We start from the raw sequence: 45066 nt of genomic DNA, 5'->3' as shown, positions 1-45066 counted from the left end.
GGGGGGGGGGGGGGGGGGGGGGGGGGGGGGGGGGGGGGGGGGGGGGGGGGGGGGGGGGGGCGGGGGGGGGGGGGGGCGGCGGCGCGGTGGAGGAGCCCGCCGCGGCGGCGGGCGCGCCGGCGGCGGGGCGGGCGTGCTTGCGGACCGGGGGCTTGCCGGCGGCGTCCTCGACCATCTTCTCCAGCGGGCCCGCCTCGTTCTCGGCGCGGAGCAGGGCGCTGAGGGTGTGGCTGATCTCGGTGAGGCGCTGCAGCGCGTTGGAGTGGTTCTTGGTGACGTGGTCGAGGCGTTCGGTGGCGTCCTCGTTGATGACGCCGGCGCGGCGCTCGGCCTGGGTGAGGGTGCGCTCGGCCTCCAGGCGCGCCCCGGTCACGGTCTGCTCGGCCTCGTGCTTGGCGGCGGTGAGCACCTTCTCGGCCTCGTTCTTGGCCGCGTTGAGCACCTGGGCCGCCTTCTCCTGCGCCGCGGCGACGTCCCGCTCGGCCTGCCCCCGGGCCTCGTCGATGATGCGCTTGGACTCGCGGTCGGCGTCGCCGCGGATCTGCTGGCCGGTGCGCTCGGCCTCGGCGACCTTCTCCTTGGCCTCGTCCTCGGCCAGGTTGATGATCTGGCGGAGCCGCTCGCTGAGGTCGTCCCCGGTGGGGCGGCGCGCCTCGCGCACCTCCGCCATCTCCCTGCGCGTGCGCTCCACGTCGTCCAGGGACCGCTGCAGCCGCGCCTCGAGGTCCCGGATCTGGTTCTGGTAGCGGATGATCATTTCGTCGACCTGGCGGCGGTTGTAACCGCGCATCACGATCTCGAACTGCTCTTCCTTGAGGAGATTGGGGAGGATCTCTGTCTCGTTGCTCATGGTGCCTCAGGGGATCGGCCCCGTGACCGGGGGCTGCTGATGGTTCCGAAGGGGCAGGGATTGACCCCTGATTGCGGGACGTCAGAACCGACTCTGGTCCGGTTCGGCCTGACCGCGCAACCGGAACGACGGTTCTCGCGGGAATTGGGCGGATGTCCGTTCGCGTCGAGCCCGGCCGAGACGCCGTCGCGTCAAAGAGACAGAATACGGTTCATGACGTTCTTGGGCGCACTTGGCGCATACCAGCCTGAAGTTCACCCCACCGCGTGGATCGCCCCGGGCGCCGTGGTGGTCGGCAAGGTCACCCTCGGCCGCGATTCCAGCGTCTGGTACGGCTCGGTCCTGCGGGCCGACGAGGAGGAAGTGATCGTCGGGGACGAGTGCAACATTCAGGACCTGTCTTGCATCCACGCCGATCCCGGCCTGCCCACCATCCTGGAGGACGGGGTGACGCTCGGGCACAAGGCGATGGTCCACGGCGCGCACGTGGAGACCGGCTCCCTCATCGGCATCGGCGCGATCGTCCTCAACGGCGCGCGGATCGGCGCGCGCACCCTGGTGGCCGCGGGAGCCCTGGTCACCCCGGGCAAGCGCTTCCCCTCCGGGGTGCTGGTCGCCGGCGCGCCCGCGACGGTCAAGCGGGAATTGAACGAGAACGACCTGGCGAGCCTGGAGCTCACCGCCGCCGCGTACGTGCAGAAGGCCAAGCAGCACAGCCAGGCCGAATGGAAGTGACCGGCAGGACTCGCAGAAAACCGCTGGCTCGCTGAAGAACCGTGTCAATTACCATGTCCGGGTGGCATGGGGACCGGGTGATTCGCGGCAGGAAGACCTCTTCGACGCCGCCGAGCGCGAGATCAAGGCGGTGGTCTCCGCGAGCTGGTGGCCCACCGCACAGGCCGAGCAGCGCGAACACGCCGTAGCCGGCCGCGTCATCGAGCTGCCCGACGCCACCCAGTGGCTCTTCGGCGCCTGGGCGCGCTGGTACCGCAAGCACCCGGGCGACAACCAGTGGTACCTGTGCCCGCCGCCGTACGCCTCCTCCGTCCGGCGGTCGGGCCGTACCGCCGACGGGGTGTCCGGGCTGCCCCCGCACGTCATCCCGCTCGGACCCGACTTCGAGGCGGCCGCGCCCGCCGCGCTGCCGTTCATCGGCGCCGACCTGTCGCCCCTGACCGCGCGGATCCGCGCCACCGTGGAGTCCGCGGCGGCGCTGCCGCCGGGCGACTTCCCCAGGCCGGAGAACCCGCCGCGCTGGCTCGCCGAGTTCGCCCCGGCCGCGCCCAACACGGTGGCGGCCTGCTGGGGCGTGATGCTGTGGTGCGCCTCGGCGCCCGTCTTCGACGCCCAGCGGGACCCCGACCTGCTCGCCCTGTGGGAGCCCTACCGCGCCGCGCCGCTGCCCCGCATCGAGGGGCCGCGCTGGCTGACCCCGCCGACGCTGGAGGAGCTCGTCTCCCTGTACGCCGAGCGGCTGCGCGCCCACCAGGTCCAGGCCGCGGTGGTGATCCTGCGCACCATGTGGGCGACGGCCTCCGCGCTGCGCGACGAGCCGCGGTTCACCGCCCGCGCCGACGCGCTGCTGGCCATCCTCAACGCCACGCTCGCCGACCCCCAGCAGGACTACGGCGCGCTGCCGCACGGCGACGCGGCGGTCGCCCAGCTGTGGGTCACCCGCTGCCCGCCGAACCTCAGCCCGGGCCTGCGCGCCGAGAGCTCGCCGGGCGACGGGTTCCGCCACCTCTTCTACGACCTGGCGCACTGCCTGGTGCCGGCGGCCGGCGAGCCGGGCGACCCCACGTTCGTGGAGCCCCGGCTGATCGCGGCCGCGCTGCTCGCCGCCGACCTGGCGATCGTCCGCCAGGACCTGGTCACCGAGGTCACCCGCTGGCTGGACCCGGAGCTGCGCTTCACCGCCCAGGCGATGATCACCCAGCCGGGCCACCCGCTGCGCCGCAGGTTCTGGCCGATCGACCAGCGGCTGCCGCCGCAGCTGCGCGACGGCACCGCGGCGGGCCGCGAGGAGCTGCTGGCCGTCCTCTACGCGGTGGCGCTGGGCTGGTGCCGGCTCGGCGGCGGCATCCCCGCCCGCCCGCGCGGCTTCCCCGCGCCGGTCGCGGTGCTGGCCGAGCTGATCGGCCTGGAGCGGGCCACCGCCACCACCCCGGCCACGCCGCCGCCCCCTCCGCCCCAGCAGTGGGGCGCGCTCCAGCAGGGCGCACCGCAGCAGGGCATGCCGCAGCAGGGTGCGCTCCAGCAGGGTGCGCCGCAACAGGGCATGCCCCATCCCGGCGCGTCCCAGCAGGGCGCGCCGCAGCAGGCGCCGCAGCAGTGGGGCGCGCAGCAGCCGCCCGTCCCGCCGGGGCCCCAGCAGCAGGCCCCGCAGCAGCAGCCCGTCCAGGGACAGCCGTGGGGCACCCAGCCGCCCGGACAGCACACCGCCCGCGCCGAGTTCGGCCCGGACGGGCAGCTCGTCCTGCCCGGCCAGGACGCCCGGCCCGCCGACGCCGGGGCTCCGGGGGAGCAGGCGCAGTTCGCCCAGCAGGACGCGCCGTACCAGACGGGCCCCCGGCGTCCGGCGGCCCAGCGCGGCCCCACCGCCGTCGAGCTGGCCCAGCAGGCGGGCAAGGCGTTCGGCAAGGCCTGGGACCGCGCGCGCAAGCTCGGCGGACGGCTCCTGGGCGGCGGCCCGCAGGCCGACGTGCGCTCCACCGGCCCGCTGGGCTTCGACCGGCCGGACGGCCCCCGCCAGCCGCCGATGCCCGCTCTGGGCGGGGAGGCGCCCGCCCAGAGCGGGCCCCCGGTGCCCGAGCACGGCACCCGCATCATGTCCGAGACCATGGTCGGCGACTTCCTGGACTACGCGCCGCTGCCGTCCCGGCCCGTCGACGACATCGCCCCGCCGGCGCGGACGCCCGGCGAGGTGCCGACGGTGACCCGCCGCGGCGTCACGTTCGTCCACGGCTCCGAGGACGACGCCGCCGCCTTCCTCGACGCCCTGCCGGTCCCCGGCATCGCCTTCGAGGCCACCCAGATCGCCCGGCGCCCCGGCCCCTCCGCGTCCGGCCCCCCGGCCACCATGCTCGACCAGAGCGCCGCCGCGCTCCTGGAGGCCGCGGGCGCCCCCGCCTCCTTCGACCCGCAGGCCACGATGCTCGACCCGGGCACGGGCGCCGCCGCGGAGGACTCCACACTCCCCGACCAGGGCTTCGACCCCCAGGCCACGATGCTCGACCAGGGCGCCGGGCGCCCGGCGTCCCCGCACGGTCCGGGCCGGGCCGGGACGCCTCCGGTGGACCCGCACGCCACGATGCTCGACCAGGGCGCCGGAGGTCCGGCGTCCCCGCACGGCCCGGCACAGGGCCGGGGCGCCGGGGGTCCGGGGCAGGGCGGGGCGCCTCCGGTGGACCCGTACGCGACGATGCTCGACCAGGGAGCGGTCCGGCCGAGGGAGCCGCAGGGCCAAGGCGGCGGACGGCCGGTGGACCCGCACGCCACGATGCTCGACCAGGGCGCCGGGCGCCCCGTGGATCCACACGGGACGGTGCCGGGCGGGCCTGCGGGGCCCGCCGCGGTCTCGGTGCTGCTGGTGGGCGCGCCGCACACCGGGCAGCGCCGGTTCGCGCGGATGATCGCGGGTGTCGTCGGCGACGGGCGGCTGCGCGTCGTCGATGCCGAGGAGCTGCGCGGCCTGGCGCTGGAGCGGCTGGCCACGGTGTTCGACGAGGGCGGGCCGGGAGCCCCCGTCCTGCTGCTGGAGCGGCTGGACGCGGCGCTGCTGGACTCGCCCGATCCGCAGGTCTTCCTGCGGACGCTGCGCACGGTGCGGACCAGGGCGCGGGTGCCGATGGTCACCACCTGCGACCCGCGGTCGTTCCGGCGCTTCGCCCAGGAGCACCCGGAGCTGGAGCGCGTCTTCCGCGTCTTCCACCTTCCGGAGCTGCGGGACGTCGAGGAGCGCACCACCCTGCTGCGGGTGCTGGCCGACGAGCGGCGCGCCTCGCTGGACACCGTCGCCTGGGACACCGCGCGGGAGGACCTCGCCCGGCTGCGCGGCCCCGGCGACCTGACCGGCGCCCGGCTCGTCGAGGCCTACCTGGACCGGGCCCACCAGCGCGCGCTGGGCAGGGGCGGCGGCGCCCGGGACCGGGTCGTGCTCCAGGCCGCGGACTTCGCGGGGGTGCCCGAGACGATCGAGCCCGCGCTGCGCCCCGCCGGAGACGTCGACGGCTACCTGGAGACCCTGCACCAGATGATCGGCCTGGCGGAGGTCAAGGCCGAGGTGGACCGGCTGGCGGCCGAGGCCGACACCCCGGTCAACCTGGTCTTCGAGGGCCCGCCGGGGACGGGCAAGGCCACCGTCGCCGGGATCATCGGCGGCATCTTCGGCGCGCTGGGCGTGCTGCCGTCCGGGCACCTCATCCAGTGCCGGCCCGAGCACCTGCTGGGCCGCGACGGGCTGGAGACGGAGCTGCGGACCGCCGCGATGGTGCAGCAGGCCGAGGGCGGCCTGCTCCTGGTGCAGCGGGCCGAGGAGCTCACCCCCGAGGCGGTCGCGGAGCTGTTCCGCGGCTTCCGCGAGCATCCGTACCAGCTGGTGCTGACGGGCCGCGACCTCGGCGGCTTCCTGCGCGCCAACCCCGACATCGAGGCGACCTTCGTGAAGCTGGACTTCGTCCCGCCGACCGACCGGGAGCTGGTGCAGCTGTTCACCAAGCTCGCCGAGGCCAAGCTGTACGTGGTGGAGGAGGAACTGCGGGTCGAGCTGATGACCCGGATCGCCCGGTCGCGGGAGGACGAGGAGTTCGCCTACGGGCGGACGGTCCAGCGGTGGTTCGACGAGACCGTGGCGCGCCAGGCGCGGCGGCTGGCCGGGCTGGTCGGCGCGGACGCCATGACGGCGGCCCGGCTGACCACCCGCGACCTGCCCGAATCCAACCTGGAACGCGTGCTGGGCGAGCTGAACCAGACCCTGAGGGGCGGTCCGGAGCACTGATTCCGGGGGGTTCCGCGGGGGTCACCGAATAGTCCTCGGGTAGCCCGCATGGGTCATGGGCACCTTGACGACCGGCCAGTAGCCTGTACGCGGGTGTTGTGGGGCCGGATGAATGCCGGATGAACGGAGGTGGACGCGGTGCGCCTTTCGGAACTCGATCGACGTCTGCACGACGACGTGGCACTCGGTGAGATCGAACTGTACGCGGAGCTGCTGAGCGCGGTCGCGACCGCGGAGCGCTCGCTCACCGAGGCCGAGATCGACATCGTGCTCGGTGTGAGCCCTGAGCCTGTCTACGACTGACCGGCGACAGAACATGCCGCCAGGCCCGTCCGGAGGACCGGACGGGCCTGGCGCGGCTTCCGGGGAGCGCCCCGGGTGCCTCAGACCCCGAAGAGGCGGAGCACGGTGAAGACCAGCGCCGCCATCAGGCCGGCGGCCGGCAGCGTCAGCACCCACGCCATGAGGATGTTGCCCGCGACCCCCCAGCGCACCGCCGACAGCCGCTTGGTCGCGCCCACTCCCATGATCGCCGAGGAGATCACGTGGGTGGTGGAGATCGGCGCGTGGAACCCGATGGCCGCGATGTAGAGGATGGACGAGGCGGTGGCCTCGGCCGCGAAGCCCTTCGGCGGGTCGAGCTCGATCACCTTGCGGCCCAGCGTGCGCATGATGCGCCAGCCGCCCGCGTACGTGCCCAGCGACAGCGCCGACGCGCTGACGAAGATGACCCAGACCGGCACGTGGTCGGCGTGCGCCTGGTGCCCGGTGGCCACCAGCGCCAGCACGATCACGCCCATGGTCTTCTGCGCGTCCTGCAGGCCGTGCCCGAACGCCATGGCGGCGGCCGAGGCGGACTGCGCGATGCGGAAGCCGCGGCTGACCCGCGCGGGCTTGGCCCGCCGGAACAGCCACAGGATGATCACCATGAAGAGGTAGCCCAGCAGGAAGCCGGCGAAGGGGGAGACGATCATCGGGATGACGACCTTCTCCAGCACCTTGTCCCAGCCGACCGTGGTGGCGGCGGCCACGCCCGCGCCGACCAGCCCGCCGATCAGCGCGTGGGACGAGGAGGAGGGCAGCCCGAACCACCAGGTGATGAGGTTCCAGATGATCGCGCCGGCCAGCGCGGCGAACACCACGGCCAGACCGCTGAGCCCCGTCAGGTCGGGCAGGATGTCGGCGATGGTCTTGGCGACGCCGACGCCGACGAACGCGCCGAGCAGGTTCATGATCGCGGCCATCAGCAGCGCCGCCCGCGGTGTCAGCGCCCGGGTGGACACCGAGGTGGCGATGGCGTTGGCCGCGTCGTGGAAGCCGTTGGTGTAGTCGAAGCCGAGGGCGATCCCGACCACGGCCACCAGGGCGAAGGTCTCCACCGAGGGACCCAGCGCCCAGATGGTGACGATGCCGGCGATCAGCGCGACCGCCCCGCCGCCCGCCGAGACGTAGGTGCTCAGCCGGTTCTGCTTCTGCTGGGGCCGGTCCAGGTCGCGCTCGACCTGCACGGAGTCGATCAGCTTCTGCGGTCCCTCAGCGGTCATGATTCCTTGACCGCGATGGTCTCGATGGTGTTGGCGACTTGCTCGAACGCGTCGGCCGCGTCCTCCAGGCGGTCGATGACCTCCTTGAGCTTCATCACCTCCAGCGGTTCGTAGTCGCCGCCGAAGAGGTGGGCCAGCAGCTTGCGGTAGATCCGGTCGCCCTGGTTCTCCAGCCGGTTGATCTCGATCCAGTACTCGTTGAGCTCGCGCATCGCCTTGAGCCGGGGCATCGCCTCGGCGGTCAGCTCGGCGGCACGTTCCAGGATCTCCACCTGCCGCACGACATCCGGTGGCAGCGTCTGGATCTTGTAGAGGACGACCAGTTCGGCGGCCTCCTCCATGTAGTCCATGACGTCGTCGAGGCGGGATGCCAGGTCGTAGATGTCCTCCCGGTCGAACGGAGTGATGAAGCTCTCGTTGAGCCGGTGCATGATCGCGTGGGTGCATTCGTCGCCGGCGTGTTCGCAGGCGCGCATCTTCTCCGCGATGGCTTCCCGGTCTGTGCCGTCGCTGATGAGCTCCACGAGCAGCTGGGCTCCAGTGACGATGTTGTTCGCGGAATCAGCGAACAAGTCGTAGAAGCCGTCTTCACGCGGTGTGAGACGCAATCGCACGTTTCTCTCCTAGTGCGGGAACTATCCGCAGCGATCGTAGGTGCAGTTCACCCGTATGACGAACTTTCACCTGAGTTTTTCCGGCGAGTCATCACCCACACTTCTGATGGTTACCGTCGAGCTCCCCCCGTACACCCTGGAGCCTCCCGGCCACGCGCGCAGAGCCCCCCACCCGGGGGTGGGGGGCCCTGTGAGCGCTTCGCCGGGTCCGGCCCGCCGAACGGTCGCGGCGGGGGGCGGCCGGGCCGTCCTGGACGATTCGGCGGCCGTCCAGGACGGTGGTGTCAGCCGAAACGACCAGTGATGTAGTCCTCTGTCGCTTTCTCCGAGGGATTGGTGAAGATCTTCGAGGTCTCGTCCAGCTCGATGAGCCTGCCCGGCTTGCCGGTGCCCGCGATGTTGAAGAAGGCCGTGCGGTCGGAGACGCGGGCGGCCTGCTGCATGTTGTGGGTCACGATGACGATCGTGTACTGCGACTTGAGCTGGGCGATGAGGTCCTCGATCGCCAGGGTGGAGATGGGGTCGAGCGCCGAGCAGGGCTCGTCCATCAGGAGCACCTGCGGCTGGACCGCGATGGCGCGGGCGATGCACAGCCGCTGCTGCTGGCCGCCCGACAGGCCCGCCCCCGGCTTGTCCAGCCGGTCCTTGACCTCGTTCCACAGGTTGGCGCCCTTGAGGGAGCCCTCCACGATGCCGTCGAGCTCGCTCCTGCGCTTGACGCCGTTGAGCTTCAGGCCCGCCGCCACGTTGTCGTAGATGGACATCGTGGGGAACGGGTTGGGCCGCTGGAAGACCATGCCGACCACGCGGCGGACGGCGACCGGGTCGAGCTTCTCCCCGTAGAGGTCCTGCTGGTCGAGCATCACCTTGCCCTCGACGCGGGCGCCGGGGATGACCTCGTGCATGCGGTTGAGGGTGCGCAGGAACGTCGACTTGCCGCAGCCGGACGGGCCGATGAAGGCGGTGACCGAGCGGGGCTCGATCGTCATGGAGACGTTCTCGACGGCCAGGAAGCCGCCGTAGTAGGCGTTGAGGCCCGAGACCTCGATCCGCTTCGCCATGCTCTTGCTCCGTTCCTTCGCTTACCGGATCGAGGTCCTGCGGGCCAGGAGCCTGGCGCCGAGGTTGAGGACCATGATGATGAAGATGAGGGCCAGCGCCGCGCCCCACGCGCGGTCGACGGCCACCTGGTTGGGGTCGCCCGCCTGCTCCCAGATGTAGGTGGGCAGCGAGGACTGGGCGCCGTCGAACGGGTTGAAGTTGATGACCTTGGTGACCCAGATGGTCAGCAGCAGCGGCGCGGTCTCGCCCATGACGCGGGCGACGGCCAGCATGATGCCGGTGATGATGCCGGTGAACGCGGTGGGCAGCACCACCTTGGTGATCGTGCGCCAGCGCGGCACGCCCAGCGCGTAGGAGGCCTCGCGCAGGTCGTTCGGCACCAGCTTCAGCATCTCCTCCGCCGAGCGCACCACCGTGGGGATCATCAGGACGGCCAGGGCCAGCGCGCCGGCGAAGCCGGAGACCTCGAAGCCCAGCACCAGGATCCAGAAGGCCAGGATGAACAGGCCGGCCACGATGGACGGGATGCCCGTCATGACGTCGACGAAGAAGCTGATGACCTTCGACAGCCGGTTGCCCTGGCCGTACTCCACCAGGTAGACGGCGGTCAGCACGGCGACCGGGATGGAGATGGCGCTGGCCAGCGCCACCTGCTCCAGGGTGCCGACCATGGAGTGGTAGATGCCGCCGCCGGCGTCGCGGCCGCCGATGCCGTTCATCGACTTCAGGAAGAAGTCGGCGCCGAGGACCGAGACCCCCTCGGAGACGATCTTGTACAGCACGCTGGCCAGCGGGACGACCGCCAGCGCGAAGGCGGCGTAGACCGCGACGAGGACGATGTTGTCCTTGAGCCTGCGCAGGCCCGAGGTGGCCGGGACGGCCCCGCCGTCCGGGAGGCCGCCCGGCTTCGCCTTCAGGGTCGGGGCGCTCACACGAACTCCTTACGGCGCGCCACGATGGCCCGTGCCGCCATGTTGACCACCATCGTGATGACGAACAGCACCAGGCCCGAGGCGATGAGGGCGCTGCGGCCGATCTCCCCGGACTCGCCGAAGGTGCGGACGATGTTGGCGGCGAACGTGTTGCCGCCCGGCTCCAGGACCTGCCAGTTGATGCCCGCCACCGTGGACAGGACCAGGGCGATCGCGACGGTCTCGCCCAGCGCCCGGCCGAGGCCGAGCATCATCGCGCTGATCATGCCGGACCGGCCGTAGGGCAGGACCGACAGGCGGATGGTCTCCCAGCGGGTGGCGCCCAGCGCCTGCGCCGCCTCGATGTGCGCCGTCGGCACCTGGAGGAAGACCTCCCGGGTGATGGACGAGATGATCGGGAGGATCATGATCGCCAGGACCACCGAGCCGATGAACAGGGACTGGCCGCCGACGGCGTCGCCCGCGAACAGCGGGATCCAGCCCAGCGTGCCGTTGAGGAACTCCACCACGCCCTGGGAGTTGGTCACCAGGAAGTGCAGGCCCCACAGGCCGTAGATGATGCTCGGCACCGCGGCCAGCAGGTCCACCACGAAGCCCAGGCCCTCGGCCAGCCTGCGCGGCGCGTAGAAGCCGATGAACAGCGCGATGCCGATCGCGACCGGCGTCGCCATGACCAGCGCCATGGCCGCCGACATGACGGTGCCGAAGGCCAGTTGCGCCACGCCGAAGCGCGGCGGGTCGCCGTTGGCGTTCCACTCGGTGGTGGTGAAGAAGTTCGCCTCGTTGGCACGGAGGGCGGGGACCGCCTTCCAGACCAGGAACAGGGCGATCGCCGCCATGATCACCAGGACGAACACCCCGGAGCCCAGTGCCGCGCCGCTGAAGATCCGGTCGCCCCGCCGACCGGTGCTCATCGCACGCCTCTGCCGCTGCGCCCCGACGGCCCGTGTCCGGACATCGTCGATGCTGGTCACCCCAGCCCCTTTCTCGGGTTCTCGTGTATCGGGCCCGCAACCGGGCTCGGCCCCGCCGTCCGCTCGGACGACGGGGCTGTGGTGGTGCTCGCCGTTCAGGTTCTCGCCCGGTTCTTACTTGACCTGGACGGCGTCCACGGAGGCGCGGACCTTGGCGGCGACGTCCTCCGGCAGCGGCGCGTAGCCCAGGCCCGCGATGGCCTGCTGGCCCTCGGCGGAGGCGGTGTAGGACAGGAAGGCCTTGACGAACTTGCCCTCGTCGCCGCTCATGCCCGACTCGCAGGCGATCTCGTAGGTGAGCATGACGATCGGGTAGGCGCCCGGCGTCTTGGTGTTGTAGTCCAGCTCCATCGCCAGGTCGTTGCCGGTGCCGACGACCTTGGCGCCCGACAGGGCCTTGGAGGCGGTGTCGGTGGTCAGCCCGGCGTACTCGCCCGCGCCGTTCTTGATCTTGGCGGTGGGGATGCCGGCGTTCTCGGCGTAGGACAGCTCGACGTAGCCGATGGCGCCCTTGGACTGCTTGACCAGGGTGGTCACGCCGTCGGACTTGGTGCCGCCCTGGCCGCCGGGGGCGGTCCACAGCTTGCCGCCCTCGAACTTCCACACGTCGGGGGCCGCGGCGGCGAGGTACTTGGTGAAGTTGTCGGTGGTGCCGGACTCGTCGGCGCGGTGCACCGTGGTGATCTTGTCACCGGGCAGGTCGACGCCGGGGTTGTCCGCCTTGATCGCCGCGTCGTCCCAGGTGGTGATCTGGTTGGCGAAGATCTTGGCGAGGGTCTCGGGGGAGAGCTGCAGGGCGTCCACACCGTCCAGGTTGTAGGCGACCGCGACCGGGCCCACGACCATCGGCAGGTTCAGCGCGGGGCCGTCGACGCAGCGCTTCCGGGCCGCGGCGGCCTCCTCGGCGTCCAGCGCGGAGTCCGAGCCGGCGAAGACCGCCTGGCCGGAGTTGAAGGCCTCGATGCCGGCGCCCGAGCCGCTGGGGTTGTAGTTCAAGGTCGCACCGGAGCAGTTCGCGGTGTAGTTCTTGATCCACTCGTCCATCGCGTTCTTCTGCGCGCTGGAGCCGGCGGCGTTGACGGTCGCCGCGACGCAGTCTCCGGTGTTCGCCGGGGCGGCGGTGCCGTCGGTGTTGTCGTCCGAGCCGCAGGCCGACAGGCTGAGGGCGCCTGCGAGGATGACGCCGCCGAGGGCGGACAACCGGATGCCGTTCTTCACGGGGTGTTCCTCCTGATCAGTGCGGTGCACCCCGTGTCAGGTCAGGGAGGTGGGGCCACCGTCTGGATCCGAAGGTAGGAAGCCCAGGTGAACGGCTCGGAGCGGTCCAGGTGAACGGGCGGTGAACACCGCCGGGCGCGGTATGGAAGATCACGCCGACGACGCGTGGCCGTCAGGTGAACGAGAACGCCCCGCGCCGCTCAGGGGCGGGCGTACATCACGTCCGCGCGGGAGCGGGTGAAGCCGAGGGACTCGTACAGCCGCACGGCCGAGGTGTTGCCGGCGTCGACGTAGAGCAGGACGGCGGACAGGCCGAGGGACTTCAGGTGGTGCAGGCCGGCCAGGGTGAGGGTGCGGCCGAGGCCGACGCCCTGGGCGGACGGGTCGACGCCCACGACGTAGACCTCGCCGACGCCGTCGGGGTGGACCTTGGTCCAGTGGAAGCCGACGACGCGGTCGCCCTTGCAGGCCAGGAAGAAGCCCTTGGGGTCGAACCAGGGCTCGGCCATGCGCTGGCGCAGGTCCTCCATCGTCCACTGGCCCTGCTCGGGGTGGTCGGCGAAGGACAGGCCGTTGATCCGCAGCCACGCCTCGGCGTCCCGGGGCTCGAAGGTGCGCAGCGTGAAGCCGGCGTGGATGCGCTGGACGGGCAGCTCGCCGTCCAGGGGGCGGCGCATCTGCAGCAGGGTGCGCACCGGGGCGAGGCCCGCGCTCGCGGCGAGCTCCGGGGCGCCCGGAAGGTCGCCGTGCGCCCAGATCCGCACCTGCCCGTTCGCGGCGAGCAGCTCGGCGACCAGGCCGCCGCCCACGCCTCGGCGGCGGAAGCCGGGGTCGACGACGATCTCGGCGGACTCCCCGTCGGTGTAGGCGTAGCCCACCAGCCGTCCGGCGTCGTGGCGGAGGCGGTGTTCGCCCTCGCTGTGCCGGACGTCGAGCAGTGTCTGCTCGGAGAGCGGGGCGATCCCGTCGGCCTCGGCGGCCCGGGAGGCCAGGTCGAGAACGGCGGATGACTCTTCGGGGGACAACTCGTGCACTGCGGCCATAGACCCCCAGCTTATGCCGCCGGTCAACGGCGGAGGATCACAAGACGGAGGAGATCGCGCCGCGCGGCCGCCGTTCGGCGCGGGAAGGCGGAAACAGCCCCGGTGCCTCGTCGCGCGGGGGCTGCTTCGGACGCGGATTCCCCGCAGGTCGAAGGAACGTTCCAGGTCCGCGCGAGGCGGACGTCAGGAACGCGCGACCAGCGTCTCCTCCTGGTCGCCGGGACGCTGGTCCGGAACGAACCGGTACCCGACGTTGCGGACGGTGCCGATGAGCGACTCGTACTCGGCGCCGAGCTTGGCGCGCAGGCGCCGCACGTGGACGTCCACGGTGCGGGTGCCGCCGAAGTAGTCGTAGCCCCAGACCTCCTGCAGCAGCTGGGCGCGGGTGAAGACCCGTCCCGGGTGCTGCGCGAGGTACTTCAGCAGCTCGAACTCCTTGAAGGTGAGGTCGAGCACCCGGCCGCGCAGCCGGGCGGTGTAGGTCGCCTCGTCGATGGTCAGGTCGCCGCTGCGGATCTCGCCGGGCTGGTCCTCGGCCTCGCCGGCCGAGGAGCGGCCGATGGCGAGCCGGAGCCGCGCCTCGACCTCCGCCGGTCCGGAAGCCTGCAGCAGGACGTCGTCCAGCCCCCACTCGGGGGTGAGCGCGGCCAGGCCGCCCTCGGTGACGACGGCCAGCAGCGGACAGTCCAGGCCGGTGGTGCGCAGCAGCCGGCACAGGCTCTTGGCCTGCACCAGGTCGCGGCGCGCGTCCACGAGGACCACATCGGCCGGGGGTGCGTCGATCAGCGCGGATGCCTCCGCGGGAGCGACGCGAATCGAGTGCAAGAGCAAACCCAACGCGGGCAGAACCTCATCCGATGGTTCCAGCGCGTTGGTGAGCAACAACAAGCTGCTCAACGGCCGCCTCCCTCTCCTGCCCTTCGGGATGAAACGTCTCCTTAAAGACGTCAAGGACCCGGGGGCCTCGTTGCCCGGATCCTTCGCTAGAAGCTTATACGAGGGGGGGAAAGGGGCAACGGGCGCCCGACTGATTCATTACGGGAGATACATGAATGAGATCCTGGGCCAATGGCCGAGGGACTGATCAGATACTGGGCCGCGGCGAAGGCCGCGGCGGGCGTCGCCGAGGAGCCGTACCGGGCGGGCACGCTCGCCGAGCTGCTGCGGAACGCCGCCGGGGGGCGGGACGAGGAATTCCGGCGCGTCCTGGCGCGCAGTTCGTTCCTGGTGGACGGGCTGCCCGTGGGGAGCCGTCCGCATGACGGAGTGGAACTCACCGAGGGCGCCGTGGTGGAAGTATTGCCTCCGTTCGCGGGTGGCTGATCTCACAACGTGAACTTTGCCGGGTGGGTCGTTCGTCTCACACTCTGAACAGTTAGGGGTGACATGCGTAAATTCCTGATCGTCCTGCTCGTCCTGGTCGTGGCGGGTCTGATCGGCGCCGACCGGTTCGGCGAGGCCCGGGCGGAGAACGAGGTGGCACGTCAGGTGGCGGCCCAGTACCGGCTGCCGGAGCAGCCGAAGGTGGAGATCGGCGGATTCCCGTTCCTCACCCAGGCGATCAGCGGGAACTACGGGCAGATCGACGTGGCCATCGGCGACTACACCCAGCAAGGCGTCACCGTCCAGGACGTGAACATCCGCCTGAACGACCTCAAGGCGCCGCTCGGTGACCTGCTGAACGGCGACCAGACGAACGTCCGCGCCGAGCGGGCCACCGCCTCCGCCGTCATCCCCTACTCCGTCGTGCAGCGGGCGACCGCCGAGAAGGGCGTGCGCAAGGTCTCCCGCAGCGGCGGCAACGTCCTGCTGGAGGGCGACGTCTCGTTCCACGGGCTCAGCGCCCAGGTCGGCGTGACCGTCTCCATCAAGACGACGGAGCAGGGCGTCACCCTCGTCCCCGAGGCGGTGGAGGCCTCCGGGATCAAGGTGCCGCTCGGCCTGGTGAAGCAGAGCTTCACCTACACGGTGCCCGTCACCGGCCTGCCGATGGGCTCGCGGATCACCTCGGTCGAGCCGGTGGACGCCGGGCTGCGGATCACCGGCACCGCCCAGAACGTCGACCTCAGCGGCGTCCAGCAGACCGCCGGCTGAGGCGGCGGCGCCGCGCCGCGGAGCGCCGTGGCGTAGGTTGCGGACATGAGCGGTGTGGTGGCCGTGGCCGTCACCCTGGGCCTGGCCACGGTGTTCGGACTGGTCCACCGGTGGCGGTCGGGACGGCTGAGGGAGCAGGACGTGCGGCGGGAGTGGGACTTCGAGCTGGGCGAGCGGGCGACGCTCGTCCAGTTCTCCAGCGCCTTCTGCGCGCCCTGCCGCGCCACCAAGCGCGTCCTCGCCGAGGTGGCCGCCATGGTGGAGGGCGTCCGCCACGTGGAGATCGACGCCGAGGCCCGGCTGGAGCTCGTCCGCGAGCTGAACATCCTCAAGACCCCCACCGTCCTGGTGCTCGACGCCTCGGGACGGGTCGTGCAGCGGGCTTCCGGCCAGCCCCGGAAGGCCGACGTCATCGCGGCCCTCGGCCGGGTCCAGGGGCCCTGACCTGCGTTTAATGATCTCCCGCTCCGTCTCGTCAGGCGAGACGGGGGTGACAGGCGGCCAGAAGGGTCGTAACATCGTCTCCGTGCGTTACTGGACAGAGCAGATGCTGACGAAGCGGCGGGCAGTCGATTACTGCCGCGTTTCGACCGCGCTCTGTCGCATGGCCTGAGAACAGCCGTAGCCGCTGTCGCGGGGTTCTTCCTCCGCACCTGCCAGGCGTCCGCACCTCCGCCCCGTCAAGGGAGCGTGTTCTCCACATGGAAATCGACCCGCGAGGGCAGCGTTTCTCCGCCGCCGTCACATCGATCGTCCTGGTGGCGGTACTGCTCACCGGGAGCTGGGTACTGCTCGCCGCTCAGGCCGTGGTGTTCGCGATCGGAGTCTTCTTCGGGCTGCGTCACCATCCGTACGGGTCGCTCTACGCGCTCGCCGTACGACCGCGCTTGGGCCCTCCGGCAGAACTCGAAGACGAGTCCCCGCCGCGTTTCGCGCAGGGAGTCGGGCTCGTGTTCGCGCTGGTGGGCGTGGCCGGATACAGCCTGGGGCTCGGGTGGCTGGGAACCGCAGCCACCGCCTTCGCCCTCGGGGCAGCCTTCCTGAACGCCGCGTTCGGGTTCTGCCTCGGTTGCGAAATGTTTCTGATCATCAAGCGTGTCATCCCGAAGTCATACTCCGAGGAGGTTTTCGTCAATGAGCCGCAGTGACGTCCTGGTGGACGCCGCCTGGGTCGAGGCCAACCTCGACGCCCCCGGTGTGGTTCTGGTCGAGGTGGACGAGGACGTCTCCGCCTACGACAAGGGCCACATCCGTGGCGCCGTGAAGATCGACTGGTCGAAGGACCTGCAGGACCCGGTCCGCCGCGACATGGTCGACAAGGTGGGCTTCGAGCAGCTGCTGTCCGCCAAGGGCATCGCCAACGACGACACCGTCATCCTCTACGGCGGCAACAACAACTGGTTCGCGGCCTACGCGTACTGGTACTTCAAGCTCTACGGCCACGAGAACGTCAAGCTCCTCGACGGCGGCCGCAAGAAGTGGGAGCTGGACTCCCGCGAGCTGGTGGTCGACGTCCCGTCCCGCCCGGAGACGAACTACCAGGCCAAGGAGCAGGACCTGGCGATCCGCGCCTTCCGCGACGAGGTCGTGGACGCGATCGGCTCCAAGGGCCTCATCGACGTGCGCTCCCCCGACGAGTTCACCGGCAAGCTGCTGGCCCCGGCCCACCTGCCGCAGGAGCAGGCGCAGCGCGCCGGCCACGTGCCGACCGCCCGCAGCATCCCGTGGTCCAAGGCCGCGAACGACGACGGCACCTTCAAGTCCGACGAGGACCTGCGCAAGCTCTACACCGAGGCCGGTGTGGACCTGAACAAGCCGATCATCGCCTACTGCCGCATCGGCGAGCGCTCCTCGCACACCTGGTTCGCCCTGCGCGAGCTGCTCGGCCTGCCCGACGTGAAGAACTACGACGGCTCCTGGACCGAGTACGGCTCGCTGGTGGGCGTGCCGATCGAGCTCGGCGAGCCCAAGTAAGAACGACCGGTACGACCAACTCAAGGGAGAACAGTCATGTCCCAGGGATGCGCCGCCCCGGCTCAGACCGCTCACCTTCCGGCGACCGTCGACCTCAACAACGAGGCCGTCATCCAGGGCACCGTCCAGCGTGACGGGAACCCGGTCTCCGGTGCCTACGCCCGGCTCCTCGACTCCTCCGGTGAGTTCACCGCCGAGGTCGTCACCAGCGAGGAGGGCGTCTTCCGCTTCTTCGCCGCCGACGGCGACTGGACCGTCCGCGTCCTGGCCCCCGGCGGGGTCAGCGTGGACAGCGCGGTGACCGCCAAGACCGGCGAGATCGCCGGTCTCGAGGTCGCCATCTGATCTCGTTGCATCGGAAAGGACCCTGTGGTTTAACCCACAGGGTCCTTTTTGTTTTGTTCTTACTTCTCGGTGGAGGAGGGGGAGGTGCAGGGTAAAGTCACGGTTTATGGCTAACTGGACGCCGCCGCCTTCGCCGCAGCAGGGACCCGACCCCCAGAACGGGGCGCCCCAGCAGCCGGGCCACTACGACCCCTTCGCGCAGCAGGCTCCACAGCAGCCCGAGTACTCCGACCACACCAACCTGGGCACGCCGCTGATGCAGCCCGGCGCGGGCACCCCGCCGCCGTTCGCCCCGCCCCGGCCGGGGGAGGCGCCCGGGTGGCAGCCCGCGGGCCAGGGGACGCCGCCGCCGTTCCAGCCGCCCGGCCAGTTCGGCCAGCCCCCGCAGTTCGGCCAGCCGGGCCAGTTCGGCCAGCCCGGCTACCCGATGCAGCCCGGCGCGATGCACCAGCCCCGCAAGGGCATGAACCCGCTGCCCTTCGTCGCGGCGGTGCTCGTCCTGGTGGTCGCCGCCGGCGCCTTCGCGGTGTTCAAGGTGGCGGGCAAGTCCGAGAAGAAGCGCACGATCACGATGCCGACGGTCTCGGCGACGGTGCCGACCCTGGACGTGCCGACGTTCTCCGCGCCGCCGATCCCGGAGGTCTCGTCGACGCCCTCCCCTTCCGCGACCCCCGTGGACACCGCCAAGAAGGTGCCGGGCAACGTGCTGAAGGCGACGATGAAGACCAGCTTCGGGACGACGTTCCGCCGGGTCGGCGCGGCTTCGGGCTCGTGCAGCAAGGTCGCCCCGAGCCCCCTGAAGAAGGTGCTCGTCAAGTACCCGTGCATCGGCGACTTCCGGGGCGCGGTCTACAGCGACGCCAAGAAGAAGGCGGTCGTCACCGTCATCGTCATGCCGCTGAAGAACGCCGCGGCCGTCTCGGCGATGAAGAAGTCCGGCTCCTACCCCTACCTCATCAACCCGGACAAGGGCAGCGGCGCGAAGTCCATCGGGAACAAGCGGGTCTCCACCTGGAGCCGCGTCTACGAGCAGAGCAACCTGATCGTCTTCTCCATGGCCTACCGCAGCGACCTGGCCAAGAAGGACGCCGGGAACGCCGCGAGCACCGCCGCCCACCACATCGGCTCGGAGGTCACCGCGGTCCTCATCTGGAGCTGACCGCGGAAAGAGGCGGGTTTCCCGGTACGGCTTCCGACCTGCGCGTTCTGACCCGGTCGTCATGGGTTTTGCCGCTTCCTGTTATCTTTGGGCCCTTTGTCGCTTTGGACCACCCTTGCTGTGTTCAGTAGGGTCGGCCGCGTCTTTTCCGCTGGACGGGGAGCAAGGATGAACCAGGAACCGGGTTCCGCACCGCAGTTCGGACAGCAGCCGCCGGGACCGGGTCCCGGCGGGCCGCAGCCCGGTGGGCCGCAGCACCCCGAACAGCCCTCCCCGCCCGGCCAGCCCCCCCAGTGGCAGCCGTACCCGCCCGGCCAGCCCCCCCAGGGCCCGCCCCAGTTCGGCGGAGGCCCCGGCCAGTTCGGTCCCGGCGCTCCGGGCGGCCCCGGCTTTCCCGGCGGCCCGGGCGGTCCCGGTTTCCCCGGTGGCCCCGGCGGTCCCGGTTTCCCCCCGCCGCAGCGGCCCGGCGGAGGCTCCAACAAGAAGGTGCTGATGATCGGCGGCGCCGCGCTCGGCGTGGTGCTGCTGCTCGGCCTGGTCTTCGCCGTCACCTCCGGCTCGGAGGACCCGATCGCCGAGCCGCCCCCGGTGCCGTCCCTCACCGCGCCCGACGGCATCAAGGACCTCCCGACGGCGCCGGCCTCGCCCGCGGCGACCGGCCCCTACACCAAGGTGGCCAGCCCGTGCGGCTGGGTCGACAAGGCGACCGTCACCAAGCTGGTGCCGTTCACCGAGTCCCACTCGGGCGCGTCCAAGGACGGCGCCAGCGAGGACAACGCCTTCATCTCCTGCAACTGGCAGACCAAGTACCAGAAGGGCTCGGCCAAGCAGATCGTGCGCGAGCTCAAGGTGCTGCTGCGGTTCCGCACCTCCTCGGAGTACAAGGACGCGCCCTCCGAGGCCGCCGACGACATGAAGTACGGCCTGGGCACGGCCAAGGAGGACGAGAACGGGACGGACGGCATCGGCAACGAGCACGGAGCCGTGACGGTCCCGCAGATCGGGGAGGAGGCGTTCACCCACTCCCACCGGTCGAAGGGCACCGTCCAGTACGGCGAGACGCAGTTCCGCATCGGCAACTACGTCGCCACGGTCACCTACCACGGCTACGACCACCCGACGAAGAACTTCCTGGACGACAGCAAGGACGTCCCGCTGCCGGAGGACGCGGCGCGCCAGGGGGCGGAGGAGGTGGCGACGCAGGTCGCCGCCGGCATCAAGGCCTGCACCGACCAGTGCACCGGCGCCGCGGCACCGCCGCAGAGCGGCCCCGAGGACGCCCCGGTCCAGGCGGCGAAGCCGTCGTGGTCCAAGGGCGTGCTCAAGGGCCTGGTCGACCCCTGCGCGCTGGTGAAGCCCGAGACGCTCACCCGGCTGATCCCCACCGCGGGCATGCAGCGGATCGCCGACCAGGGCTACACCTCGGGCTCGGACCAGAGCACGGCCACGTGCATCTGGTCGTCGGACAACTCGCCCGACGTGCCGACGCGGAAGATCAACGTGCGGCTCTGGTACCGCACCAGCGTCGCCAAGGCCAAGCAGGTCTTCGACCGCGACGAGGAGCGGGCGAAGGAGCAGGAGAACAAGACCGACACGATCGGCATCAAGTACGGCCCGCTGGAGGGGCTGTCCCTGGGCGACGAGGCGTACGTGCAGTCGTCCGTCACCACCACCCCGCTGGGCAAGGCGCTCCTCACGGTGCGGCTGGGCAACGTGATCGCCTACGTCGAGTTCTCCGGCGGCGACGGCGTCAACCCGATGACCCCGGTTTCCGCCGACACCGCCACCGCCGAGGCGAAGGCCGTCACCCAGGACGTCATGTCCCTGCTGCGCCCGTGACCACGCAGCACATCGAGCCGCTGCTGCCCGAGGACCCGCCCGCCCTGGGCGGGTACCGCACGCTGGGCAGGCTCGGCGCGGGCGGCATGGGCGTGGTGTACCTGGGGCTGGGCCAGGACGGCCGGCAGGTCGCCATCAAGGTGATCCGCCGGGAGTTCGCGGCCGACCCCGGCTACCGCGCCCGGTTCGAGACCGAGGTCGCGAACGCCAGGCGCGTCGCGTCGTTCTGCACCGCGGCGGTGCTGGCGTACGGGGAGCAGGACGGCGTGCCGTTCCTGGTCACCGAGTTCGTGCCCGGCATGTCGCTGAAGGAGTACGTCGAGAAGCACGGGGCGTTCCCCGCCGCGCAGCTGCGCGGTCTCGTCATCGGCATCGCCACGGCGCTGCTGGCCATCCACACCGCGCGGCTCGTGCACCGCGACCTCAAACCGCACAACGTCCTGCTCGCCGAGGATGGCCCCCGGGTCATCGACTTCGGCATCGCCCGGGCGACGGACGCCGCGTCCCAGCACACCGCGACCGGCGTGGTCGTCGGCAGCCCGGGCTGGATCGCCCCGGAGCAGCTCTTCGAGGGCAGGGTCACCACCGCCTGCGACATCTTCGCCTGGGGCAGCCTCGTGGCGTACGCCGCGACCGGACGGCACCCCTACGGCGAAGGCAACATGATGGTGTTGGCCGTCCGGGCGCAGCAGGGCGCGCACGACCTCTCGGGCGTCCCGCACGCGCTGCTGCCGCTGGTGGAGGCCGCGCTCGACCCGGATCCGGCCCGCCGCCCCACGGGCGAGCAGGTCCTCACCGGGCTGCTGGGCACGGCGGCCGAGCAGGAGGCGCAGACCCAGATCAGCTCGGTGTGGACCCCGGACTTCCTGCCGCCCTCGGCACGCGCCTCCACCGGCCAGGCGTCGACCCTGCCGCCTCCGCTCGCGCGGACGCAGCCGCCCCACGCCCCGGCACGGCAGCCGTCGGGGGCCACCTGGATGGCCACGAACCCGAGCGCCCCGTCCCCGCAGCAGGGGTACGCCTCCGCCTCGATGGCGGCTCCGCTGCAGCCGGGCGTCCATCCGCCCCACCACACCCCGCCGCCGGCGCCGCTGCCGCCCGCCGGGGCCCCGCAGCGCGGCCGCAACCGCTGGATCGCCCCGGTCTCGGCGGTCGCCGCGGTCGCCTTGGCCGTCGGAGTGGGCGGTTACTTCGGCCGGGACCTGCTCCAGAAGGAGGAACCGCAGGTCGTGAGTCCGGGCACCACGGAGCAGGGGAGTCTGCTCGCCGTCCCGGACGCGGCTGCCAAGACGCTGAGCGACGCGGTGCCGACAGTGGAGGCGCTCTACAGCTACAGCCACGAGGAGCCCGGCTCCTTCGACGACGAGAACCTGCCCGTCGACCCGTCCTTCCGCCAGCAGTGGGCGGCGTCGAACTGGCCGGCCGAGAGCCGCAAGGACCTCAAGGCCGAGAAGTGGACGGGAAAGCTCCAGCTCTCCTCGGTGGGCGTGATCTCGGCCGCGGCGGACCGGATCGAGGCGCTGGTGGCGGGAACGCGCAGGACGACGTCGGACTTCGGCGGCGACACCGAGTCGATCGAGGCACGGGTGCGCCTCGTCCAGAACGGCGGCACCTGGCTCGTCCAGGACGTCTCGAACGTCGACGAGAACCAGGAGCCCGTCCAGGACGGCGCCGCGCCCTGGCCGGACGGGACGGCCAAGGCGGTCGTGAAGGCATCGGCCGACTGCCTCGCGACCTACCTCGACCTCAAGCACGAGAACAAGGAGCTCCACCAGACCACGGTCCGGTCCTGCCTGGCGGAGCAGGCGCTCACGTCCGACCTGCCCGCGTGGCAGAACCAGGTGAGCCAGGGCGTCGGCTACCACGGCATCGTGCTGGACACGGCCTTCCAGACGATCCCGAAGTCCGCCGACCCGGTGCTGCTGGTGAGCACCAGGACGGTCAAGCACACCGAGTACAAGGCCGAGCAGGTCTACGGGATCATCTGGCGCATGACGATGAAGCAGATGGACGGCGTGTGGCGGGCCGTCCGCATCGAGCGGCTGGGCAAGTTCGATTGACGTGGGACCGTCCGGTGGGAGAGACGCGGATGAGCACGGTGGAGCGCTGTTACTGGAGGGGTGGGGCCCGGGGGCTCCTCGGAGCGGTTGTGGCCACCGCCCTGGCGGTTGCTCCCGCGCCCGCGGCCGCCGCTGCGCCGGGGTGCGAGGTGGAGCCGGGGAAGCCGGACATGGGCGGGGAGCCCTGGGCGCAGCAGATGCTGAACATGAAGGAGGCGCATCGGCTGTCGACCGGGCGGGGGGTCGTGGTGGCCGTGGTGGACAGCGGCGTGGACTTCAAGAACCCGCAGTTGAAGGGGCAGGGGGCGGGGGCGGTCGACCTGACCGGGACGGGAGTGGCCGACTGCGCGGCGCACGGGACGGGCGTCGCGGGGGTCATCGCGGCGCGGGAGATGGCGAAGGTGCCGTTCGTGGGAGTGGCTCCGGGGGCGCGGATCCTGTCCGTCAAGGTGGCCGCGAACGAGCGGGACAACTCTGACCTGCTGCTCGCGCAGGGGATTTTGCGGGCCGTCAGGCAGAAGGCGCGGGTCATCAACGTGTCGGCGCAGACCGCGGTGGACAGCAAGGCGCTGCGGCAGGCCGTCGAGTACGCGCAGAAGAAGGACGTGGTGGTCGTGGCGGCGGCCGGGAACGTCGACCCGAAGAACACCGGGACGGCCGTGCCCGCGTATCCCGCGCAGTATCCGGGGGTGCTCTCGGTGGGCGCGGTGGACAGCACGGGCAAGGTGACGGTCTTCTCGGACGTCGCGACGCGGGTCTCCGTCGTCGCCCCGGGGATCGGGATCACCAGCACGTGGCCGGGCTCGGGATGGTCGTTCGGATACGAGGGCACCAGTTTCGCGGCGCCGTTCGTCGCCGGGACGGCGGCTCTGGTGCGCGCGGCGTATCCGAAGATGCCCGCCGCCGAGGTCGTCCGGCGGATCGAGGCGACCGCTGACGGCAACAGGGGGCCCGGCAGCGGCAGCGGCCTCGTCAACCCGCTGCAGGCGGTCAGCGCCCAGGTGGCGGTCGAGCAGGCGGGCCTGGAGCCGCGCGCCGTGCCGATACCCCGGCTCCCCGAGGAGGACGATCGTCCTGGGAAGATCGCGCTGGGCGTCATGGGCGGGGCGCTGGGGGCGGCGTCCGTGGCGCTCGCCGCGGGACTGACGGTGCCGCACGGCCGCCGCCGCCGCTGGGCCGCCGGTCAGCCGCCCCGGTAGGCGGTCTGGACCAGCCGGACGCCCGCGCGCCGGTCCACCAGCCTGCCCCGGCCGGGCGGCAGCGCCTCGGCGCGGACGTTGCCCAGCAGCGCGCCCTCGTCCTTGCTGCCCGACATGATCAGGCCGGGCGAGCTCATCTCGCGGATGCGCTGGACGACCGGGTCGTACATGGCGCGGCCCGCGCCGCCTCCGGCGCGGGCGAGGATGATGTGCAGGCCGATGTCGCGGGCCTGCGGCAGCAGTTCCACGATCGGGCTCAGCGGGTTGTTGGACGTGGCGACCAGCTCGTAGTCGTCGATGACGACGAACAGGTCGGCGCCCGACCACCAGGAGCGCTCCTTGAGCTGGACGGGGGTGAGGTCGGCGGGGGGAAGCCGGTTGATCAGGGCCCCGTGGATGCCCTTGAGCAGCGGCTCGGCCGCCGTCGAGGAGGCGGCGTAGCCGATCTGGTGCTCGGTTCCGGCCTCCTCCAGCATCGAGCGCCGGTAGTCCAGGAAGATCAGCCGCGCCTCCGCGGGGGTGAACCGGCCGGTGATGCCCTCCACGATGAGCCGCATCAGGTTGGACTTGCCGCATTCGGTGTCGCCGAAGGCCAGGAAGTGCGGGTCGGCGGTGAAGTCGAGCATGACCGGCTGCAGCGAGTCCTCGTCGATCCCGATGGGGATCCTCTTCCCCCCGTCCCTGGGCAGCTCCTCGACCGACAGCAGGGACGGCAGCAGCCGCACCTTCGGCGCGCCGGGGCCCTGCCAGGAGCCGGCGAGGTGGTCGACGAGGCCGGAGACGCCGTCGGCGAGGTCGTCGGCGTCCTGCACGCCGTCCACGCGGGGGAGCGCGGTCAGGAAGTGCAGGCCCTCACGGGTCAGGCCGCGGCCGGGCGCGTCCTCGGGGACGTTCGCGGCGAGCTTGCGGTCCACCTCGGACTCGTACGGGTCGCCCAGGCGCAGCTCCAGGCGGGTGCCGAAGAGGTCGCGGATGGACATCCGGAACTCCGACCACTTGTGGGTGGCGGCCACGACGTGGATGCCGTAGCCGAGCCCGCGTGACGCCAGCTCGGTGATGGACTCCTCCAGCGCCTCGTAGTCCTGGCGGAGGGTCAGCCAGCCGTCGACGACGAGGAAGACGTCGCCGAACGGGTCGTCGGCGAACTCCCCGGCGGCGCGCCTGCGGCGGTAGGAGTCCATGGAGTCGACGCCGAGCTCGGCGAAGCGCCGCTCCCGCTGGTCCAGGAGCGTGGTGACCTCGGCGACGGTGCGGCGCACGCGGTCGGCGTCCAGCCGGGAGGCGATCCCGCCGACGTGGGGGAGCCCCGCCAGCGACGCCAGGGAGCCGCCGCCGAAGTCCAGGCAGTAGAACTGCACCTCGCGGGGCGTGTGCTGGAGCGCCAGCGAGCAGATGAGCGTGCGCAGCGCGGTGGACTTGCCGCTGCGCGGCGAACCCGCGACGCCGACGTGCCCGGCGGCGCCGGAGAGGTCGAGCCAGAACGGGTCGCGGCGCTGGTCGAAGGGCCGGTCGACGATGCCGACGACGGTGTGCAGGGGGCGCCTGCCGTCGCGGGGGACGATGCCGTCCAGGGTGGGGGGCTCGGCCAGCGGCGGCAGCCAGATCTGGTGGGCGGTGGGGCCGAGCCCGTTCATCTGCTTGACGACGGCGTCGAACAGGGTCTCCTGCGACTCCTTGCGCTCGGGCTCCGGCTGGACGGGCTCCTGCCGCTCCTGCTGGACCAGGGGGGCGGGGGCCGCGGTGTAGGGGACGATCCGGCGCGCCTGCCCGGAGGAGTCCTGCATGCCGGAGGCCGCGGCGACCTCCTCGGAGACGGGACCCGAGACGTACGCGGCGCGGAACCGCGTCATCTGCTCGGTGCCGACCTTCAGATAGCCGTGGCCGGGCGCCTGCGGCAGCTCGTAGGCGTCCGGGACGCCCAGCACGACCCGCGACTCCATCGCCGAGAACGTGCGCAGGCCGATCCGGTACGACAGGTGCGTGTCCAGGCCGCGCAGCTTGCCCTCCTCCAGGCGCTGCGACGCCAGCAGCAGGTGCACGCCGAGCGAGCGGCCGAGCCGTCCGATCATCACGAACAGCTCGGCGAACTCGGGCTTGGCCGACAGGAGCTCGCTGAACTCGTCGAGGACGAGGAAGAGCGTGGGCAGCGGCCTGAGGTCGACGCCCTGCTCGCGCGCCTTCTCGTAGTCGCGCAGCGAGGCGTAGTTGCCCGCGGCGCGCAGGAGCTCCTGCCGCCGGACCATCTCGCCGTGCAGCGCGTCGTACATGCGGTCGACGAGGGGCAGCTCGTCCTCGAGGTTGGTGATGACGGCCGACACGTGGTGCAGCCCGTCCATGCCCAGGAAGGTCGCGCCGCCCTTGAAGTCGACGAGGACGAAGTTGAGGACCTCCGACGAGTGCGTCATCGCCAGGCCCAGCACCAGGGTGCGCAGGAACTCCGACTTGCCGGCGCCGGTCGCGCCGATGCACAGGCCGTGCGGGCCGAAGCCGCCCTGCGCGGCCTCCTTGATGTCGAGTTCGACGGGGCGTCCCGACGGGTCCACGCCGACGGGCACGCGCAGCCGGCTGCGCGGCGGGCGCGGCCGCCAGGTGGAGGCGAGGTCGACGCGGCGGGGGTCGGTGATGCCGAACAGCTGGGTGAGCGTCGTCGCCCCGGCCAGCGCGTCCTCGGCGGCCTCCTCGGCGGCGCTGGCGCGCAGCGGCGCGAGCTGCCGGGCGAGCGCCTCGGCCTGCGGGACCGACACCTGGTCGGGCAGGCCGATGCGGGTCGCCGCCTCCCGGCCGGTGTGGTCGCGGGTGATCATGGCCAGCTGCCGCGGTGCGGCCCGCAGCCGCAGCGTCAGGTCGTCGCTGATCGGCGGGAGCACCTCGTTCAGGTCCAGCACGGTGACGCCCTCGATGCCCTCGGCGAGCTGGGTGTCGTAGGGCACCTGGCCGCCGTCCAGGACGACCACGTGGTAGGGCAGGTCCTCCAGGGACAGGCCGCGGCCGAACCGGGGGCGGTTCTGGATCTCCAGCAGCTTCTCCAGGTCGCCCAGCCCGGCGGTGATGAGCCGTGCGGGGCCCGCGGCGTCCAGCTCGGTGGGGTGCAGCGCGTGCGGGAGCCACTTCACCCAGTCCCAGGCGGCGAGCCGGTCGGGGGAGGCGCACACGGAGATCCGCACGTCGTCGGGGGTGTGGAAGGCGGCGAGGTGCAGGAGCATCGCGCGGGCCAGGCCGTGGGCGGTGCGGGGGTCGCCTGCGGGGACGACGCGGGCGAAGGAGCGCAGCGCGACCGCGATGGGCAGGTCGGGGACGGTGGAGTGGGTGCGGGTGAAGCGGCCGAGCGCGCCGGCCGTCATCGGCTCCAGGTCCTCCACGGGCTTGCTGTCGGGCGGCACGAGCTCCAGCGCGAGCCGCTGCGGGCCGCGGGCGATGCGCACGTTGACGAAGTCGTCGTCGGCGGGGCGGCGCTCCCACAGCCGGTCGCTCATCACCAGGGTGGGCAGCGAGGCGGGGTCGGGGCTGCCCCATTCCAGCGCGTCGCGCTGCTCCTTGGCGGCGGTGCGCACCTTGGTCCTGACCTGGCCGAGGTAGCGCAGGTAGTCGCGGCGCTCGGCGTTCAGCTTCACCTTGCGCTCGCCGCTGCCGCGGCCCATCTGGCCGACCATCATGCCCAGCATGGAGACGGCGAACAGGCCGCCGGCCACCAGGCTGAGGGGGTTGGCCCCGGGCTGGGCGACCATGAGGACCATCGCCCCGGACCCGGCCATCATCGGCAGGTACATCAGCGCCTGGCGGCCGCCTTCCGACACCTGCTCGGGGATTTCCGGGGGCGATTCCAGCAGGATCTCACCACGAGGCATTTGAGGTGGTTTGCGACGCTCGCCACGACGGACCAGCTCCGTGCTCATCGCTGTAATTTTCCCCTCGTCGTCCACCTTTGGTATGAACGGTCATCCTAGAGACCCGTGATCTCATGAACCCCCCAGCGACTGGAGGAACCCGGTGGATCTGTGCAGGATCACCGTCGCCGGTCCTGCCCGCCGTATCGACCTGTCCCTGCCGGCCGACGTCCCGTTCGGCTCGCTGCTTCCGGTACTGATCCGCAATTCCGGCCCTGACCTGGCCAATTCCGGACTGGCGCACGGCGGATGGGTGCTGCAGCGGCTGGACGAGGCGCCGTTCGACCTCGGAACCTCGCCCCAGCAGGCGGGCGTCAGGGACGGCGAGGTGCTCTACCTGCGGCCGCAGATGGCACCCCTGCCCGAACCGGCCTTCGACGACGTCCCCGACGTCATCGCGACCGCCGTCCGGGAGCGCCCCGACCGGTGGAGGCCCGCCCTGACCAGGGCGACGGGCCTGGGCGCCGGGGCCTTCATCCTCGTCCTCGGCGCGTACCTGATCGTCACCCGGGGCGGCACATGGGCGCCCTATCTGGCGGGCGCCGTCACCGTGCTGCTGCTCGGCGGCGCCGCCGCGGCGTCCCGGGCCAAGGGCGACGCCGGAGCGGGCGCCGTCCTGGGCCACCTCGCGCTGCTCTACGGCTTCCTCGCCGGCTTCCTCGCCCCCGGAGCCGGGTTCGGCACCGCCCAGCTGCTGGCGGGCGGCGCGGTCCTGCTGCTGACCGCCGTCCTGGCGGGCTTCGCGGTGAGCGACGGCCTGTCGGTCTTCGCCGGATACGCGCTCGCCGGGCTGATCGGCGCGCTGGCGGGCGGCATCGGCCTGGGCTTCCCCGACCTGGAGGCGGCGGGCGTCGCGGCGATCATCGTCGCGCCCGTCCTGGCGCTCACCCCGCTCACCCCCGCGCTGGCCTTCCGGCTGTCGCGGGTGACGCTGCCGCCGGTCCCCACCAGCGCCGAGGACCTGCGCTCGGACACCCTCATGGTGGACGGGCAGGCCGTGCTGGACCGCACCGCCGTCGCCGACCGGATCGTCACCGGCGTCAACGCCGGGATCGGGCTGGCCGCCTCGGCGGCCATGGTCCTGCTGGCGTCCGGCGACGGCTGGTCACCGCCGGCCATGGCGGGCGTCGTCGCGCTCGCCCTGCTGCTGCGCGCGCGGGTCTTCGGCGGACGCGGCCAGCGGCTGTGGCTGATCGTGCCGGGCCTGGCCGGCCTCGCCCTCCTGGTGCTCACCCTCACCGTCGGCCTCGACCCGGCGGTCTTCACCGGCGCCGCCCTCGCCCCGCTGGTCGCGGTGGCCGCCGCGGTCATCGGCATCGGGTTGTGGCTGCCCGGCGCCCGCCCGTCCCCGGTGTGGGCGCGCATGTTCGACATCCTCGACCTCACGCTGATCGTCAGCCTGATCCCGCTGGCCTTCGGCGTGGTCGGGCTGCTGGACAAGGTGCGCGGCATGGGCGCGTCGGTGGGCTGATGCTGACCCGCAAGGACCTCGTCCAGGCGCACCGCCTGATGACCATGCGCGCCGGGCAGGCGCTCCTGCTCGGCGAACCCGACAACGCCGACCGGCCGCTGCGCCGCATCGGCATCGGCCTCTTCAGCGGACTGATGGTGGGCGTCCTGCTCATCGCCGGCTGGGGCATCGCCGGACTCATCACCAAGGACGGCTCGATCCGCAACATGGATGAGGCGACGGTGCTCATCGCCAAGGGCACCGGCACCAAGTACGTCATGTGCCAGATGCAGAAGGACAGGCTCTGCACGGCGGTGAACTACGCCTCGGCGCGGCTGGCCGTGCAGGGCGGGCAGGTGAAGGTCCGCACCGTGGCCACCAAGTCCCTGTCGAAGTTCCAGCGCGGACCGCTGATCGGCATCCCCGGCGCGCCGGACGCGCTGCCGTCGTCGCTGGCCGGCGCCCCGTGGACGGTCTGCGTCAGCACGGTGTCCCACAACGGGATGCAGGTCCCGGCCGCGACCCTGGCCGTCGGGCGGAGCCTGGGCGGCACCCCGATGGAGAAGGGGACGGGCGTCGTCGTCGCGGCGGACGGCCGGTACTGGCTGATCGCGGACGGGACGAAGATGGAGCTGCACAAGGCGTTCCTCGAACCGATCGTCCGCGACCACCAGCTTCCCCGCGGCCACAAGCCGCTGCAGGTGCCCCCGGTGTGGCTGAACGGCCTGGTGCCCGGACCGGAGTTCAAGGCGCCCGCCGTCCCCGGCTACGGCACCCGGCGCCCCGCCCCCGCGGGCGGCGGAAAGGCCAGGATCGGACAGGTCTACACGGTCGAGGCGTCCGGCGTCTCGCCGCAGCAGTGGTTCGTGCTGCTGCGCGAGGGGCTGGCCCCGCTGACCAAGACCGAGGCCTGGCTGCTGGAGAACGTCCCGGGCGCCCCGGCGATCCTCCCGATCTCCCGGGCCGTGGCCAACCAGGCGCAGACCGCGCGGCTCGCCGAGACGGGCCTGCCCGCCGAGCCGCCCCGCGTCGTGGCCTACGACGGCTCGCAGCCGCTGTGCGCCGCCTACGCCGACCCCGGCAAGCCCGAGGCGGGCATGACGCTCGGCGCGTCGCTGCCCGCCATCGCCGACCCGGCCGCCGTCGGGTCCCGGCCCGGCCTGCTGGACCAGGTCATCATGAGCCCCGGGACCGGCATCCTGGCCGCGGTCACCCAGAACGAGGCGCCCACCGCGCACGTCCTCATCACCGAGGACGGCAGGAAGTTCCCCATCCCCACCGTCCAGGACCTCGCCAAGCTCGGCTACACCGAGGCCCAGACCCGTCCCGTGCTGTCCCACCTGATGCAGCTCATGCCCCAGGGCCCGGCTCTGGACAGCGGCGCGGCGGTACGCCAGATTCCTTGAAAATTCACTTAACACACGAATAGGCCGCTCTATACCGCGACAGAAGGGGCAAGTGGGATAACGGTTGAGTAACGCACCCCCGGGGTTTTCTGCTGTCAAGTGGCAGGCATGGGCCGAGGTGCGTATCGTGATCGTCGCTTTGCGAATCGGAAATTCTGTCGCATATATGGAGGTGACGGGTGGCTCCCACTTCGGGTGCTGATAGGGCCAAAATGGCCCAGGCCGCCTCGCAGATCGAAGACGCTGCGAACGACATCCGGGGCATGCAGACCGGGCTGAACGGCCGCAAGGGCGCGATGATGGAGGGCTGGGTCGGCAACGCCTCCCTCTCCTTCAACAGGGTCTTCACCGAGTTCGACCAGGCCTTCAAGACCACCCTCGAGCAGCTGGACAAGATCCACGAGAAGCTCGTGGACAACCGGATCCGCTACGAGGCCAACGAAGACCAGACGCAGGCGGACATCCAGCGGCTGAACGCGCTGCTCAACAACTAGGGGAACTGACGTGGCTCCCACGGACTACACAAGGGTCAACTTCGGCGCACTCGCCGACGGCCAGGCCGACTTCCGCCGGGTCTACAACGACCTGAACAACCGGCTGAACAGCCTGGAGAAGTACCTCGAATCCAACCTCTCCGAGTGGGAGGGCGACGCGGTCCAGGCCTACTGGGAGGCCAAGCGCGTCTGGGACAAGGCATGCCAGGACGTCGCCAACACCATCAACGCGATGAGCGCGGCGATCGGCAACGCCAACCAGAACTACCAGGACACCGAGAACGCCAACCGGCGTATCTGGGGCTGACGGACCAGACAGGCGCCGCCCTCCTCGCGGAGGGCGGCGTTCTGCCGCTACTAGCCATCAGAGGGCAGTACTTTGGGCGATCAGTACCACCCGAACGGATCGGGCGTCGAGAACGACCTGAGCCGACACAATTCCCAGGCCCCGATGTCGACATGGACGGCGCCGCGCGCCACCGGCGACATCGACGTCGAGCGCGACCGGCTCAACGACATCGCGGCCAAGCTGAAGCGCGACCTCGCCGCGCTGGAGGCCGACATCCGCAGCTTCTCGTCGGCCAACTCGGTCGCCGGCGCCTACCTCGGCATCTCCGAGGTGGCCATGAAGCTCAAGACGTCGTCGGTCACGACGCACGACGCGCTGCTGGAGGCCATGGTCCGGCTGCGCTTCGCCTACTTGGGCATGATCAACGGGTTGCAGAACACCAGGACGAACTACGAGAACGCCGAGGAAGAGATCGCGGCGTACATCCGCAGGATCAACTCGTAGGAAGGGACAGCCATGGCTGACGAGAGCAAGATCGCCCTGCCCCAGGCGGCTCCGACCGGCGCTCCCGCGCCGACCCCGGGGAGCGTCAAGATGGAGGGCGTCAAGTCCATCATCGGCGGCGTGGACATCGCGAGCGTGACGGGCACCGGCGACCTGTACGTGAAGATGGCGTCCCGCCTCGTCGAGCACGCCGACAACCTCGTCGCGCACGCCGAGGCGCTCGCCGCCATCTGGCGCGGTCCCAACGCCGACCTGTCCCTGCAGGCGTTCTCCCAGCTGCACACCGCGACCACGACCATCAGCACCAACGTCGCGGCGGCGGGCGAGACCTACAAGTGGCTGGGCACCACGATCCTGCCCTTCTACAAGGACAGCGCCCAGAACATGACCGACGGGTTCATCCGCACCGACGGCGACGACGAGAACGCCCGTCAGCTCCTCGACCGGATGAACGACCGCGTCGCCGAGGCCAACAACGGCCTTCCCAACCAGCTCACCGTGGTCTTCCCCGAGGTCAAGGGCATGACGCCGCCTGACGACGGCATGGGCGTGCCCCCGAGCCCGGGCGGCTACACGCCTTCGGGGATCCCCGGTCCCAAAGAAGGCGGCCTCTGGACGCCCGGCGGCTATGACGAGGGGCTGTACGCGGGCGTACCGACCGGTCCCGAAGCGCCGACGGTTCCGGCCGGTCCCGGCGGACCGACGGTTCCGGGCGGGCTGAATCCGGTGAACCCCGGACCGGGCGGACTGGGCCCGACCAACCCCGGCGGACCGGGCGGACTGGGCCCGATGAATCCGGGCAACGTCATCGGTCCAGGGCTGCCGGGCAACGGGACCGACCTGGCGTCGAGCCTGCCCTACCAGGGGCCGAACCAGAACGCCTTCAACCTGACGCCCACAGGGCCGACCCCCGGACTGCCCGGGAACGGCCCGACGACGCTTCCTTCGGGCCCCGGGCCGCTCACGGCACCGGCGCCTTCCCCCGGGCACGCGCCGAGCACCCCCGCCGGTCCGAGGGGCGTTCCCGTCCGGACCACGCCCGGCGGTATGCCGCGTACCGCGCTGAGCCAAGGCCCGAACGGCGTCATCGGCGGTACGCAGGGGCAGTCCGCCCTGGCCTCCCGGTCCGGTCAGCAGGCGGGGATGCGCGGCGGCATGCTCGGCGGTTCCCGGGGCGGCGGCAGCGGCCCGGGTGAAGGCGAGGAGCACACCCGCACCACCTGGCTGTCGGAGGACGAGGAAGTCTGGGGGACCGATGCCGACGTCCCGCCTTCCGTGATCGGCTGACATGTTCCGCAGGATGCTCGCGGCGGGATTGGCGCTGTCCCTCGTGGCCGGCGCCGATCCCGCTCTGGCGCTGCCGAAACCGCGTGCGGACCAGTGGTGGCTCGCCACGATGGGCGTCCAGGAGGCGTGGAAGCGCAGCACCGGCCGCGGCGTCACCATCGCCCTGATCGACAGCCTGCCCAATCTCCGGTTGCCGGAGTTCAAGGGGGCCGACCTCCGCCGGGGACGCTCGTTCTACCTGAAAAAGCACAACCTCCCCATGACTAACCAGATCAAGAGCCATGGGACGGGCATGCTCGCGGCGATGACGGCCCGGGGCGGCGGCAGCGGATACGTCGGGGTGGCGCCGGACGTGTCCGTCCTCGTCATCCCCTACAGCTTCACGTCCAATGAGCGGGCGCCCATCCGCTACGCGGTCGACCAGGGCGCCGACATCATCAGCATGTCGTTCGCGGGACTCGGGATCGTGCTGAACGAGCCCCGCTGCGAGGTGGGTCTGCAGGAGGCCATCAACTACGCGGCGGAACGCGACGTGGTGCTGGTCACGAGCGCGGGGAACAACGACTCGGGCAGGAACATGGAGGTCCATCCGGCCATGTGCCCGGGGGTCCTCACGGTCGCCGGCCTGGCGAGGAACCTCAAGCCGAGGAAGAACGCGATCAAGCAGAACTACGTGGCGGTGGCCGCCCCCTCTGAGGACCTGGTCAAGCTGCCGTATTCGGGTGTCCCGTACAGGGGCGACGGCGGCACCAGCACCGCCGCCGCCTTCACCAGCGCCGCCCTCGCCCTGATCCGGTCCGCGCACCCCACCGAGAGCGCCCGCCAGATCGTCTCCCGCCTCCTTTACACCGCCCAGGACGTCCACACCGAGGGCCGCGACGACGTCACCGGCTACGGCCTCATCCGCCCCGACAAGGCCCTCACCACCGACGTCCCTCCCGGCTTCGCCAACACGGTGTACGACCGCCTCGACGCCTTCAACAAGAAGGAGGCCGCGTGGAAGGACGCCCGCGACAACCCTCCGCCCTTCACCGTCGGCGGCGACCCCGAGGACCGCAAGGAGATCACCAGCGACTGGGAGCGCTACGGCCCCTGGCTCCTCGGCGGCCTTCTCCTCACCCTCGCCACGGCCGTCTCCGGCCTCTTCCTCCTGCGCAGGAAACGCAGGCCGCAGCAGTAGCGCCGAGCGGGCCCGCCCGGAGAGGCGGGCTTCGCGACCGGCTCTTCGTCAGGCGGTGGCGCGGGTGAAGGCGGCGGTGGCCATGTGGACGGCGGTGGCTTGGGAGGTCTCGGCGATGAGGGCCGGGTCGACGGCGGTTCCGGCCGCCAGGTGGCGGTCGTAGGGGAGGTGGATGACGGGGACGCCTTCGGCCGCGAGGAGGGCGCGGGAGCGGTTGAGGTCGCCGTCCACGTGGGGGGTGTGGGTGACCATGACGACGAGGGTGCGCTGCAGCAGGTGGGCGTGGGGGCTGCGGAGGAACCAGTCGAGGGCGCTGCGGGTGCTGAGGGCGCCGTCGGCGGTGGCGGGGGCGATGAGGATCTGGGCGTGGGACGAGGCCAGGACGCCCTGGTGGAGGTCGGAGGTGAGGCCCGGGCCGCAGTCGACGAGGCTGATGCCGAAGTAGCGGCTGAACTCGCCCTGGGCGGTCTGGAACTCCGGAAGGGTCAGCTCGTTCGTCAGGGCGCGTGAGGCGGACGCGGAGGCGACCCACAGGCGTTCTCCGGCCTGCGTCAGGTACGACTGCGCCGCCTCCCAGTTGGGCAGCGTCGTCAGGCCCCGGTAGGAGCGCTCGGCGTCGACGCCCAGCCGCAGCGGCAGCGAGCCGAGGCTCGGGTCGGCGTCCAGGACGAGCGTGCGGTCCCCGCGGTGCTCGGCGATCGTCCGCGCGACGAGCGCCGTCACCGTCGTCTTCCCGGCACCGCCGCGCAGGCTGGTGACGGCGATCCGCCGGCAGGAGCTGACCACCTGCCCCAGGATCCCGGCGGCCGCCTCCTGCTCCCGCACCGTCTGCGCGGCCCGCGCGCCCACGGCCCGCCGCACCCCGCGGCCCACCCGCCGGGAGAGGGGGTCCCCGTGCCGCATCCGCCGCATCAGCTCGTCCGCGACCGGACCTCCCGGCGGGTGCGCCCCCTGCGTCCACACGTCCTCTTCCACGGGCATGCCGGGAGGCGTCGGCTCGCCCTGTCCCGTCGGGATCTCGGGGACCGGAGGGAGCGCGGAAAGGGAGTCGTGCGGCGCGGGGACGACCGGTTGCGGGATTCCGCCGGGGGACGGCTCGCCCTGCCCGGCGGGAGGCTCCGCGGTCGGGACGGGTCCGGTCGGCGGACGCACCGGGAGGGGAGGCGGCGGAGCGGGAACGGCGGGGGGCGGCGTTCCCCCATAAGGGGACGGCTCGCTCTGGACGACCGGAGCAGCCGGTGAAGGAGGGGCGGCGGGGATGCCGGGGGGCGGCGTTCCCGCGTAGGGGAGCGGCTCGCTTTGGACGGCAGGAGCAACCGGTGAAAGAGGAGCGGCGGAGGCGCTGGGGGGCGGTGCTCCGCCGTAGGGAAGCGGGTCGCTTTGGACGGCCGGTACCGGCGGCGCGGCGGGCGCGGTGAGGGGGTCGTACGGGCTTCCGCCGTACGGGGACGGCTCGGCCGGGGGCGCCGGCGCGGCGAAGGGGGGAGGGGTGAGGGGCGAAGGCCGCGGGGCCGCGGCGCGCGGGGCGGGGGGCGCGACGGGGGAGGTGAGGGGGTCGGAGGCGCCGGGCGGGGTGCCGCCGGCGAGGCCGCGGGCGGGCAGGCCGAGAGCGCGGAGCGTGGAGACCTGCCAGTCGGACACCGCGAACCTTCCCCCTGAGACGGTGGGTGTGAGTTTAGTGGTGAGTTGTGATGGTTGTGGGATTAGGATGCGGCGGGCTGCCGGATCGGGAAGGGGGCGTCGGGTGTCCAAGGACTTGGTGGTTCTGGGGAGACGGGAACCCGACGTCGCCGGAGTGGCGGAGGCGTGCGGGAGCGTGTTCCGGGTGAACGGGACGGGCTGGCCGGTGCAGGTCTTCGACGACGCGGGGCGGCTGGTGCTGACCGTGGAGAGCCCGGTGCTGGTGGAGGCGCAGGGGGAGATCGAGCGGCTGCTGGGCGTGCGGGCCGACCCGCCGGTGTGGTGGGTGGACGTGCGGGCCGCCGCCGACCTGGAGGAGGCGGCCGCCGTGGCGCGTGAACTCGCCTCCGAGCTGGCCGGGCGGTTCAGCGGCGTGGTCTGGAGCAGCAGATGAGCGTCTCCGACGTCCTCACCCCCAGGGCGTCCGTCCTGCTGCAGGACCGGGCGGTGGTGCCGCTGCTGGGCTGGATGGCGCCGGAGGGCAGGGCGCTGCAGGTGGTGACCCCGCCGACCTCGCGGCTGACGCTGCCGCTCAGCCTCGCCCTGGCGGGCGCCGACGACCGCTGGGTCGTCGCGGACGGTCCGGCCTTCTACGACGGTCTCACCGGCCACCACCTGCACTGGGACGGCGGATGCTTCGTGCCGGACCCGCAGGCGCAGGGGCACGCCCCCGGTTTCACCGCGAAGTCCGAGACGGCCTCCGGCGGCCAGCTGTTCCTCACCATGGAGAGCCGCGTCCCGCAGGGCGAGCCGCTCGCGGGCGCGCTGGCCCAGGTCTGCCAGGCGGTCCTGGGCTACCCGCCGACCGGCTGGGGCCGTACCGAGCCGGCCGGGCTGCGCTGGGACCGCGCGCGTTTCACCGCGGAGCTGGGCAGCCGCCCCGGCCGCGCCGTCGTGGTCTGCTCGGCGGGCATGGTCGCCTCGACGTCCGTCATGCCGCTGCCGGACGGCTCCCACCTGGAGCAGTCGACGGTCGTCATCGGGTTCGCCGACCCCTCGACCGTGCCGGTGCCCCAGATGAGCGGCATCGTCGCCAAGCTGCCGGGCGTCTCGGCGGCCGCCGCCCAGGTCCGTTTCGGCAGGCCCGACCTGACCGTCGAGCCGCGCTGGACCGGCGCCCCGGTCTCCATCCAGCTCTGAGCGCGGCTGACCGGTTGCGGCCGGAGGACGAAGAGATTCGCGGCAGACGCGGCTTTTTCTAGGGCTTGTCATACTTGGTCGGGAGGGTGGTGGCATGTTCCTTGAACTTGGCGCGGCGAGACGGCACCCTTCTTACGCTGGGCAGGAAAGAAACCAACCGGGGAGCAGAGGGCGCTGACCTTGAGTGACGCGGCGAGGCGGACGACGCGGTGATGGACCGGGTCTATGTCGGCTGGCGCTACGACCAGGAGTACCCCGACCCGGGGCCCGAGCCGAGGCCCCCGCACCCGTACGTGGCGGGTACGCCCACCTGGCTGGAGGAGGCCGAGCAGTACCAGGGCGAGACGCTGCGCAACCGGCCGCTGAAGTACACCGCGGCCGGCGCGGCGCTCGGCGGGCTGCTCTTCCTCATGCTGGGCTTCGGCGACTGGCTGCAGTGGGCGTTCGCGCTGGTCGGGCTGCTGGCCTGCCTCAGCGTCATCGGCATCACCGGCTGGGCGGTCTGGCAGGGCGAGCAGGCGGCGCGCATCCGCAGGCGCGCCGACCGGCGGCGCCGCGAGCACGCCCAGGCCCGGATCGCCCAGCGCCGCGCCGAGGCCGAGGACGGCTACGCGCTCGCCCGCCGCAAGTGGGAGGCCGACCGCGCCGCCTACGAGAACCAGCGGGAATGGCACCCGGTGACGGTCCCGCCCGGCGTCGACCGCGTCGACATCGCCGGAGGCACCCTGGCGGGCTGGGCCGCGGCCGTCACCATGATGGGCGCCGCCCGGCTGGAGGCCGGCTCCCAGGTCACCGTGCTCGACCTGTCCGAGGGCGCGGTCGCCCGCGACCTGCTGCGCCTGCCCGGCGAGGACCCGCTGGTGTGGGTGCTGCCCGACGACCTCAAACGCCTCGACCTCGGCACCCGGCTGAAACCCGCCGAACTGGCCGACGTACTGTCGGTCGTGGTCGGCGCCACCGACTCCCGCTCCTCGGTCCGCGACACCTCCATCGACAACTCCCTGCTGGAACGGCTCATCCCGGTGCTCGGCGGCACCCCGCGCATCGCCCAGATCACCGCGGCGCTGCGGGCGCTGGCCCAGGTCGGCGACCCGCGGGACGACCTGCGGGCGGGACTGCTCACCGAGGAGCAGCTCGACCGCGTCTCCACCCTCTTCGGCCGCGACGCCGCCGACCGCGTCGTGCTGGAACGTGCCTGGACGCTGGAGTCGCAGCTGCGCAAGCTGGAGGACCTGGGCACCGACGCGGTGCACTTGCCGCCCGCCCCGCTGCGCGTCATCTCCCTGGACCGCAGGGCCGGCGTCCTGACCAACAAGATCCTGGCCACCTACGTCACGACCGCGCTGACCCACCTGCTGCGGCAGACGCCCGCCCACCGGCCGTGGGGCCAGACCCTCTTCCTGTGCGGGGCCGAGAAGCTCCGCGGCGACGTCCTGGACCGCCTCACCGACGCCTGCGAGACCACCGGCACCGGCCTCGTCCTCATGTACCGCACGATCCCCGCCCACGTGCGCGAACGCCTCGGCCGCGGCAACAGCGCCGTCGGCTTCATGCGCCTGGGCAACGCCTCCGACGCGGCCGCCGCCGCCGACTACCTCGGCGCCGAACCCCACCTCGTCCTCGCCGAGGCCACCGAGAAGGCCACCCCCGAGGAACCCACCGACCCCTACTACAGCACCGTCGCCTACGCCCGCCGCGCCATGGGCGAACACGCCCTCACCGCACCCCTGACGGCGCCCCGCCCCCACCGTCCGGCCCTCATCGACCTCATCTCCACCGGCCCCTGGCCCCGCACGGTCGCCGACGCCCAGGCCCCCCAGCCCACCCGCGAGCTCCGCCCCGAACGCCGCCAGCTCCAGGACCTCCCGCCCACCGCCATGGTCTTCACCCACGCCAACGACACCCACCTGGTGGACGCCAACCCAGGCATCATCACCCTCCCCACCGCCCAGCCCCTCCCCGACGGGAAGGACGCCCCGCCCGCCGGGGACTGACCCGCCTCAGCCCGCAGGGTGCTCCTCGGAGCCGTGGCCGCCGGAGGGCGGGAAGAAGCGGTCGGGCCAGGTGAGGACGGACTCCAGCCAGGGCGCGCGCAGGGAGTCGGAGAGGTGGCGCAGGCGGTCGGCGGGGTCCAGGCCGACCGAGACGAGCGCGAGGTCGTCCTCGTACGGGTCGGGGGGGACGCCCAGGAGGGCGTCGTGGGCGATGGGGCGGTTGGCGGGGAGCGAGGGGGACAGGGGGTGGCGGCTGAGGGCGCGCAGGCGCTGGCCGAGTTTCACATCGGGGGGCCGGCGGCGCATGCCGGGCAGGACGTAGTCCAGCGGGGGAGCGGGGGCGTTCGGGTCGGGGTCGGGGCCGTCCAGGGGGAAGAGCTTGTCCATCTCGTGCAGCCAGCGCAGCTGCGGGATGACGAAGCCCTGGCCCGGCGCGGCGGGGGCGGCGGCGGGATGGGCGGCCAGCAGCGCCGCGGCGGCCGCGGCGGTCGCCGACGTCAGGGCGGACGGGTCGAAGTCGGTGCGCAGCGCCAGGGCGCGGCGGCCGACCGAGCGGTCCAGGACGGTGGCGAGCATGCACTCGCGGGTGCGGGAGGACAGGCGCGACCAGGCGCGCGCCAGCTCGGGCGGGACGGCCGGCGGCGGCCGGTCGACCAGGTGCGCCAGCACCAGGACGTCGGCCCACAACCGCAGCCAGGCGTGCTCGGCGTCGCCCGACAGGAGGTCGGCCTTGCGCAGCTCGCTCAGCGAGCAGGCGCGCCGGGAACGGCACTCGGTGCCGCACGCCACCGAACGGCGCCCCCGCACCGGCGGCGGCGGGCCCGGCCGCGCCTCCTCCCGGTCCTCGCCCCAGGGCACCCGCACCCGCAGCGGCCGGTCCATCCCGTCGGCGAAGACCGCCGCGTCGCCCGGCCGCAGCGACACCACCTCGCGCGACTGGTCGGGGTCGAGGTTCATCGCCGAGCCGACCACATGCCGGTCGTCGTGCGCGGGAAGCCGGTGCACGATCTTCAACGCGGTGTTCTTGACCACGTCGGGGATGAGCTTCACCGGGATCTGCTCGGCCACCACGATGCCCTCGCCGTAGGCGCGGATCTCGGCGAGCATCCCGGCGAACAGCTCGACCGCGTGCGCGGAGGAGCCCTCCCGGTGGCGCAGCAGCCGGTGCGCCTCCTCGATGACGATGACGTGCTGCAGACCCCGCGTCCGCCCCTCGCGGGCCCGCATCCGCAGGTGCTCCACGACCCGGATGATGAGCGTGCCCATGAGGAACGCCTTGTCCTCGTCGTTGGCGACGTCCTCGATCGCCAGCACGACGTTCTCGCGCAGCAGCCCGCCGATGTCGGCGTCGTGCCCGCCCTCGAAGAACCGGCCCGCCGAGCCGATGCGCAGCGAGCGCAGCCGCACGTCGACGAAGCCCTTCACGTCCGACATCAGCTCCTTGCCGTAGCCGACGTCGTCGATGACCTCCATCGCCGCCTGCTGGAGCTGCTCCAGCGTCGGGACGGCCGGGGGGACCCGGGCGCCGGGCCTGCCGCCGCCCGTCACCACGTCCCAGCCGCACGCCTCGTACACCCGCTGCAGCGCCTGCGCCATGATCTGCGGGAACGGCTCCTCGGCGGCGAAGGCGGCTTGGAACAGCGCGCGGATCATGTCGATGTGCGCCTGGACGGGGTAACCGGGCTCGGGCGCCAGCGGGTTGACCGACAGCGGCACCGCCGACGGGTCCGACGGGTTGACCACCGTCACCGGGGCGTCGATCCGCCCCGCCATCGCCGCGTACTCGGCCTTGGCCGGCTCGATCGCCAGCCACGGCACGCCCGCGTACGTCAGCTGCTCCAGCAGGTGCCGCACCGTCTGGGACTTGCCGGAACCCGTCGCGCCCGTCACGAACGCGTGCCTGTTCAGCGTCTCCAGCGGCACCGTGAACCGCCCGACCGCGCGGTCCTGCCCGTCGAGGACGGCGCCGAGCTCCAGCCCGCCCGGCGGGGTCTCGGAGGTGACGTCGAAGAACCCCGACTCCACCACCCGCACACCCGGCACCTCGCGGCGCGGCAGCCCCGCCAGCGCGGCCAGCACCCCGGCGGACGAGACGAACGGGAAGCCGTCCTCGGCGCCGCCGAGCGTCTCGGCGAGGGAGCCGAAGCCGCGGCCGGTGCGCAGCCGGTACGGGTGGTGGCCCAGCTCCAGCGAGCCCACCAGCACCGGCGCGACCTGGTCCAGCTCGGCCGGTGTCGCCGCGCCCGCCAGCACCCGGACGCGCCACAGCCCGGCCTCCCGGTAGGCGTCGAGCTCGGCCATCCGCCGCTCGGCCCGCCCCGGATCGTTCTGCTCGTCGCGGCGCAGCATGCGCAGCTCGTGCCGCAGCTCGCGCAGCTCGGCGTCCAGCTCCTGCTCGGAGCACGGCTCGGCCGCCACCAGCCACCCGAACGGCCGCCCGAGCAGGGTCATCAGCATCGACTCGAACAGCGAGGAGTGCTCGTGGTGGCCCGTCCCCGCCAGAGGCGGCGCCTGCCGGCCCGGACAGCGCCGCCACACCATCCGCGCCGCCGTGCGCAGCCACTCGTCGCCGCACTCCCCGCCCCGCGCCCCGTTGGGGAACAGCAGCGGACCCCGCCCCGACCCCGCGTTCGTGACCAGCTCCAGCGGCGCCCCGCCGCCCCGGGACAGCCAGCCCACCACGAACGGCCGGTGCTGCTGCGCGGCGGACAGCGCCGCGGGCAGCACCGTCACGAAATCCCACTCCGCCGAGGAGACCCGCTGCGCCGCGGGAATCGCCTCGATCCGGAACCACGGCCCCTGCGAGGTCAACACCCCCTCATCATGCCGCCGCACTCCGCTGACCGCCCGAAGTCGTCCACAGCACCCACGGCCGAGGCCACAAGGGGCCGCCGTCCATGAAGCCCGTGCGAACGGGAAGACGACGAACACACCGCTCGATCGCCGCCTGCGGCACCGCCGCGCGTCACCGCGCACCGCCGCGCGTCGCAGGCCGGGTCCGTACGCCGCTTGAGCGCCTTTCCGCGGTCTCGCGCGACCGGAGCGCGGCGGGGCGTCAGATGTTCTCGCGGGTCCAGGTCTGCAGGCCCTGCTCGGTGGCGAGCGGGTTCCACAGGTCGAGGAACGCGCGCTTGGTGTCGGTCGCCTTGTCGGTGACGTCCTTCAGGCGCGCGGCGGCGTCCTGGCCGCAGCCGTTCTCCTCCGACAGCCAGGTGAGGGCCTCCTGGTTGGAGTCGATGGACGCCTGGAGGGCGTCGACCAGCGCCTGCTTCACCGCTTCGCCGTCGTCGAAGGCGGAGAGCGACAGCTCTCCCGCGGTGGTCAGCTGGCCCTGGCGCTCCTCGATGGCGGTCTCGAAGGTGGAGATGTCGGTGTCCTTGTTCGCGCACGTGTACGTGATGCCGGACAGCTTCTTGCGGCTGGCCGACATGTCGTCCAGCAGGGCGTTGACCGCCTCCGCCTGCGTCTGGGGGTCGCCTTCGGCGGGCGCGTCCTTCTCCTCGCCGGGGGCCTGGACGGGGGGCTGGGACGTGCCCGGCCGGGAGACCGGCGCGTTCTTGTCGTCCTCCTTGTTCCAGAAGACGTAGCCGACGACGATCGCGGCGGTCAGCAGCGCGGCGATCAGACCGGCGATCAGCGGGCCCCGCCAGCGCGGAGCCTCGTCGGGCAGCCACTGCTCACCGTCGTTGCGGGGCGGCGCCTGCTGATCGGGACCGGACGACCAGGGCTGCTGCTGCTGGCCGCCGCCGCCCCACTGCTGGGGCCCGGGATCGGCGTCCCAGGGGCGCGCCTCGCCCGGCTGCTCGCCCCACGGGCGCTGCTGCGGCGGCGGCTGCTGCTGCTCGGCCCAGGGCCGGTCGTCCGGCTGGTCGGCCCACGGGCGCTCCTGTGGACCGTCCGACCACGGGCGCTCCTGCGGACCGTCCGACCAGGGGCGTTCCTGCGGGCCGCCCCAGGGCCGCTCCGGCTGCTGCCCGCCCCACTGCGGCTCCGGCGGCTGCTCCGGCCACGGCCGCTCCTCCTGCGGAGGGCCGGCCTGCCAGCCCTGCCGGACGGGCTCGGGCTGCCAGGGCTCCGGCGGCCAAGGATCGTTCCCGGCGGGCGCGGAACTCCACGGCGAGACCTCGTCGGCCTGGGGGAGCACGGCATCGCAACGGGTGCATCGACCGAGCGAACCCGGGGTCTCACTACGGCATTCGGGACACTGCATCGGCGGCCTCGAGTCGGGGGAAACTTGCAGCCAGGACGTTCTTCGCCCCACACATTACAGTGGTCACCCGTTCACGGCCCGCTGAGCGTGCCCCGTGGGCCGTTCAGAAGCTCTTGCGCTTGGGCAGCCCGTACTGCGGCGCGACCGGGTTCCACAGCTTGAGGAACTGGCTCTTGGCCTGGGTCGCCTGCGTCGAGAGCGCCGCGCCGCGCTTGTAGTGCGCGCCCTTGGGCGGGGTCTTGCCCTTGCAGCCCTGGTGGGTGCGCGCCCAGGCCAGGTAGGCCAGGTCCACGTCGAGCGACAGCTTGAAGGAGCGGGCGAGGGAGTCGCGCAGCTGCGCGCCGCCGGGCAGCTCGGCGACGTTCAGCTGCTGCGCCCGCTTCCACTGCGTCCTGCGCTGCTGGGCGACCTGCTGCATGTCGGAGATGGAGGCGGGCAGCGCCTTGCACTTGCGGGCCTTCACCAGCGCGCCGCCCAGCACGCCGCGGCTCCTGGCGCTGGCGTTCAGCAGCGTCTGCACCTTCTTGGCCTGCCGGGCCGCGGCGGAGTCGGCGGCGGGCAGGTCCACCGGCTGCTGCGCGACGGGCTTCTGCTGCTGCGGCTGCACCTTCTTCTTCTCGTCGTCCCCGTCGCCTGCGAACACGAAGGCGACCGAGGCCACGGCCACGGCGACGAGCGCGGCCACCCCGATGAGGAGCGGCTTGTTCTTGGCGCCGCCCTTGGCGGACGGGGCGGGGTGCGGCTGCGCCATCGGCGGCGGCCCGCCGGGTGCCCACAGCGGCTTCTCCGCCTGGGCGTCCCATCCGGCCGACTGCGGGAACCCGCCCGCCGCCGGCGGCGCGGGAGCGGGGACGAAACCCTGCTGCGGCTGGACGCCCTGCGGCACGGGCGGGACGTACGGCGGCCCGTGCTCCGGCTGCGGCGCGTACTCCGGCTGTCCGTGCTCCGGCTGGACGTACCGCAGCGTGTGCTCCGGCTGCCCGTGCTCGGGCTGGGCGTACTCCGGCTGGACGTACTGCTGCGTGTGCTCGGCCTGCCCGTACTCGGCCCGCCCGTGCTCCGGCTGGACGTACCGCAGCGTCTGCTCGGGCTGTCCGTACTCCGGCTGCGCGTACTGCTGCGTGTGCTCGGGCTGGACGTACTCGGCCTGCGCGTACTCCGGCTGGACGTACTCGGGTTGGACGTATTCGGACTGCGCGTATTCGGGCTGCGCGGGCGCGGCGGCGAGCCCGTGCTGCGGCGCGGGCGGGGCGTGGGGCGGCTCGGCGGCCGGGGCGCCGGGCTGCGGGAACTCGGGGGAGCCCATGGCCGCGAAGGTGGAGTCGGCGGGGAAGACGACGGGCGGCGCGGCGGGTTCGGGCGCGCCGTCGGGCACTGGGGCGGAGGGTCCCGTCCGCACCTGCGGGAGCTCGCCCGAGAAGCCGTCGGAGGGCTGCGGCGGCACCGGGCCGGCGAACCAGGAGTCGGGCACGGCCGGCACGGCGGGGGTCTCGGGCGCCTGCGGCGCCGTGGGCTGCGGGGTCCAGGCCTGCTGCTGCGGCAGCGGGACGGGGCCGGAGGGCCCGTCCATGGCGGGGGTCCACCACTCGGTGGCCTCCCCGGGCGCGGGCGCGGCGGCCTGCGGACCGGGCGCCGGCGCTCCGGG

General features: G+C 72.4%; 37 protein-coding genes and 1 pseudogene. 24 read left to right on the top strand and 14 right to left on the bottom strand.

Annotated elements, in window-relative coordinates; all coding sequences use genetic code 11:
• Positions 1-850: DivIVA domain-containing protein (locus ABD140_RS35070; protein ID WP_344246403.1), on the bottom strand; the 850-nt coding region annotated here is incomplete at its 3' end.
• A 213-nt stretch (positions 851-1063) separates the two neighbouring features.
• On the opposite strand from ABD140_RS35070, the gene ABD140_RS35065 reads away from it, so the two are divergent.
• The 3 genes from ABD140_RS35065 to ABD140_RS35055 all read left to right on the top strand — a co-directional run bounded on the left by ABD140_RS35065 (position 1064) and on the right by ABD140_RS35055 (position 6149).
• The gene (locus ABD140_RS35065; RefSeq protein WP_344246401.1) at positions 1064-1585 is read left to right on the top strand and encodes a gamma carbonic anhydrase family protein; all 522 of its coding nucleotides are present in this window, start codon (positions 1064-1066) and stop codon (positions 1583-1585) included.
• Between the two features lie 61 nt (positions 1586-1646).
• The gene (locus ABD140_RS35060; protein WP_344246399.1) at positions 1647-5846 is read left to right on the top strand and encodes a hypothetical protein; all 4200 of its coding nucleotides are present in this window, start codon (positions 1647-1649) and stop codon (positions 5844-5846) included.
• A gap of 138 nt (positions 5847-5984) precedes the next feature.
• Positions 5985-6149, top strand: coding sequence for a hypothetical protein (locus ABD140_RS35055; RefSeq protein ID WP_344246397.1), 165 nt, complete (start codon positions 5985-5987; stop codon positions 6147-6149).
• A gap of 80 nt (positions 6150-6229) precedes the next feature.
• Here ABD140_RS35055 and ABD140_RS35050 read toward each other — a convergent pair whose 3' ends face one another.
• From ABD140_RS35050 to ABD140_RS35015, 8 genes are all read right to left on the bottom strand, one after another.
• Positions 6230-7390 carry an inorganic phosphate transporter gene (locus tag ABD140_RS35050; RefSeq protein ID WP_344246395.1) on the bottom strand — a complete coding sequence of 387 codons (1161 nt, stop codon included), beginning with the start codon at positions 7388-7390 and terminating at the stop codon, positions 6230-6232.
• A complete protein-coding gene (locus ABD140_RS35045) occupies positions 7387-8004 on the bottom strand; it encodes a DUF47 domain-containing protein (RefSeq protein WP_344246393.1) in 618 nt (205 codons plus the stop codon). Before ABD140_RS35045 ends, ABD140_RS35050 begins: the two co-directional genes overlap by 4 nt.
• A gap of 284 nt (positions 8005-8288) precedes the next feature.
• The gene (gene pstB, locus ABD140_RS35040; RefSeq protein WP_344246391.1) at positions 8289-9065 is read right to left on the bottom strand and encodes a phosphate ABC transporter ATP-binding protein PstB; all 777 of its coding nucleotides are present in this window, start codon (positions 9063-9065) and stop codon (positions 8289-8291) included.
• 21 nt (positions 9066-9086) lie between these two features.
• Entirely contained in the window at positions 9087-9998 is a 912-nt protein-coding gene (pstA, locus tag ABD140_RS35035; protein ID WP_344246389.1) for a phosphate ABC transporter permease PstA, read from the bottom strand.
• The gene (pstC, locus tag ABD140_RS35030; protein WP_344246387.1) at positions 9995-10912 is read right to left on the bottom strand and encodes a phosphate ABC transporter permease subunit PstC; all 918 of its coding nucleotides are present in this window, start codon (positions 10910-10912) and stop codon (positions 9995-9997) included. Before pstC ends, pstA begins: the two co-directional genes overlap by 4 nt.
• 174 nt (positions 10913-11086) lie before the next feature.
• Positions 11087-12190, bottom strand: a complete 1104-nt coding sequence (gene pstS / locus ABD140_RS35025; protein ID WP_344246385.1) for a phosphate ABC transporter substrate-binding protein PstS — start codon at positions 12188-12190, stop codon at positions 11087-11089.
• Between the two features lie 200 nt (positions 12191-12390).
• Entirely contained in the window at positions 12391-13233 is an 843-nt protein-coding gene (gene mshD, locus ABD140_RS35020) for a mycothiol synthase (RefSeq protein ID WP_344246382.1), read from the bottom strand.
• Between the two features lie 183 nt (positions 13234-13416).
• The gene (locus ABD140_RS35015; protein WP_344246380.1) at positions 13417-14130 is read right to left on the bottom strand and encodes a winged helix-turn-helix transcriptional regulator; all 714 of its coding nucleotides are present in this window, start codon (positions 14128-14130) and stop codon (positions 13417-13419) included.
• Between the two features lie 171 nt (positions 14131-14301).
• On the opposite strand from ABD140_RS35015, the gene ABD140_RS35010 reads away from it, so the two are divergent.
• The 11 genes from ABD140_RS35010 (at position 14302) to ABD140_RS34965 (ending at position 23903) form a co-directional block, all read left to right on the top strand.
• Positions 14302-14556: a MoaD/ThiS family protein gene (locus ABD140_RS35010; RefSeq protein WP_344246378.1), complete on the top strand. Its 255-nt coding sequence runs from the start codon at positions 14302-14304 to the stop codon at positions 14554-14556.
• A gap of 63 nt (positions 14557-14619) precedes the next feature.
• Positions 14620-15327 (top strand): LmeA family phospholipid-binding protein, encoded by a 708-nt coding sequence (locus ABD140_RS35005; protein WP_344246376.1) that lies wholly within the window; start codon positions 14620-14622, stop codon positions 15325-15327.
• A 45-nt stretch (positions 15328-15372) separates the two neighbouring features.
• Positions 15373-15771, top strand: a complete 399-nt coding sequence (locus ABD140_RS35000) for a TlpA family protein disulfide reductase (protein ID WP_344246374.1) — start codon at positions 15373-15375, stop codon at positions 15769-15771.
• A gap of 10 nt (positions 15772-15781) precedes the next feature.
• On the top strand, positions 15782-15940 hold the full coding sequence (locus ABD140_RS40245) for a putative leader peptide (RefSeq protein ID WP_425544187.1): 159 nt from the start codon (positions 15782-15784) through the stop codon (positions 15938-15940).
• A gap of 88 nt (positions 15941-16028) precedes the next feature.
• Positions 16029-16475 (top strand): DUF4395 domain-containing protein, encoded by a 447-nt coding sequence (locus ABD140_RS34995; protein WP_344246372.1) that lies wholly within the window; start codon positions 16029-16031, stop codon positions 16473-16475.
• Positions 16462-17301, top strand: coding sequence for a sulfurtransferase (locus ABD140_RS34990; protein WP_344246370.1), 840 nt, complete (start codon positions 16462-16464; stop codon positions 17299-17301). Before ABD140_RS34995 ends, ABD140_RS34990 begins: the two co-directional genes overlap by 14 nt.
• A 36-nt stretch (positions 17302-17337) precedes the next feature.
• A complete protein-coding gene (locus ABD140_RS34985) occupies positions 17338-17646 on the top strand; it encodes a DUF1416 domain-containing protein (RefSeq protein ID WP_344246368.1) in 309 nt (102 codons plus the stop codon).
• A gap of 106 nt (positions 17647-17752) precedes the next feature.
• On the top strand, positions 17753-18805 hold the full coding sequence (locus ABD140_RS34980) for a hypothetical protein (protein ID WP_344246366.1): 1053 nt from the start codon (positions 17753-17755) through the stop codon (positions 18803-18805).
• Between the two features lie 168 nt (positions 18806-18973).
• Positions 18974-20644, top strand: coding sequence for a hypothetical protein (locus tag ABD140_RS34975; protein WP_344246364.1), 1671 nt, complete (start codon positions 18974-18976; stop codon positions 20642-20644).
• Complete coding sequence (locus tag ABD140_RS34970; RefSeq protein WP_344246362.1) at positions 20641-22704, top strand: serine/threonine-protein kinase; 2064 nt, start codon at positions 20641-20643, stop codon at positions 22702-22704. The genes ABD140_RS34975 and ABD140_RS34970 overlap by 4 nt, the downstream gene beginning before the upstream one ends.
• 89 nt (positions 22705-22793) lie before the next feature.
• The gene (locus ABD140_RS34965) at positions 22794-23903 is read left to right on the top strand and encodes a S8 family serine peptidase (RefSeq protein ID WP_344246360.1); all 1110 of its coding nucleotides are present in this window, start codon (positions 22794-22796) and stop codon (positions 23901-23903) included.
• On the opposite strand, the gene eccCa is transcribed toward ABD140_RS34965, so the two are convergent.
• Positions 23888-27748, bottom strand: coding sequence for a type VII secretion protein EccCa (gene eccCa / locus ABD140_RS34960; protein ID WP_425544186.1), 3861 nt, complete (start codon positions 27746-27748; stop codon positions 23888-23890). The genes ABD140_RS34965 and eccCa overlap by 16 nt on opposite strands.
• Positions 27749-27890: 142 nt before the next feature.
• Here eccCa and eccD point away from each other — a divergent pair, with 142 nt between their 5' ends.
• From eccD to ABD140_RS34925, 7 genes are all read left to right on the top strand, one after another.
• A complete protein-coding gene (gene eccD / locus ABD140_RS34955) occupies positions 27891-29258 on the top strand; it encodes a type VII secretion integral membrane protein EccD (RefSeq protein ID WP_344246356.1) in 1368 nt (455 codons plus the stop codon).
• Positions 29258-30643 carry a type VII secretion protein EccB gene (eccB, locus tag ABD140_RS34950; protein WP_344246354.1) on the top strand — a complete coding sequence of 462 codons (1386 nt, stop codon included), beginning with the start codon at positions 29258-29260 and terminating at the stop codon, positions 30641-30643. Before eccD ends, eccB begins: the two co-directional genes overlap by 1 nt.
• Before the next feature lie 212 nt (positions 30644-30855).
• The gene (locus tag ABD140_RS34945; protein WP_344246352.1) at positions 30856-31137 is read left to right on the top strand and encodes a WXG100 family type VII secretion target; all 282 of its coding nucleotides are present in this window, start codon (positions 30856-30858) and stop codon (positions 31135-31137) included.
• Between the two features lie 10 nt (positions 31138-31147).
• The gene (locus ABD140_RS34940) at positions 31148-31444 is read left to right on the top strand and encodes a WXG100 family type VII secretion target (RefSeq protein WP_344246350.1); all 297 of its coding nucleotides are present in this window, start codon (positions 31148-31150) and stop codon (positions 31442-31444) included.
• Positions 31445-31588: 144 nt separating this feature from the next.
• Positions 31589-31930, top strand: coding sequence for a hypothetical protein (locus ABD140_RS34935; protein ID WP_344246348.1), 342 nt, complete (start codon positions 31589-31591; stop codon positions 31928-31930).
• 12 nt (positions 31931-31942) lie between these two features.
• On the top strand, positions 31943-33217 hold the full coding sequence (locus ABD140_RS34930) for a WXG100 family type VII secretion target (protein ID WP_344246346.1): 1275 nt from the start codon (positions 31943-31945) through the stop codon (positions 33215-33217).
• A gap of 13 nt (positions 33218-33230) precedes the next feature.
• Complete coding sequence (locus ABD140_RS34925) at positions 33231-34397, top strand: S8 family serine peptidase (RefSeq protein ID WP_344246344.1); 1167 nt, start codon at positions 33231-33233, stop codon at positions 34395-34397.
• A gap of 48 nt (positions 34398-34445) precedes the next feature.
• On the opposite strand, the gene ABD140_RS34920 is transcribed toward ABD140_RS34925, so the two are convergent.
• Complete coding sequence (locus ABD140_RS34920) at positions 34446-36038, bottom strand: nucleotide-binding protein (RefSeq protein WP_344246342.1); 1593 nt, start codon at positions 36036-36038, stop codon at positions 34446-34448.
• Positions 36039-36141: 103 nt separating this feature from the next.
• Here ABD140_RS34920 and ABD140_RS34915 point away from each other — a divergent pair, with 103 nt between their 5' ends.
• The 3 genes from ABD140_RS34915 to ABD140_RS34905 all read left to right on the top strand — a co-directional run bounded on the left by ABD140_RS34915 (position 36142) and on the right by ABD140_RS34905 (position 39211).
• Positions 36142-36471: a hypothetical protein gene (locus tag ABD140_RS34915; RefSeq protein WP_344246340.1), complete on the top strand. Its 330-nt coding sequence runs from the start codon at positions 36142-36144 to the stop codon at positions 36469-36471.
• Positions 36468-37217: a DUF6177 family protein gene (locus ABD140_RS34910; protein WP_344246338.1), complete on the top strand. Its 750-nt coding sequence runs from the start codon at positions 36468-36470 to the stop codon at positions 37215-37217. Before ABD140_RS34915 ends, ABD140_RS34910 begins: the two co-directional genes overlap by 4 nt.
• A 212-nt stretch (positions 37218-37429) precedes the next feature.
• On the top strand, positions 37430-39211 hold the full coding sequence (locus ABD140_RS34905; protein WP_344246336.1) for a hypothetical protein: 1782 nt from the start codon (positions 37430-37432) through the stop codon (positions 39209-39211).
• A gap of 6 nt (positions 39212-39217) precedes the next feature.
• Here ABD140_RS34905 and ABD140_RS34900 read toward each other — a convergent pair whose 3' ends face one another.
• The 3 genes and pseudogenes from ABD140_RS34900 to ABD140_RS34890 all read right to left on the bottom strand — a co-directional run.
• A complete protein-coding gene (locus ABD140_RS34900; RefSeq protein WP_344246334.1) occupies positions 39218-42025 on the bottom strand; it encodes an ATP-binding protein in 2808 nt (935 codons plus the stop codon).
• Between the two features lie 241 nt (positions 42026-42266).
• Positions 42267-43355, bottom strand: a complete 1089-nt coding sequence (locus tag ABD140_RS34895) for a hypothetical protein (protein WP_344246332.1) — start codon at positions 43353-43355, stop codon at positions 42267-42269.
• A 169-nt stretch (positions 43356-43524) separates the two neighbouring features.
• Positions 43525-45066: pseudogene (locus ABD140_RS34890) on the bottom strand (hypothetical protein); the annotation flags it as partial.

Origin of the sequence: Actinocorallia libanotica (assembly GCF_039525175.1) — a bacterium.
Taxonomy (GTDB): Bacteria; Actinomycetota; Actinomycetes; order Streptosporangiales; family Streptosporangiaceae; genus Actinocorallia; species Actinocorallia libanotica.
This window is presented reverse-complemented; position numbering and strand designations above follow the sequence as displayed.

Bases quoted from the DNA above. Each gene is read 5' to 3' on its own strand.
- ABD140_RS35065 (WP_344246401.1), top strand. From the start codon at position 1,064: ATGACGTTCTTGGGCGCACTTGGCGCATACCAGCCTGAAGTTCACCCC.
- ABD140_RS35050 (WP_344246395.1), bottom strand. From the start codon at position 7,390: ATGACCGCTGAGGGACCGCAGAAGCTGATCGACTCCGTGCAGGTCGAG.
- pstB (WP_344246391.1), bottom strand. From the start codon at position 9,065: ATGGCGAAGCGGATCGAGGTCTCGGGCCTCAACGCCTACTACGGCGGC.
- pstC (WP_344246387.1), bottom strand. From the start codon at position 10,912: ATGAGCACCGGTCGGCGGGGCGACCGGATCTTCAGCGGCGCGGCACTG.
- mshD (WP_344246382.1), bottom strand. From the start codon at position 13,233: ATGGCCGCAGTGCACGAGTTGTCCCCCGAAGAGTCATCCGCCGTTCTC.
- ABD140_RS35010 (WP_344246378.1), top strand. From the start codon at position 14,302: ATGGCCGAGGGACTGATCAGATACTGGGCCGCGGCGAAGGCCGCGGCG.
- ABD140_RS35005 (WP_344246376.1), top strand. From the start codon at position 14,620: ATGCGTAAATTCCTGATCGTCCTGCTCGTCCTGGTCGTGGCGGGTCTG.
- ABD140_RS35000 (WP_344246374.1), top strand. From the start codon at position 15,373: ATGAGCGGTGTGGTGGCCGTGGCCGTCACCCTGGGCCTGGCCACGGTG.
- ABD140_RS40245 (WP_425544187.1), top strand. From the start codon at position 15,782: ATGATCTCCCGCTCCGTCTCGTCAGGCGAGACGGGGGTGACAGGCGGC.
- ABD140_RS34995 (WP_344246372.1), top strand. From the start codon at position 16,029: ATGGAAATCGACCCGCGAGGGCAGCGTTTCTCCGCCGCCGTCACATCG.
- ABD140_RS34990 (WP_344246370.1), top strand. From the start codon at position 16,462: ATGAGCCGCAGTGACGTCCTGGTGGACGCCGCCTGGGTCGAGGCCAAC.
- ABD140_RS34985 (WP_344246368.1), top strand. From the start codon at position 17,338: ATGTCCCAGGGATGCGCCGCCCCGGCTCAGACCGCTCACCTTCCGGCG.
- ABD140_RS34980 (WP_344246366.1), top strand. From the start codon at position 17,753: ATGGCTAACTGGACGCCGCCGCCTTCGCCGCAGCAGGGACCCGACCCC.
- ABD140_RS34975 (WP_344246364.1), top strand. From the start codon at position 18,974: ATGAACCAGGAACCGGGTTCCGCACCGCAGTTCGGACAGCAGCCGCCG.
- eccCa (WP_425544186.1), bottom strand. From the start codon at position 27,748: ATGCCTCGTGGTGAGATCCTGCTGGAATCGCCCCCGGAAATCCCCGAG.
- eccB (WP_344246354.1), top strand. From the start codon at position 29,258: ATGCTGACCCGCAAGGACCTCGTCCAGGCGCACCGCCTGATGACCATG.
- ABD140_RS34945 (WP_344246352.1), top strand. From the start codon at position 30,856: ATGGCCCAGGCCGCCTCGCAGATCGAAGACGCTGCGAACGACATCCGG.
- ABD140_RS34935 (WP_344246348.1), top strand. From the start codon at position 31,589: ATGTCGACATGGACGGCGCCGCGCGCCACCGGCGACATCGACGTCGAG.
- ABD140_RS34930 (WP_344246346.1), top strand. From the start codon at position 31,943: ATGGCTGACGAGAGCAAGATCGCCCTGCCCCAGGCGGCTCCGACCGGC.
- ABD140_RS34925 (WP_344246344.1), top strand. From the start codon at position 33,231: ATGCTCGCGGCGGGATTGGCGCTGTCCCTCGTGGCCGGCGCCGATCCC.
- ABD140_RS34910 (WP_344246338.1), top strand. From the start codon at position 36,468: ATGAGCGTCTCCGACGTCCTCACCCCCAGGGCGTCCGTCCTGCTGCAG.
- ABD140_RS34905 (WP_344246336.1), top strand. From the start codon at position 37,430: ATGGACCGGGTCTATGTCGGCTGGCGCTACGACCAGGAGTACCCCGAC.